Source organism: Streptomyces sp. NPDC045470 (assembly GCF_040646595.1).
GTDB lineage: Bacteria > Actinomycetota > Actinomycetes > Streptomycetales > Streptomycetaceae > Streptomyces.
The window spans coordinates 211,543-267,996 of record NZ_JBEZAN010000003.1 but is presented as its reverse complement, the minus strand read 5'-3'; the positions used below and the strand labels follow the sequence as shown (position 1 = coordinate 267,996).

50 protein-coding genes (1 of these 50 only partly in view) are annotated in these 56,454 nt (G+C 72.9%); 23 read left to right on the top strand and 27 right to left on the bottom strand.

The window, feature by feature from the left end:
- The 4 genes from AB0A97_RS11545 to AB0A97_RS11530 all read left to right on the top strand — a co-directional run.
- A protein-coding gene (locus AB0A97_RS11545) for a cytochrome P450 (RefSeq protein ID WP_361147843.1) crosses the window boundary here: on the top strand, positions 1 to 1,213 show its 3' portion. 47 nt of this gene lie to the left of the window's left edge; only the last 1,213 of its 1,260 coding nucleotides appear in the window; the start codon falls outside the window, past its left edge; its stop codon occupies positions 1,211 to 1,213.
- The gene (locus tag AB0A97_RS11540; RefSeq protein WP_361147841.1) at positions 1,213 to 2,280 is read left to right on the top strand and encodes a beta-ketoacyl synthase N-terminal-like domain-containing protein; all 1,068 of its coding nucleotides are present in this window, start codon (positions 1,213 to 1,215) and stop codon (positions 2,278 to 2,280) included. The genes AB0A97_RS11545 and AB0A97_RS11540 overlap by 1 nt, the downstream gene beginning before the upstream one ends.
- A gap of 79 nt (positions 2,281 to 2,359) precedes the next feature.
- On the top strand, positions 2,360 to 2,875 hold the full coding sequence (locus AB0A97_RS11535) for a hypothetical protein (RefSeq protein ID WP_361147839.1): 516 nt from the start codon (positions 2,360 to 2,362) through the stop codon (positions 2,873 to 2,875).
- An 87-nt stretch (positions 2,876 to 2,962) separates the two neighbouring features.
- Positions 2,963 to 4,450: an aromatic amino acid ammonia-lyase gene (locus tag AB0A97_RS11530; protein WP_361147837.1), complete on the top strand. Its 1,488-nt coding sequence runs from the start codon at positions 2,963 to 2,965 to the stop codon at positions 4,448 to 4,450.
- 72 nt (positions 4,451 to 4,522) lie between these two features.
- Here the strand turns inward: AB0A97_RS11530 and AB0A97_RS11525 are convergent, their stop codons facing one another.
- Complete coding sequence (locus tag AB0A97_RS11525; protein ID WP_361148764.1) at positions 4,523 to 5,302, bottom strand: DeoR/GlpR family DNA-binding transcription regulator; 780 nt, start codon at positions 5,300 to 5,302, stop codon at positions 4,523 to 4,525.
- A 303-nt stretch (positions 5,303 to 5,605) separates the two neighbouring features.
- Here AB0A97_RS11525 and AB0A97_RS11520 point away from each other — a divergent pair, with 303 nt between their 5' ends.
- From AB0A97_RS11520 to AB0A97_RS11500, 5 genes are read left to right on the top strand one after another with little or no spacing between them, the layout of a single operon-like run.
- Entirely contained in the window at positions 5,606 to 6,961 is a 1,356-nt protein-coding gene (locus tag AB0A97_RS11520; protein ID WP_361147835.1) for an MFS transporter, read from the top strand.
- A gap of 13 nt (positions 6,962 to 6,974) precedes the next feature.
- Entirely contained in the window at positions 6,975 to 8,564 is a 1,590-nt protein-coding gene (locus AB0A97_RS11515; protein WP_361147833.1) for an FGGY-family carbohydrate kinase, read from the top strand.
- Positions 8,557 to 10,062: an FGGY family carbohydrate kinase gene (locus AB0A97_RS11510; protein WP_361147831.1), complete on the top strand. Its 1,506-nt coding sequence runs from the start codon at positions 8,557 to 8,559 to the stop codon at positions 10,060 to 10,062. The genes AB0A97_RS11515 and AB0A97_RS11510 overlap by 8 nt, the downstream gene beginning before the upstream one ends.
- Positions 10,059 to 10,691, top strand: a complete 633-nt coding sequence (locus tag AB0A97_RS11505; RefSeq protein WP_361147829.1) for a histidine phosphatase family protein — start codon at positions 10,059 to 10,061, stop codon at positions 10,689 to 10,691. Before AB0A97_RS11510 ends, AB0A97_RS11505 begins: the two co-directional genes overlap by 4 nt.
- A gap of 50 nt (positions 10,692 to 10,741) precedes the next feature.
- Positions 10,742 to 11,791: a 2-hydroxyacid dehydrogenase gene (locus AB0A97_RS11500; RefSeq protein WP_361147827.1), complete on the top strand. Its 1,050-nt coding sequence runs from the start codon at positions 10,742 to 10,744 to the stop codon at positions 11,789 to 11,791.
- Positions 11,792 to 11,869: 78 nt separating this feature from the next.
- On the opposite strand, the gene lysX is transcribed toward AB0A97_RS11500, so the two are convergent.
- Positions 11,870 to 15,187 carry a bifunctional lysylphosphatidylglycerol synthetase/lysine--tRNA ligase LysX gene (gene lysX, locus AB0A97_RS11495; RefSeq protein WP_361147826.1) on the bottom strand — a complete coding sequence of 1,106 codons (3,318 nt, stop codon included), beginning with the start codon at positions 15,185 to 15,187 and terminating at the stop codon, positions 11,870 to 11,872.
- A 26-nt stretch (positions 15,188 to 15,213) separates the two neighbouring features.
- A complete protein-coding gene (locus AB0A97_RS11490) occupies positions 15,214 to 16,425 on the bottom strand; it encodes an Ig-like domain-containing protein (protein ID WP_361147824.1) in 1,212 nt (403 codons plus the stop codon).
- A gap of 235 nt (positions 16,426 to 16,660) precedes the next feature.
- On the opposite strand from AB0A97_RS11490, the gene AB0A97_RS11485 reads away from it, so the two are divergent.
- From AB0A97_RS11485 to AB0A97_RS11470, 4 genes are all read left to right on the top strand, one after another.
- Positions 16,661 to 17,623 carry an ABC transporter substrate-binding protein gene (locus tag AB0A97_RS11485; RefSeq protein ID WP_361147822.1) on the top strand — a complete coding sequence of 321 codons (963 nt, stop codon included), beginning with the start codon at positions 16,661 to 16,663 and terminating at the stop codon, positions 17,621 to 17,623.
- A 29-nt stretch (positions 17,624 to 17,652) separates the two neighbouring features.
- Positions 17,653 to 18,429: an ABC transporter permease gene (locus AB0A97_RS11480; RefSeq protein ID WP_361148762.1), complete on the top strand. Its 777-nt coding sequence runs from the start codon at positions 17,653 to 17,655 to the stop codon at positions 18,427 to 18,429.
- A gap of 77 nt (positions 18,430 to 18,506) precedes the next feature.
- The gene (locus AB0A97_RS11475; RefSeq protein WP_361148760.1) at positions 18,507 to 19,271 is read left to right on the top strand and encodes an ABC transporter permease; all 765 of its coding nucleotides are present in this window, start codon (positions 18,507 to 18,509) and stop codon (positions 19,269 to 19,271) included.
- The gene (locus AB0A97_RS11470; RefSeq protein ID WP_361147820.1) at positions 19,264 to 20,085 is read left to right on the top strand and encodes an ABC transporter ATP-binding protein; all 822 of its coding nucleotides are present in this window, start codon (positions 19,264 to 19,266) and stop codon (positions 20,083 to 20,085) included. Before AB0A97_RS11475 ends, AB0A97_RS11470 begins: the two co-directional genes overlap by 8 nt.
- Positions 20,086 to 20,145: 60 nt before the next feature.
- On the opposite strand, the gene AB0A97_RS11465 is transcribed toward AB0A97_RS11470, so the two are convergent.
- Positions 20,146 to 20,916, bottom strand: a complete 771-nt coding sequence (locus AB0A97_RS11465) for a YwiC-like family protein (RefSeq protein ID WP_361147818.1) — start codon at positions 20,914 to 20,916, stop codon at positions 20,146 to 20,148.
- Positions 20,917 to 21,232: 316 nt separating this feature from the next.
- Here AB0A97_RS11465 and AB0A97_RS11460 point away from each other — a divergent pair, with 316 nt between their 5' ends.
- Complete coding sequence (locus AB0A97_RS11460; RefSeq protein WP_361147816.1) at positions 21,233 to 21,427, top strand: hypothetical protein; 195 nt, start codon at positions 21,233 to 21,235, stop codon at positions 21,425 to 21,427.
- A 33-nt stretch (positions 21,428 to 21,460) separates the two neighbouring features.
- Here the strand turns inward: AB0A97_RS11460 and AB0A97_RS11455 are convergent, their stop codons facing one another.
- The 6 genes from AB0A97_RS11455 to xylB all read right to left on the bottom strand — a co-directional run bounded on the left by AB0A97_RS11455 (position 21,461) and on the right by xylB (position 29,556).
- Positions 21,461 to 22,696: a phosphodiester glycosidase family protein gene (locus tag AB0A97_RS11455; RefSeq protein ID WP_361147814.1), complete on the bottom strand. Its 1,236-nt coding sequence runs from the start codon at positions 22,694 to 22,696 to the stop codon at positions 21,461 to 21,463.
- A gap of 375 nt (positions 22,697 to 23,071) precedes the next feature.
- On the bottom strand, positions 23,072 to 23,614 hold the full coding sequence (locus AB0A97_RS11450; RefSeq protein ID WP_361147812.1) for a hypothetical protein: 543 nt from the start codon (positions 23,612 to 23,614) through the stop codon (positions 23,072 to 23,074).
- 723 nt (positions 23,615 to 24,337) lie between these two features.
- Positions 24,338 to 25,756: a family 2B encapsulin nanocompartment shell protein gene (locus AB0A97_RS11445; protein WP_361147810.1), complete on the bottom strand. Its 1,419-nt coding sequence runs from the start codon at positions 25,754 to 25,756 to the stop codon at positions 24,338 to 24,340.
- Positions 25,757 to 25,852: 96 nt separating this feature from the next.
- Positions 25,853 to 27,262, bottom strand: coding sequence for a family 2B encapsulin nanocompartment shell protein (locus AB0A97_RS11440; RefSeq protein WP_361147808.1), 1,410 nt, complete (start codon positions 27,260 to 27,262; stop codon positions 25,853 to 25,855).
- Between the two features lie 420 nt (positions 27,263 to 27,682).
- Complete coding sequence (locus AB0A97_RS11435; RefSeq protein WP_361147806.1) at positions 27,683 to 27,985, bottom strand: hypothetical protein; 303 nt, start codon at positions 27,983 to 27,985, stop codon at positions 27,683 to 27,685.
- Positions 27,986 to 28,092: 107 nt separating this feature from the next.
- Complete coding sequence (gene xylB / locus AB0A97_RS11430) at positions 28,093 to 29,556, bottom strand: xylulokinase (protein ID WP_361147804.1); 1,464 nt, start codon at positions 29,554 to 29,556, stop codon at positions 28,093 to 28,095.
- A 151-nt stretch (positions 29,557 to 29,707) separates the two neighbouring features.
- Between xylB and xylA the strand changes: the two genes are divergently transcribed.
- Positions 29,708 to 30,871 (top strand): xylose isomerase, encoded by a 1,164-nt coding sequence (gene xylA / locus AB0A97_RS11425; protein ID WP_361147802.1) that lies wholly within the window; start codon positions 29,708 to 29,710, stop codon positions 30,869 to 30,871.
- Positions 30,872 to 30,905: 34 nt separating this feature from the next.
- Here xylA and AB0A97_RS11420 read toward each other — a convergent pair whose 3' ends face one another.
- The 7 genes from AB0A97_RS11420 to AB0A97_RS11390 form a co-directional block, all read right to left on the bottom strand.
- On the bottom strand, positions 30,906 to 31,871 hold the full coding sequence (locus AB0A97_RS11420; RefSeq protein ID WP_361147800.1) for an acetylxylan esterase: 966 nt from the start codon (positions 31,869 to 31,871) through the stop codon (positions 30,906 to 30,908).
- A 104-nt stretch (positions 31,872 to 31,975) separates the two neighbouring features.
- The gene (locus AB0A97_RS11415; protein ID WP_361147798.1) at positions 31,976 to 32,818 is read right to left on the bottom strand and encodes an amino acid ABC transporter ATP-binding protein; all 843 of its coding nucleotides are present in this window, start codon (positions 32,816 to 32,818) and stop codon (positions 31,976 to 31,978) included.
- Complete coding sequence (locus AB0A97_RS11410) at positions 32,815 to 33,600, bottom strand: amino acid ABC transporter permease (protein WP_361147796.1); 786 nt, start codon at positions 33,598 to 33,600, stop codon at positions 32,815 to 32,817. Before AB0A97_RS11410 ends, AB0A97_RS11415 begins: the two co-directional genes overlap by 4 nt.
- Before the next feature lie 30 nt (positions 33,601 to 33,630).
- Positions 33,631 to 34,428: an ABC transporter substrate-binding protein gene (locus AB0A97_RS11405; protein WP_361148758.1), complete on the bottom strand. Its 798-nt coding sequence runs from the start codon at positions 34,426 to 34,428 to the stop codon at positions 33,631 to 33,633.
- A 222-nt stretch (positions 34,429 to 34,650) separates the two neighbouring features.
- Complete coding sequence (mmuM, locus tag AB0A97_RS11400; RefSeq protein ID WP_361147794.1) at positions 34,651 to 35,574, bottom strand: homocysteine S-methyltransferase; 924 nt, start codon at positions 35,572 to 35,574, stop codon at positions 34,651 to 34,653.
- 117 nt (positions 35,575 to 35,691) lie between these two features.
- Positions 35,692 to 36,570, bottom strand: coding sequence for a YceI family protein (locus tag AB0A97_RS11395; RefSeq protein ID WP_361147792.1), 879 nt, complete (start codon positions 36,568 to 36,570; stop codon positions 35,692 to 35,694).
- A gap of 109 nt (positions 36,571 to 36,679) precedes the next feature.
- Positions 36,680 to 39,577, bottom strand: coding sequence for a glycoside hydrolase family 2 TIM barrel-domain containing protein (locus AB0A97_RS11390; protein WP_361148756.1), 2,898 nt, complete (start codon positions 39,575 to 39,577; stop codon positions 36,680 to 36,682).
- A 414-nt stretch (positions 39,578 to 39,991) separates the two neighbouring features.
- Here AB0A97_RS11390 and AB0A97_RS11385 point away from each other — a divergent pair, with 414 nt between their 5' ends.
- A complete protein-coding gene (locus AB0A97_RS11385) occupies positions 39,992 to 40,225 on the top strand; it encodes a DUF6480 family protein (protein WP_030023284.1) in 234 nt (77 codons plus the stop codon).
- Positions 40,226 to 40,298: 73 nt separating this feature from the next.
- Here the strand turns inward: AB0A97_RS11385 and AB0A97_RS11380 are convergent, their stop codons facing one another.
- The 3 genes from AB0A97_RS11380 to AB0A97_RS11370 form a co-directional block, all read right to left on the bottom strand.
- The gene (locus AB0A97_RS11380; protein ID WP_361147790.1) at positions 40,299 to 40,685 is read right to left on the bottom strand and encodes a nuclear transport factor 2 family protein; all 387 of its coding nucleotides are present in this window, start codon (positions 40,683 to 40,685) and stop codon (positions 40,299 to 40,301) included.
- 138 nt (positions 40,686 to 40,823) lie between these two features.
- Positions 40,824 to 42,185 (bottom strand): SWF or SNF family helicase, encoded by a 1,362-nt coding sequence (locus tag AB0A97_RS11375; protein WP_361147788.1) that lies wholly within the window; start codon positions 42,183 to 42,185, stop codon positions 40,824 to 40,826.
- Entirely contained in the window at positions 42,182 to 45,346 is a 3,165-nt protein-coding gene (locus AB0A97_RS11370; RefSeq protein WP_361147786.1) for an SNF2-related protein, read from the bottom strand. The genes AB0A97_RS11375 and AB0A97_RS11370 overlap by 4 nt, the downstream gene beginning before the upstream one ends.
- Positions 45,347 to 45,536: 190 nt before the next feature.
- Between AB0A97_RS11370 and AB0A97_RS11365 the strand changes: the two genes are divergently transcribed.
- Positions 45,537 to 45,719, top strand: coding sequence for a hypothetical protein (locus tag AB0A97_RS11365; RefSeq protein ID WP_361147784.1), 183 nt, complete (start codon positions 45,537 to 45,539; stop codon positions 45,717 to 45,719).
- Positions 45,720 to 46,038: 319 nt separating this feature from the next.
- Here AB0A97_RS11365 and AB0A97_RS11360 read toward each other — a convergent pair whose 3' ends face one another.
- Both AB0A97_RS11360 and AB0A97_RS11355 read right to left on the bottom strand, forming a co-directional pair.
- The gene (locus tag AB0A97_RS11360; protein ID WP_361147782.1) at positions 46,039 to 46,866 is read right to left on the bottom strand and encodes a hypothetical protein; all 828 of its coding nucleotides are present in this window, start codon (positions 46,864 to 46,866) and stop codon (positions 46,039 to 46,041) included.
- Between the two features lie 250 nt (positions 46,867 to 47,116).
- Positions 47,117 to 47,455 carry a hypothetical protein gene (locus AB0A97_RS11355; RefSeq protein WP_361147780.1) on the bottom strand — a complete coding sequence of 113 codons (339 nt, stop codon included), beginning with the start codon at positions 47,453 to 47,455 and terminating at the stop codon, positions 47,117 to 47,119.
- Positions 47,456 to 47,547: 92 nt separating this feature from the next.
- Here AB0A97_RS11355 and AB0A97_RS11350 point away from each other — a divergent pair, with 92 nt between their 5' ends.
- Positions 47,548 to 48,423: an oxygenase MpaB family protein gene (locus AB0A97_RS11350; RefSeq protein ID WP_361147778.1), complete on the top strand. Its 876-nt coding sequence runs from the start codon at positions 47,548 to 47,550 to the stop codon at positions 48,421 to 48,423.
- A gap of 67 nt (positions 48,424 to 48,490) precedes the next feature.
- A complete protein-coding gene (locus AB0A97_RS11345; protein WP_361147776.1) occupies positions 48,491 to 49,330 on the top strand; it encodes a hypothetical protein in 840 nt (279 codons plus the stop codon).
- On the opposite strand, the gene AB0A97_RS11340 is transcribed toward AB0A97_RS11345, so the two are convergent.
- On the bottom strand, positions 49,318 to 49,950 hold the full coding sequence (locus AB0A97_RS11340) for a methyltransferase domain-containing protein (protein ID WP_361147774.1): 633 nt from the start codon (positions 49,948 to 49,950) through the stop codon (positions 49,318 to 49,320). The genes AB0A97_RS11345 and AB0A97_RS11340 overlap by 13 nt on opposite strands.
- A gap of 108 nt (positions 49,951 to 50,058) precedes the next feature.
- Between AB0A97_RS11340 and AB0A97_RS11335 the strand changes: the two genes are divergently transcribed.
- Positions 50,059 to 51,237, top strand: a complete 1,179-nt coding sequence (locus tag AB0A97_RS11335; protein ID WP_361147772.1) for a NosD domain-containing protein — start codon at positions 50,059 to 50,061, stop codon at positions 51,235 to 51,237.
- Between the two features lie 75 nt (positions 51,238 to 51,312).
- Here AB0A97_RS11335 and AB0A97_RS11330 read toward each other — a convergent pair whose 3' ends face one another.
- Together AB0A97_RS11330 and AB0A97_RS11325 are read right to left on the bottom strand one after the other, a co-directional pair.
- A complete protein-coding gene (locus AB0A97_RS11330) occupies positions 51,313 to 51,981 on the bottom strand; it encodes an O-methyltransferase (protein WP_361147770.1) in 669 nt (222 codons plus the stop codon).
- A 107-nt stretch (positions 51,982 to 52,088) separates the two neighbouring features.
- Complete coding sequence (locus AB0A97_RS11325; protein WP_361147768.1) at positions 52,089 to 52,334, bottom strand: hypothetical protein; 246 nt, start codon at positions 52,332 to 52,334, stop codon at positions 52,089 to 52,091.
- A gap of 256 nt (positions 52,335 to 52,590) precedes the next feature.
- Between AB0A97_RS11325 and AB0A97_RS11320 the strand changes: the two genes are divergently transcribed.
- The gene (locus AB0A97_RS11320) at positions 52,591 to 53,151 is read left to right on the top strand and encodes an ATP/GTP-binding protein (RefSeq protein WP_361148754.1); all 561 of its coding nucleotides are present in this window, start codon (positions 52,591 to 52,593) and stop codon (positions 53,149 to 53,151) included.
- A gap of 61 nt (positions 53,152 to 53,212) precedes the next feature.
- Here AB0A97_RS11320 and AB0A97_RS11315 read toward each other — a convergent pair whose 3' ends face one another.
- The gene (locus AB0A97_RS11315; RefSeq protein WP_361147767.1) at positions 53,213 to 53,641 is read right to left on the bottom strand and encodes a PPOX class F420-dependent oxidoreductase; all 429 of its coding nucleotides are present in this window, start codon (positions 53,639 to 53,641) and stop codon (positions 53,213 to 53,215) included.
- A 141-nt stretch (positions 53,642 to 53,782) separates the two neighbouring features.
- On the opposite strand from AB0A97_RS11315, the gene AB0A97_RS11310 reads away from it, so the two are divergent.
- Positions 53,783 to 54,190, top strand: a complete 408-nt coding sequence (locus AB0A97_RS11310) for a roadblock/LC7 domain-containing protein (RefSeq protein ID WP_361147765.1) — start codon at positions 53,783 to 53,785, stop codon at positions 54,188 to 54,190.
- A gap of 114 nt (positions 54,191 to 54,304) precedes the next feature.
- Positions 54,305 to 55,342 carry a DUF6397 family protein gene (locus tag AB0A97_RS11305; protein ID WP_361147763.1) on the top strand — a complete coding sequence of 346 codons (1,038 nt, stop codon included), beginning with the start codon at positions 54,305 to 54,307 and terminating at the stop codon, positions 55,340 to 55,342.
- A gap of 35 nt (positions 55,343 to 55,377) precedes the next feature.
- Here AB0A97_RS11305 and AB0A97_RS11300 read toward each other — a convergent pair whose 3' ends face one another.
- Positions 55,378 to 56,289: an acyl-CoA thioesterase II gene (locus AB0A97_RS11300; protein WP_361147761.1), complete on the bottom strand. Its 912-nt coding sequence runs from the start codon at positions 56,287 to 56,289 to the stop codon at positions 55,378 to 55,380.
- Positions 56,290 to 56,454 lie beyond the last annotated feature (165 nt).

Sequence of the window (56,454 nt, the reverse complement as noted above, 5' to 3'; positions counted from 1 at the left end):
CCACAGCCCCGAGGCCGAGCGCATCGACACCCGGGGCGAGCCCCCGGTGTGGCGTACGGAGCTGCCCGACGGCTCCGCCGCCTGGGTCGCGAGCGGGTACGACGCCGCGCGCCGGGTGATGACCGACACCGGCTTCGCCAAACCGGCCGTGCGGGGCGGCGAGCGGTGGACGCGTTATCTGGGCTTCACCGGACCGCAGGTCACCGACAGCATTGTCCGCAGCATGCTCAACAACGACGGTGACCTGCACCGTCAGCTACGGGAACTGGGCGCGTCGGCGTTCACGCCCGAGCGCGTACGGGCCGCCGTCGACCGCGCCGAAGGGATGGCGGACGACCTCCTCGACGAGATCGCCGGGCGCGGCCGCGCCGACCTCGTCCGCGAGTACGCCCACCCCTTCGGCATCCGGGCGATCACCGGACTGCTGGGGTATCCGGACGACTTCGTCCGGCGCGCCCTGGAGCTGCGGCGCTGGGGCCCGTCACCGCTGTTCGACCCCCCGGGGTCACCGGACCGTCAGCAGTACGCGGCCGACCGCGAAGCCATGAGCGAGCTGATGCACGACCTCGTGGACTTCCGGCGGCGCAGACCCGGGGCCGACGCCGTCAGCGGGATGATCGCGCACGCCGACGCGGCCGGCCTCGACGAGGGCCACCTGACCTCCACCCTCTTCCTGCTGCTCGTCTCCGCCTACGAGCCCGTCGCCGACTTCCTCACGGCGAGCCTGTACACGCTCTGGCACCACCCCGACCTCCTCGCCGAGCCCGCCCGGATCACCGAGGGGCTCGACGAACTGCTGCGCTACACCTCGCCGCTGGCGGCCACCATGCCCCGCTTCGCCGTCCGGCCCACCGAGCTGTACGGCGCGCGGCTGGAGCCGGGCGACCCGGTGATCGTGCACATCGCCGTCGCCAACCGGGACCCGCGGCGCTTCGCCGACCCCAACCGCCTCGACCTGACCCGGGAGCGGGGCCAGGACCTCGTCTTCGCCCACGGCCCCCACTTCTGCCTCGGCAGCGCCCTCGCCGTCGGGCTGTGCCGTACGGCGCTCGGCGCCGTGCTCCGCCGCCTCCCCGGCCTCGCCGCCGCCCAGCCGCTCGACACCCTGCCCTGGCAGCGCGGCTCGACCGGCGGCATCACCCACCTGCACATCACCGCGGGACTGACGGAGCTGCCCGTGACCTTCCAGCCCCGGCACGCGGTGGTCTCCTGATGGCCCACGTCACCGGCCTGTCGGTCCTCACCGCGTACGGCCACGGTCCGGACGCCCTCTGGCAGGGCCTGGTCTCCGGGAAACCGGCCACCTCCCCGGTCACCCGCTTCGACACCACACGCCACCGCGCCCACCACGCCGCCGTGCTCCCCGGCACCCCCGACCTGTACGGGGAACTGGAACGCCTCGTCGGCGAAGCCTGCGACCAGGCCAAACTCTCTCCCGCCGACCGTGCCGCCACGCCACTCGTCCTCGCCCTGCACGCCGGCCCGGACACGGCCGCCCTGGCCGCCGAACTGGCGGGCGCCTGCGGCCTGCGCGAGGTGCTCACCGTCCACACCGCCGCCTGCGCCGCCTCCAACACGGCCGTCGCCGAGGCGGCCCACCTCATCGGCACCACCGCCGAACGGCGGGCCGTCGTCGCCGGGGCCAGCTTCGTCGACGCCAGTATGTTCGCCGCCTTCGACAGCGCCGGCATCCTCGCCTCCGACGGCGTCTGCCGTCCGTTCAGCGCCGGCCGCGCGGGCCCGGTGCTGGGCGACGGCGCCGCCGCCGTGGTCCTCGAAGAACCCACCGGCACCGCACCGCCGTGGGCCACCGTCCGTGGCTGGGGCAACGCCGCCGAGGCCCACCACGTCTGCCGCCCCCACCCCGACGGCCGCGGCCCCGCGTCGGCCGTCACCACCGCACTGCGCCGCGCCGGGATCACCGGCGACCGGATCGGCTACCTCAACGCCCATGCGACCGCCACCCCCGCCTTCGACGCGGGCGAGGCCGCCGCCATCGTGAGCGCGCTCTCCCCGCACGGCGCACGGGTCCCCGTCAGCTCCACCAAGGCCCTGCACGGCCACTGCCTGGAAGCCTCCGGCCTGGTCGAACTGGCGGTCTGCGCCCTCGCCTTCCGGCACGGGGAACTGCCCGTCAACGCCAACCACCTGGGCCCGGACGAGGACTGCCCCCTCGACCTGGTGCTCGCGCCGGGCCGCGCCCCGCAGTCCCGCTACGCGCTCAGCCTCAACAGTGGCTTCGGCGGCGTCTGCACGGCCCTCCTCCTGGCGATGCCGTAACCCGACCGGTGCCGCCATGCCCCCGACCACCCCGTGCCGTACGACGACACCTGTGCGGGAAGAGCCCGATGAGGACGCCATGGAACTGATCGTTGAGACCCGGGCCCAGTGGCCGCCGCCGGACGACCCGGCGGCGTGCCTGCCGGAGGTCCCGCGCTTCGACACGTCCGCCTTCGCGCCCCTGCTGGTGGCCGTCGGCGAACGCTGCCTCGCCGACCGGTACGGCACACCCCCGCTGCCCCCGGCGCTCGGCGCGCGCACCGCGCTCGTGCTCGCGGCCACCCGCGGCGACGTGGTCACCCAGACCGCCATCGACGACGCGGTGGCCGGACAGCGGCAGGTGCCCAAACCCCTGCTGTTCCAGAACGTGCCCTCCACGGCGCTCGGCCATCTGAGCGCCGTATGGGGCCTGACCGGCCCGCTCGTCGCCACGCTCGCCATCGGCGACCCGCTGGCCGCGGCCCGCACCACCGCCGCGCGCGTCATCGCCACGGGCGACGCCGACCAGGCCCTGGCCATCGCCGCCGACCCCGGCGACAGCCCGCGGTCGCCCGGCTCGGCATGGGCCCACCTGTTCACCACCGGCCGGACCTGACCGCCCGTACCGGCCGCCCCGCCCTCGTCCGTCACCGTGGCCGCGTCCCCCACCGCGCCACGCCGCCATCCCCCCTCAAGGAAAGCGATGCCCACCACCATGCGGCCCTCCACGGCCGAGCTGCGGTTCCCCTCGGTCCTGACCCCCGAGACACTGGAATCCGCCGCCGGTCCCGTCACCGTCCGGCTCGATGACGCCTCCCGCGCGGCCGTCGCCCGCTGTCACGACTACCTCGGCACCTGCATCGGCGAGGGCCGCGAGATCTACGGCACCACCACCGGCTTCGGCCCTCTCGTCGTCTACGCGGGCCAGGACGAGGGCGCGGACCAGTGCGAGAACGTGCTCACCCACCTCGAAGTCGGCCAGGGCCCCGACCTGGAACCGCCGGTCGCCAGGGCCACCCTGCTCACCCGCCTGTGGAGCCTGGCCAGAGGCCACTCCGGCGTGGCACCCCCCGCCGTGGACGCCCTCGTGGCGATGCTCGGCACGTCCTTCGCGCCGGTGATGCCCGAGTACGGATCGGTCGGCGCCAGCGGTGACCTCGCGCCCCTGGCACACGCCATCCGGTCCCTCCAGGGGCGCGGCGACGCCTACCTCGGCACCACCCGTATGCCCGCCGCCCGCGCCCTCGCCGAAGCCGGGCTGCGCCCCGTGGAACTGACCGGCCGGGACGCGCTCGGCCTGGTCAACGGCACCTCCGTGACCGCGGCCGGCGCCGGCCTGGCGCTGGCCCAACTGCACCGCTCGGTGGCCGCCGGCACCGCGCTGACCGCCCTGCTCGCCGGCGTCCTCGGCTGCCGCCCCGACTTCACGGCCCCCGAGATCTTCGAGGCACTGGGCCACGAGGACACCGCCGAACGCGCCGACGACCTGCGCAAACAACTCGTCGGCCACGAGCCGAGCGGCACTCGCGCCCTCCAGGAGCCCTACACGCTGCGCTGTGCGCCGCACATCCTCGGCGCCGCGGCGACCAGCCTGCGCCACGCCCGTCAGGTCGTCACCGACGACCTCAACGGCATCAGCGACAACCCGCTCTTCTTCCCCGAGCGCGACGTCGTCGCCCACGGCGGCAACTTCTTCGGCCAGCAGGTCGCCTTCGTCGCCGACCTGATGTCCATCACCGCCGCCCAGCTCGCCAACCTCGCCGAACGCCAGCTCGATCTGCTGATCGACCCGCGCCGCAACGGCGGCCTCAACCCGATGCTCGCCGAGAACCCCGGGCGCGACCACGGCGTCCAGGGCATCCAGCTCGCCGCGACGTCCCTGGTGGTCGCGATGCGCCGGGCCGCCACCCCCGCCGCCATGCAGAGCGTCCCCACCAACTGGCACAACCAGGACATCGTCCCGTTCGGCACCCAGGCCGCGTTCACCGCGCTCCGGCAGGCCAGGACGCTGCGCCTGCTGCACGGATCGCTCGCCGTCGCCCTGCGCCAGGCCGTCCAGGTCGGCACCCGGCGCCCCACCGCCGACGCCTGCGTCCGCCTCCTGGACGCCCTGGAGCCGACCGTGGCGCCGGACCGGCCGTGGGCGGTGTCCGTACGCGAGGCCGCCGACGTGCTCGACCGCACGTGCTGACCCGGCGGCGGTACCCGCCGGTGCGGAGGCCGGGACCGCCGCGCCGGGCACCGCGGCCGCCCGCCCGCGCCCTCAGGGCCGCGGCACCACCATCACCTCGGTGCCCCCCGTCCGTACGGCCCGGATCTCCGCCGCCGGCAGCCCGTCGTCCACGATCAGCAGGTCGAACTCGGTCAGCGGCGCCAGCGCGTACAGGCCGCCCTTGGTGAACTTGGTGTGGTCGGCGACCAGCACCCGCCGCGCCGCGCTCTCCATCATCGCCCGTTTGACCTGCACCGTCTCCGGCGAGGTGTGGTAGCAGCGGCCGTTGGTGACGGCGGTGGTCGACAGGAACAGCACATCGGCGCGGAAGGCCCGTACCGAGTCCGCCGTGTGCGGGCCCATGAACGCGTCGTACGCCGGGAAGTAGGCGCCGCCCAGCGTGATCAGCGAGATGCCGGGCTCCTTGGCGAGCGTGGTGACGGCCGGCAGCGAGTTGGTGATGACGGTCAGCGGCGCGTGCCCGGCGAACCGGTGCGCCAGCAGCAGACAGGTGGTGCTGTCGTCGAGCATGACGGTCTGGCCGGGCACGAGCAGGGTCGCCGCGGCCCGCGCCAGGGCCTGCTTGGCCGGTGCCATCACCGCCATCCGGTCGGCCACGCTCCCGTGGAACTGCGCCGACGGCAGGCCGGTCGCCCCGCCGCGCACCTTGCGCAGCCAGCCCTGCGCCTGGAGGGCGTCCAGGTCGCGGTGGGCGGTCATCAGGCTGACGCCGTACTCCTCGGCCAGGTCCGAGGTGCGGACGAAACCGCGGGCGATGACGGTCTCCCGCAGGCGGCGGCGCCGCTCCTCCTGGGCTTCGAGCCGGTCCATGGTGCTCACTTCCTGTGCCGTACGGGAGGGCGGACGGGATGGCCGTACGGGATGCCGTGGCGCGCGGCGTTCACCGTACGCCGTGTGAATTCGCCGCGTTATGTTCGCACGGATTTAACGTGGCGCGCGCGACGGGCACGGCCCGCACCGGCGGCTCCGGCGGGACGCAACACGGCAGGCCACCGGCCCGGTGCGAAGATTTCCGGCCACCATTGACGCTGGTTTCGGCCGGACTGTTGCATCGGCTCCGTCCGCTCCGCAGGCCCCCTGCCACCGCCTGCCGCCGTAGAAAGGGGAGATTCGATGAAGAACCCTCTCCCGAGCCCTTTCCCGAGCCCTTTCCCGAGCCCTCTCCCGCGCCCGCCGATCGCCCGGGCGGCCGTCCGCCTGGGCATACCGCCGACCCTGGCCTGGGGCTATCTGGGCCTGCTGCTGTTCATGATCGGCGACGGTGTCGAGTCCGGTTATCTCTCGCCGTACCTGATCGACCAGGGGGTCCCGGAGCCCCGGGTGGCGCTGCTGTTCACCGTCTACGGCATCGCGGCGGGCGTCGCCGCCTGGCTCTCCGGTGTGCTGTCCGAACTGTGGGGCCCGCGCCGCGTCATGTGGACCGGCCTCGCCATCTGGGGCGCCTTCCAGGCCGTCTTCCTCGCCGTGGCCGTACCGCTGGGCAGCTATCCCCTGATGATGCTGGGCTACGGCCTGCGCGGCCTGGGCTATCCGCTGTTCGCGTACGGGTTCCTCGTCTGGATCGCCGGGGTCGCGCCGCGGGCGCGGCTCAGCACCGCCATGGGCTGGTTCTGGTTCGCGTTCACCGGCGGCCTGCCCACCCTCGGCTCGCTGGTCGCCAGTGGCCTCATCCCGCACATCGGCGCGTACGCCACCCTGTGGGCCGCCCTCGTACTGGTCGCCGTCGGCGGACTGATCGCGCTGCTGCTGGTCCGCGACGACCGCGGCGGCCCGCGGCCACGCTCCGAGGGTGACGGCCCGCTGGCCACCCTGCTCGGCAGCGTCACGATCCTGTGGCGCAACCCCCGGGTCGGCACCGGCGCGCTCGTACGGACCGTCAACACGGCCTCGCAGTTCGGGTTCTTCGTCATCCTGCCGGTGCACTTCACCCGGACCGTCGGCTTCAGCCTCACCCAGTGGCTGCACCTGCTCAGCGCGATGTTCGCGACCAACATCGTCGCGAATCTGCTGTGCGGGATGATCGGCGACCGGTTCGGCTGGCGCCGGACCATCGCCTGGTGCGGCGGCGCGGGCTGCACCGTCAGCACCCTGCTGCTGTTCTACGTACCGCAGGCGGCGGGCGCCCACTTCGGCCTCGCCCTGGTGGTCGCCGCGTTCTACGGCGCTACGCTGGCAGGGTACGTCCCGATTTCGGCACTGATGCCCTCGCTGGAGCCGCGCCACCAGGGCCAGGCACTGGCGGCGCTCAACCTGGGCGCGGGCGCCAGCACCTTCGTCGGCCCGGCCGTCGTCGCGGTCTTCGCCGGACCGTTCGGCGTCGAAGGGGTGGTCTGGATCTTCGCGGGGATGTACGCGGTCAGTACCGTGCTCACCGTCTTCCTGAAGCTGCCGGACGAGCCGGACACGGCGCCGGCCGGCGCGGCCACCGCCGCCGCGCCCGCCGCGCCGTCCGCCTCCGCACCGGCGTGAGAGGACGCACCTGATGTCCGTACTGACCATCGACGTCGGCACCACGATGATCAAGTCCGTGGTCTTCGACGACCGGGGCCGCGAGATCGCGGTCTCCCGGCTCGCCACCGAAGTGCTCCGCCCGCACCCGGGCCGCGCCGAACAGGACATGGACGCCGTCTGGAACGCCGTCGTCTGCACCGTCCGCAACGCCCTGTCCGAACTCGCCGGCCGCCCCGGCCCGGCCGACCCCGTATGGCTGGTCTCCTTCACCGCCCAGGGGGACGGCGCCTGGCTCGTCGACGACCGCGGCCGCCCCACCGGACCCGCGATCCTGTGGTCCGACGGCCGGGCGGGCGACCTCGTCGGCCAGTGGCAGCGGGACGGCGTCCTGGCGGCCGCGTTCCGCCGCAACGGCTCGCTGACCTGCGCCGGAATGCCCAACGCGATCTTCGCGTGGCTGGCCGGGCACGACCCGGACCGGCTCGCCCGCTCGCACGCCTCGCTCACCGCGGCGGGCTGGCTCTTCCTGCGGCTGACCGGCGTCACGGCCGTCGACGAGTCGGACGCCTCGGCGCCCTTCCTCGACCACGCCACCGGCGCGTACGACCCGTACCTGATCGGCCTCTTCGGCCTGACCGCGTACGAGCGGCTGCTGCCGAAGGTGCTCGGCGAGCACGAGCGGATCGCCGAGATCACCGCCGAGGCGGCCGGACAGCTCGGACTGCCCGCCGGCCTCCCGGTCGTCATGGCACCGTACGACATCGCCGCCACCGCGCGCGGCGTCGGCGTGGTCAACCCCGGCCAGGCGTGCAGCATCCTCGGCACCACCCTGTGCACCGAGATCGTCCGTACGACCGTGGACACCACCGGCGAACCGTCCGGCATCACCATCGCCTACCGCGGCCGCGAGCGCGTCCTGCGCGCCTTCCCGACCCTCAACGGCGCCGAGGTGCTCGGCTGGGCCGCCCGCACCCTGCACCTGTCCGGACCGCCGGAACTGTCGCGGCTCGCCTTCGAGTCCGAGCCGGGCGCGAACGGCCTGATGTTCCTGCCGTACCTCTCCCCGGCGGGCGAGCGAGCCCCGTTCCTCGACGGACACGCCCGCGGCGGATTCTGGGGCCTGTCCCTGGAACACACCCGCGCCGACCTGGCCCGCGCGGTCTTCGACGGCCTCTCGCTCGTCCTCCGTGACTCGCTGGCCGCCTCCCGCACGCACGTCACCGAACTGCGCCTGTGCGGCGGCGGCGCCAACAGCGACGCGTGGTGCGCGCTCATCGCGGACGCGACGGGCGTACCGACCGCCCGCTCCGGCGACACCGAACTCGGCGCCAAGGGCGCCTTCCTCACCGGCCTGGTGCTGTCCGGGGCCGAGTCCAGCATGCACAGCGCCGCCACCAAGTACGTACGGATGCGGACGAGCTGGGAGCCCGACCCGGAGCGCACCGCCCGGTACGCCGAGCTGTACGCGGACTTCCTGCACTGGCGCGACCTCGCCCGCGAGGCGGGCTGGCGTCCCGGATCCGGCCGGAGCACTCACCGCACCGACCGGGTCCCCGACCGGCCGCACCCCATACCCGCACCACCCGGACACCCCGACCGAGGAGCCCCCCACCGTGTCTGACGCCCTGACCGCCGACGCCGTCTGGCTCGGCCTCGACCTCGGCACGCAGAGCGCCCGCTGCGTCGCCGTCGACGGGACCGGACAACTGCTCGCCGCCGCCTCCCGGCCGCTGACCAGCCACCGCGACGGCAGGCGCCACGAGCAGGACCCCGAGCAGTGGTGGAGCGCCCTGTCCGCCGCCTGCCGCGCGGCCCTCGCCGGAATCGACCCGGCCCGGGTGCGCGGCCTGGCGCTCGACGCCACCTCCGGTACGGTCCTCCTCGCCGACGCCGACGGCACCCCGCTCACCCCCGGCCTCATGTACGACGACGGGCGCGCCGCCGACCAGGCGGAAGCCGTCAACGAGGCCGGGGGAGGGGTGTGGCAGGACCTCGGCTACCGCACCATGCAGCCCTCCTGGGCCCTGCCCAAACTGCTCTGGCTGCTACGACAGGACCCCGGCCTCGGCGAGCGGGCCCGGCTGCTGCACCAGCCCGACCTCGTCACCTGGCGGCTGACCGGCCACCAGGTCCCGTCCGACGCCAGCCACGCCCTCAAGACCGGCTACCACCTCACGGAGGAGCGCTGGCCTGCCGCCGAACTCACCCGGCTCGGTGTGCCCGAACGGGTCCTGCCGCAGGTCGTACGGCCCGGAACCGTCCTCGGCACGGTCTGCGCGGCGGCCGCCGCGGCCACCGGCATTCCCGAAGGCACCACCGTCGTCGCCGGGATGACCGACGGCTGCGCCGCCCAGATCGGCGCCGGCGCCCTCGCCCCCGGCGCCTGGAACGCCGTGCTCGGCACCACCCTCGTCCTCAAGGGCACCAGCCCGCACCTGATCCGCGATCCGCACGGCGTCGTCTACTGCCACCGCGGACCGGACGAGAACTGGCTGCCCGGCGGCGCCTCCAGCTCCGGCGCGGGCGTCCTCGCCCGGCACTTCACCCCGGAGCACGGCGACGACCTCGACGCGCTCACCGCACAGGCCGCGCGCGAAGGCCGGGACTGGGACGCGATCACCTACCCCCTCGTGTCGGCGGGCGGCGAGCGCTTCCCCTTCCGCGCGCCCGACGCCGAACCGTTCACCCTCGGCGATGCCCCCACCCGCGCCCAGGAGTTCCACGCCTGCCTGCTCGGCGTCGCCTGCGTCGAACGCCTCTGCTTCGACTACCTCGACCACCTCGGCGCCCCCGTCGACGGACCGCTCACCTTCACCGGCGGCGGCGCCCGCAACGCCTACTGGTCGCAGCTCCGCGCCGACCTGCTCGGCCGCCCCGTCCACCTGCCCGAACAGGCCGAAGGCGCGCTCGGCATGGCCGTGCTCGCCGCCACCTCCGGCGGCGTCTCCCTCCAGGAGGCCGCCGCCGCCATGGTCCGCACCGGCGCGCCGGTCACGCCCGACCCGGCCCGTACCGCCCGCCTGCTCCCCGCCTACCTCCGCTTCCTCGACGAACTGACCCGCCGTGGCTGGCTCGACCAGACCGTGGCCGACCACGCCCGCAGGAGGGCCGCACCGTGACCGACCTCATCCTCGTACGCCACGGCGAGACCGAATGGCATGCCGAGAACCGCTACGCCGGCCTCACCGACGTGGCACTGACCGGACGCGGTGAGGAGCAGGCGGCGGCCCTCGCCGACTGGGCCGCCACCGCCCGCCTGGACGCCGTCTGGTGCTCCCCGCTGTCCCGCGCCCGGTGCACCGCAGCGCCCGCCGCCGCGGCCTGCGGCCTGACCCCGCACGTCGACGCACGCCTCTACGAAGTGGACTTCGGCCGCGGTGAGGGCCTGACCAAGGCCGAGATGCGCCGCCGCTTCCCGGACGCGCTGGAGGCGTTCCTCGCCGACCCGGTCGGCCACCACCTGCCCGGGGGCGAGGACCCCCGCGCCGCCGCCCTGCGCGCCGCCGACTGCCTCGCCGACATCGCCCGCGCCCACCCGGACGGCCGGGTCCTGGTCGTCGCCCACTCCACCCTCGTCCGGGTCCTCCTCTGCCACCTGCTGGGCATCCCGCTCACCGACTACCGGCGGGTCTTCCCGCAACTCCTCAACGGCGCACTGACCGAACTGCGCCTCCGGGACGGCCGGGCCGCACTGCTGCGTCTCAACGCCCCCGCCACGCCTGCGCCGGTCGCCACCGCTCCGCGCTGACCCGCCGTCCGTACGTACGCCGACATCGCACACCCAGGAGAAACACCCCCATGAGCAGCCCCACCGTCCTCGCCGCCGGCAACCACTTCATCCTCCCGAGCCTGCTCACCGAGGCGGTCACCGAGGCCACCGGCGGCACGGTGACCGCCGGGCAGATCCGGGAGCTGCGACTGCCCTGGCCGCACACCCCGCTCGGCAAGGTCGCCGAGGTCGACGAGGCGTCCGGTACGGAGGACCAGCTCATCGAGGCGCTCCAGGGCGTCCGGATCTGCGTCACCGAACACGCCGCCCTCACCGAGCGCATCCTCGCCCACTGCCCGGACCTGGAACTGTTCTGCGTCGGCCGCGGCGGGCCGGTCAACGCCAACCTGGACGCCGCCACCCGGCACGGCGTCGCCGTCTGCTACGCCCCCGGCCGCAACGCCACCGCCACCGCCGAGCACACCCTGACCCTGCTCCTCGCCGCCGCCCGCGGCGTCGGCGACACCCACACCGACCTGCGCCAGGGCATCTGGCGCGGTGACTACTACGACTACGACATGTGCGGCATCGAGATCGAGGGCACCACCGTGGGCCTGGTCGGGTACGGGGCGATCGGCAGCCGGGTCGCCAAGGTGCTGGCCGCCATGGGCGCGCACGTCCTCGTCCACGACCCGTACGCCGCCCCCGAGGCACTGGCCGGCGTCGCCGAACAGGTCGGCCTGGACGACCTGCTGCGCCGCTCCCGCATCGTCTCCCTGCACGCCCGTCTCACCGAGGAGACCCGCGGCATGATCGGCCGTGCGCAGCTCGCCGCCATGCCGCACGGCTCGGTCCTGGTCAACTGCGCCCGTGGCGCCCTCGTGGACTACGACGCGGTCTGCGACGCGCTGGAGTCCGGGCAGCTCAGGGGCGCCGGCTTCGACGTCTTCCCCGAGGAGCCGGTCCCGGCGGGCTCCCGCCTGCTCGCCGCGCCCGGCGTCGTACTGACCCCGCACATCGCGGGCGGCAGCCGCCAGGTCGCGCACAGGGCGGCCCGCATCGTCGCCGCCGAGGCCGCCCGCTTCCTGCGCGGGGAGCCGCTCGCGCACTGCGCCAATCCGGCGGTGCTGGGCGGCTGACCGGGCCCTTCCGGTACGAGCCTCCCGGTACGACGAAGGGCCGCCCCCAGGTGGGGACGGCCCTTCATCCGTAGGTGCCTACCGGCGCCGGACCAGCGGGAACGGCAGCGTCTCGCGGATCGACAGACCGGTGAGGAACATGACCAGCCGGTCCACGCCGATGCCCAGACCACCGGTCGGCGGCATGGCGTATTCGAGGGCCTGGAGGAAGTCCTCGTCCAGTTCCATCGCCTCCGGGTCGCCGCCCGCCGCCAGCAGCGACTGGGCGGTCAGCCGGCGGCGCTGCTCGACCGGGTCGGTCAGCTCGGAGTAGGCGGTGCCCAGCTCCGTGCCGAAGGCGACCAGGTCCCAGCGCTCGGCGAGCCGCGGGTCCTTGCGGTGCTGGCGGGTCAGCGGCGAGACGTCGGTGGGGAAGTCCTTGTAGAAGGTGGGCAGCGTGGTCTTCTCCTCGACCAGCCGCTCGTACATCTCCAGGACGACGTCACCGCGGCCCATCTCGGGCTTCACCGGCACCCCGGACCGCTGGCACAGGCGGCGCAGCACGTCCGGATTCGTGTCCGCGTCGACCTCCTCGCCCAGCGCCTCGGAGATCGCGCCGTACACCGTCTTGACCGGCCAGATGCCCGAGATGTCGTGCTCGACGAGCTTGCCGTTCGCGTCCGCCTTGCGGGCGGTGGCGCTGCCGAAGGCGGAGACGGCGGCGCCCTGGATCAGCTCGCGGGTCAGGTCGAGCATCACGTCGTAGTCGGCGAACGCCTGGTACGCCTCCAGCATCGTGAACTCGGGGTTGTGCTTGTAGGAGATGCCCTCGTTGCGGAACGTGCGTCCCATCTCGAAGACCTTCTCCATACCGCCCACGCACAGCCGCTTCAGGTACAGCTCGGGCGCGATGCGCAGGTACAGATCGAGGTCGTAGGCGTTGATGTGGGTCTGGAAGGGACGCGCGTTGGCGCCGCCGTGGATCTGCTGGAGCATCGGCGTCTCGACTTCGAGGTAGCCGCGCTCGATCAGGCCCTGGCGCAGCGCCTGCACCGCGGTGCTGCGGGCCCGCAGGTTGTCCCGTGAGTCCGGCGAGACGACCAGGTCCACGTAGCGCTGGCGGACCTTGGCCTCCGGGTCGGTCAGGCCGCGCCGCTTGTCGGGCAGCGGACGCAGGCACTTGGCCGTCAGCCGCCAGTGGGTGACGAAGACCGTCAGCTCACCGCGGTCGCTCGCGCCGACCTCGCCCTCGGCCTCGATGTGGTCGCCCAGGTCGATGTCGCCGGCGAACCGCGCCAGCTCCTCGGCGCCGGTGCCCTCACGGGTCAGCACGATCTGGAGGTCGCCCGACCAGTCGCGCAGCACGGCGAACAGCACACCGCCGTGGTCACGGGTGAGCAGCACCCGGCCGGCGATCCGTACGACCTTGCCGGTGTGCGTACCGGACTCCAGGTCCGGGTGCTCCTCGCGGACGGCACCGAGCGTGTGGGTGCGCTCCACACCGACCGGGTACGGGTCGGTGCCCTCCGTACGCAGCCGCTCCAGCTTGCGGTGCCGGATGCGGACCTGCTCCGGCAGCGCCGCCAGCTCCCGCTCGCGCAGCTCCTCCTCGCTCGCCGGGGGCTTCTCCACCAGGCCCAGCTCGTCCAGGGACGGCAGGTCGGCGGTGCTGGCGGGGGCGAGCACCCGCTTCTTGTGGCCCTTGCCCCACAGCTTGCCCAGGCTCGGTACGGCCACGAAGCCCTCGGCGATGCCGGAGGCCAGGCCGATACGGGCCAGGGCGCCGGTGTCCGCGTAGCACAGGAAGCGCGGGTACCACTCGGGCGCGTACTTGGCGTTGGAGCGGTACAGCGCTTCCAGCTGCCACCACTTGGAGAAGAACAGCAGCAGCTTGCGCCACACCTTCAGCACCGGACCGGCGCCGATCCGGGCGCCCTCCTCGAAGGCGGAGCGGAAGACCGCGAAGTTCAGCGAGATCCGGCGGACACCGATCTGTCCGGCGTGCGCGCACAACTGGGCGACCATGTACTCCATCACGCCGTTGGGCGCGCTGCGGTCGCGGCGCATCACGTCCAGCGAGATGCCGTCCTTGCCCCACGGTACGAACGACAGCAGGGCCATCATGTTGCCGTCGCCGTCGAACGCCTCGGCCAGCAGGCAGTCGCCGTCCTCGGGGTCGCCGAGCCGGTCCAGCGCCATCGAGAAGCCGCGCTCGGTCTCGGTGTCGCGCCAGGCGTCCGCCCGGTGGATGACCTCCTGCATCTCCGCGTCGGACAGCTCGGAGTGCCGGCGGACCCGGAAGGTGGCGCCGGTGCGCTCGACGCGGTTGACGGCCTGGCGCGTCACCCGCATCTCGCGGCCGTCCAGGTCGAAGTCCTTGACGTGCAGGATCGCCTCGTCGCCGAGCTGCAGCGCGCTCAGACCGCTGCGCGCGAACGCCTTGGCGCCGTCCTCGCTGGCGCCCATGACGGCGGGCTGCCAGCCGTAGCGTCCGGCGACCTTGAGCCACTCCTCGATGGCCGGGCCCCACGCCTCGCGGTCACCGACCGGGTCACCGCTGGCCAGGCAGACGCCGGCCTCCACACGGTAGGTGACGGCGGCCTTGCCGCTGGGGGAGAAGACCACGGCCTTGTCCCGGCGGGTGGCGAAGTAGCCGAGCGAGTCCCGGCCGCCGTAACGGGCCAGCAGCGCCCGGATACGGGTCTCCTCGTCACCGTGGAGCGCGGCCTCCATGCGCTGCGACCGGAAGAGCACCCGGGCCGCGTTCAGCAGCGCCACCGCGCCGAACAGGCCGAGCAGGAAGATGATCCAGTGCGGCGGGTGGCCGTGGAACTGGTGGTTGCTGAGCAGACCGCCGCAGACCCGGTCGGCCGCCCACAGCAGCCGGCTGTCGGCGCCGCGCTCCAGGCTGCCCGGGAACAGCGACACCAGGCCCCAGCCGACGAGGATCGAGACGACCAGGCCCGCGACCAGCACCCCGGCGGCGCGCCAGAACGCGCCGCGGCGGGTGATCGCGTAGAACTCGCGGCGCGCGACCAGCAGCAGGACCAGCGCGGCCGTGCACAGCACCAGGGAGAAGTAGTACTCCGGGTAGCCGTCGATCACGAAGATCGCGTCGGTCAGGGTCACCAGCACCATGTAGACGACGGCGAACCACAGGGCGACCCGTTTGCGCGCGGTCAGGGCCGCGGCCAGCAGGGAGAGGAAGACCGCGTACGCGAGGTTCGGTTCGACCACGATGGTCAGGGTGTCCAGCCATTGGATGACCGGTTTGAGGGCGCGTCGCAGCGGCCCGATCAGCGCCGTGACGGCGCAGAACAGCCCCAGAAGGCTGAAGAAGATGGCAAAGCCGTTGGGCACGCGGCGGCGAAAACGCGCCCACGCCGTTATTTGGTCCTGGTCCTGCACGGTGCTCATTCCGTCACACTAGGCTCTGTAAGGGGTCAGCTGCTCGATGGAAGGGCGCTCTTCTTCTGCCACTGGGGCCAGTCGACCATCCAGTCCCCGAGTCCGTTGTTCTCGGCCGCCCTCCCTCGTTCGGAGGAACCGGTGACCTCGAACGGGTCACCGACGCGGACCTTGGAGTAAAGCCAGTCGGCGTCGGCGTCGGTCAGCCCGATGCAGCCGGAACTGTCGTTCACCCGGCCCACCTTGCCGGCGTTCCACGGCGCCGCGTGCGCGTAGGTGCCGGAGCTGGTGAGCTTCATGGCGTCGCGGACCGTCTTCTCGTACGCGTCGCCCAGCCCCACGGTCCCGGAGTTCATGGTGATCGTGCCCTCCTTCGCCATGAGCGGGAAGATGCCTGTCCAGGTGGAGTGCCGCGGGTCCGGCCGGCCGGCGGAGAAGGGGATGTTCTTCACCTCCTTTCCGTTCTCGGTGAACGTCAGGCGCTTGCTGTCCAGGTCGACCGTGATCACATGGCTGTCGCCGATGGTGAAGTTCAGGTCGTAGTCCTTGGCGAAGTAGCGGCCGCCGCCGGAGTCCACGCCGTTCAGACCGGCGCGCAGCCCGACCTTGGTGCCCGGCCGCCAGTACTCCTTTGGCCGCCAGTCCACCCGGTCCTTGCCGGAGAAGTCCTTGACCCAGCCCCACGCACCGGTCGTGCCGTTGTCGGTGGTGACCTTCAGGTGCCGCTCCACGGCGGCCTTGTCGGTCACCGGGAAGTCGAAGGTGATCGAGACGGGCTGCGCCACGCCGACGGTGGCGCCCTGCGAGCCGGGGCTCAGCACGAGCTTGTTCAGCTTGTCGGCCTGGGCGGTGGTCAGCGACTCCTTGACCGTGTTCGTGCCGCCCTGCGCGTTCCGGGCCTCGGCCGCGACCGAGTACCTGGTGTCCGGGACGGTCGGCTCGTGGGAGGTCCACACCCGGCCGCCGTCGCCCAGCCCGCCGGCCAGCCGACGGCCCTTCGGGTCGGTCACGACGACCTTGACCAGGTGGCCGCCCTCCGCGCTGACCTGAAGCTTGTCCCCGGCCTGCACCGTCTTCACACCGTTGGCCGCGCTCAGCGACACCCGTACCGGAGCGCCCTTGGACGCGGACGCCGCGGGGCCTCCGCAGGCGGTCAGCGCACCGATGCCGAACAGGGGCACCAGGGCCAGCACGGCCCGCGCACGGCGCGGCGTGCGGCGGCGGTGCGGGACGGGGGCAGGGGTCATCTAAGGGCTTTCTGTGCAGCGGTCCGGCGGATGTCGGCCGCTAAGACGCGAACCACCGGTATTTCGTTGCGGTGCGTGACGTGATACACGACACATCACGCCACCGGCGGGCGTCGCGCCCGCACGCCGGCGTGGTCCGTGGTCCGCGTCTGCGCTGTGCCGCCTCGCCGGCTCCCTCCCGACCCGTCGCCCCTGCACCGTTGACGACGGCACCGCCCGCCCCTACGGTTCCCGCGTGTATCGCTTACGGGCCGCCGCGGCGGCAGCAGCAGCACTTCTCCTCACCCTCACGGCGTGCGGGAACGACGGATCCGGACCGGGCGGCGACGGCCGGGACCGCATCGAGATCGGCGCGCTCTCCATCGTCGACACCGCACCGGTCCACCTCGCCCGGTCGCTCGGGTTCTTCGCCGAGCAGGGCATCGACGCGAAGATCACGGCGGTCCAGGGCGGCGCGTACAGCTCCTCCGGGGTCGTCAGCGGCCAGTTCGATTTCGGCTTCAGCAACACCACCACCCTGCTCACCGCCCGTGAGCAGGGGCTGCCCCTGAAGGCGGTGGCCGGCGGGGTGGCCTCCACCGGGCAGACCGGCCCCGGCAAGGACTACAGCGCCGTCCTCGTGCCCAAGGGCAGCGCCATCAAGTCGGCCAAGGACCTGCCCGGCCACAAGATCGCCGTCAACCAGCTGAAGAACATCGGCGACACCACGATCCGCGCCGCCGTGCGCCGGGCCGGCGGCGACCCCGAGAAGCTGGAATTCACCGAGATCCCGCTCACCGACATGCCCGCCGCCCTCGCCGCCGGGCGGGTGGACGCCATCTGGACCGTGGAGCCCTTCCAGACGCAGGCCATCGACCAGGGCGCCCACGAGGTGTGCTGGCCCTTCGCCGAAGCCACCGACAACCTCACCGTCGCCATGTACTTCACCAGCGAGAAACTGCTCCGCGAGAAACCGGACCTGGTCAAGCGCTTCACCGCCGCGATCAACCGGGCGCTGGCGCACGCCCGGGCGCACCCCGAGGCGGTACGCGAGGAACTCGGCAAATACACCAGGATCCCGCCCGCGGTCATCCGGCGGATCGTGCTGCCCAAGTGGCCCACCGAGATCAACCGCCCGTCCGTGCAGGCCATCGCCGACTTCGCCCGCAAGGACGGTGTCCTCTCACGGCCCGCCGACGTCGGCGCGCTGCTGCCGTGACCCGCCGAGGCGCACGCGCCGGGGCGCCGCTGAGCGCGCCACGCGCCGCCGGTCTCGGCCTCGTGGGCCTGGCCTGTCTCTTCGCCGTGGCCGAGGCGGTGCCCCGGCTCGGCCTCGTCGACCCCCGCCACCTGCCGCCCGCCACCGCCGTCCTGCGCCGCCTCGCCACCGAACTGGGCGACGCGACCCTGTGGACCGCGCTCGGCGAGACCCTGCGCTCCTGGGCGCTCGGCCTCGCCATCGCCTGCTGCCTGGCCGTCGCCCTCGGCGTCCTCATCGACGCCGTACCGGGGCTGCGCGCTGCCACCGCCTCGACCATCGAGTTCCTGCGGCCCATCCCGTCCGTGGCCCTGATCCCGCTGGCCACCCTCCTCTTCGGCGCCGAGACCGGATCCACCCTCCTCCTCGTCGTCTACGCCTCCTTCTGGCAGGTGCTCATCCAGGTGCTGTACGGCGTCGCCGACGTGGACCCGGTCGCCCGCGAGACCGCCCGCAGCTACCGCCTCGGCCGCTGGGCCCACCTGCGCCACCTCGTGTGGCCGACGGCCCTGCCGTACGTGCTGACCGGCCTGCGGCTGGCCGCCGCGGTGGCCTTCATCCTCGCCGTCACCGCCGAACTGGTCATCGGCAGCCCCGGGCTGGGGCTGCGCATCCAGCTCGCCCAGTCCGGCGGCGCGGTCACCGAGGTCTACGCGCTGATCGTGCTGGCCGGGCTGGTCGGGGTCACCGTGAACACGGCGGTACGGGCCGTGGAGCGCCGGGTGCTCGCCTGGCACCCGTCCGTGCGGGGCGAGGCGGCACGGTGAGCACGGCGCGTACGGGGCGGGACGAGGGGGGGAGCGCGGCACGCGAGCGTCCTGCCGGGCCGCTGCGGCGCGTGGGCCTGCGCCTGCTGCGCGTCCTGGGCCTGCCGGTCCTGCTGATCCTCGGCTGGTGGGCCTACAGCTCCGCCAGCCCCACCTTCTACCTGCCGACACCCGGCCGGGTCGCCACCGCCTTCGCGAAGGTGTGGTTCTCGGCGCGGATCACCGAGGACGTCCTGCCCAGCGTGGGCCGGCTGCTCACCGGCTACGCCCTCGCGGGCCTGCTGGGCGTCGGCCTCGGCGTCGCCATAGGCTCCTCGCGCACCCTGCGGGCCGCCGCCGAACCCGTACTGGAGTTCTTCCGCGCCGTACCGCCGCCCGTCCTCGTCCCGCTCATCATGCTGCTCGCGGGACTGGACACCGCGATGAAGGTCCTGGTCATCGTCTCCGGCTGTGTGTGGCCCGTGCTGCTCAACACCGTCGAGGGCGTCCGCGCCGTGGACGAGGTGCTCGACGACACCGGCCGCTGCTTCGGGCTGCGCGGGGCCGCCCGGCTGCGCCACCTCGTGCTGCCCGCCGCCGGCCCGCAGATCATGGCGGGCCTGCGGCAGGCCCTGTCGATCGGCATCATCCTCATGGTCATCGGGGAGATGTTCGCCAGCACCTCCGGCCTCGGCCACACCGTCGTCCTCTTCCAGCGGGGCTTCGCCATACCGGAGATGTGGAGCGGCATCGTCGTCCTCGGACTGCTCGGATTCGGTCTCTCGGTCGCCTTCCGGGCCGTCGAACGCCGCATACTGGCGTGGCACTTGGCGCGCGGCGAGGAGCGGGGACGGCATGCTTGAGATCACCGGGCTGGGCAAGGTCTACGAGGGGCGTGGCGGTGTCGAGGCGCTACGGAAGATCGACTTCCGGGTGGCCGACGGCGACCTGGTGTGCGTCGTGGGGCCCTCCGGCTGCGGCAAGACGACCCTGCTCAAGTGCCTCGCCGGGCTGCTGTCGCCGACCACCGGCGAGGTGCGGGTCGCGGGCCGCCGCGTCACCGGCCCGCCGCCCGGCATGGCCGTCGTCTTCCAGGAGTACGGGCGCAGCCTCTTCCCCTGGATGACCGTGCGCAAGAACGTCGAACTTCCGCTGCGCGAGAAGAAGGTGCCCGCGCCACGCCGCCGCGAACTGGTCGAGGAGGCCCTGTCCGCCGTCGGCCTCGCGGGCGCCGCGGTGGCCCACCCGTGGCAGCTCTCCGGCGGCATGCAGCAGCGCGTCGCCATCGCCCGCGCCATCGCGTACGAGCCGCAGGTCCTCCTGATGGACGAGCCGTTCGCCGCCGTCGACGCACAGACCCGGGCGGAGCTGGAGGACCTGCTGCTCACCCTGTGGCGACGGCTGGGAGTGACGACGCTGCTGGTCACCCACGACATCGACGAGGCGGTGTACCTGGGGCGGCGGGTGATCGTCCTGTCCTCGGCGCCCACCGTCGTCCAGGAGGACCTCCCGATCGACCTGCCGGCCGCCCGCGACCAGATCACCACCCGCTCCGCCCCGCGCTTCGCCGAGCTGCGCGCCCATGTCTACGCCCAGATCAAGCAGGCGAAGAACGGCGCGGCGGCAGGGGTGGATCAGGACGCTCCGGTCCGGGCGGCGGAGCAGTCAGGGCCGTAGGGCCCGGCGGGCAACCCGGACCGTGGGCCCTCGGCAAGGCCCCGGACGGGCCGTCCGCCCTCAGCAGGCAAACAGCCGGCCGCACACGACGAAGGCCAGCAGCAGCACCGAGCACAGCACCTCCACGGCACCGACCACCGCGATCCGTATCCGGCGCGTGGGCAGCGCCATCGCCCGTACGAAGAACAGCACGAAAGGCACCGCCAGCCACGGGTCCAGCGAGACGGCGGCCACCACCGCGAGCCCGTGATAGACGGCCGACGCCACGCGGAAGGTCTCGCTCCCGCGCTCGCGAATCATCGTTTTCACGTAGAGCACGGTCCCGGTGAAATACAGCAGACAGGCCGCGGCGGCCTGCCAGGCACGGGAATCGACGGTGCCACTGCCCAGCCGGTACGACACCAGCAGCATTCCGCAGGCGGGCACCACGGCCGCGATTCCGTTGACTGTCGCGCGTTCCTTGTTGCGGTACGCGTAACCGACGTTCACCGCGAAGAAGGGCGCCGCGCAACAAGCCGCGATCAGCAGCCAGGGATGCGCCACCGCGAGCGGTACGGCACATACGGTGAAAGCCGCGCCGAATCCGGTGAGCGGCGCGAGATGGCGGCGCGGCGCCCGTGGATTACGGGACAGGCGGCGCAGCCGGACGAATTGCTGGGCGTGGAACGCGGCACAGTAGGCCAGCAGCCACGCGGGCAGCAGGACGGCGTGCCACCCGTCGAACCCGCCCAGCAGCGCCCCCGCCAGAAAGGGCACGACGAGCATGGCCCAGGCGCCGTGCTGGTTCGGTATCCAGCGGCGGAGGGCGCGCCGTCCCGGCGATGTGCTCATCCCACGAATATAGGCGGTGTGCAAGCCGGTTCGGGCGGCCGGAGGTCCGGGACCAAGGTCCCGCGCGGCGGGGCGGTCCCTTTCCGTACGTCCCCGGCCTCGTCGGCCCTTTCCGTCCGGATTCCCGCTCCCGGAATCCCTCCTGGTTTTCCGCCCGGCCCGGCCCGGGAAATGCGGCCGGTCGCGCCCACTCCTGCCGGTGACCCGTAGTGATCACCTGTATGGCGCACCCGCGAAGACGCGGGAAAAGCGGCGGAATGGGCCACACTGGCGGCCGTTGTCGTCCGTTCGGGCGGCGGGGTGAGGAGGTTCTGTCGTGGCTGTTTCGATCTCGATCGTCGTGCTGCTCGTCGTGCTGACCATCGTCTTCCTGCGCAGCGGACGGCTGAAATTCACGCACGCCCTCGTCTGTATGCTGCTCGGTTTCTATCTGGCGGGCAGCAGCCTGGCGCCCGACATCCACAACGGGCTGTCCGGCGCGGCGGACGTGGTCAGCAGCGTCCGCCCCTGAGCGCGCCGCCGTGCGGCCCGGAGCCGCCGGCTCTCACCCCCGGGTGAACACGCCGATGGCGTTCGGGACCGGTCGTTCCGCGCCCGCCGACGGATGGTTGCGCACGGTCGAGCCGGGACTGCCCGGCTCGCGCGTGACGCATGTCGAGGAGCCGCCGCCGTCCAGGTTGACGGCGTCCCGGGAGCCCAGCCGGTCCATGAGGTCGGCCAGTTCGCGTACCGTCATCCCGGCCCGCCCCGGCGCGCCGTCCAGGGTCAGCAGCAACAGCCGGTGCCCGCCCGCGCCGACGCCGGCGGCGGTCCGTACGGCCGGGGTGACGGTGTCCAGGCCGGCCAGCGGCTCGTCGCCGCGGACGATCGGGAAGCCGCCGACGGCGAAGCGCAGCGGTGCGGGCCGTCTCCCGGTCAGGGCGTGCCCGACCCGTACCCGGTCGCCGACGTGCAGCTTGCGCAGTTGCCGGGCGCCCTCCTCCCGGCCGACCAGCGTCGTCGTCCCGCGGGGGATGCCGCCCCGGCCGGGCACCCGCGCGGCTTCCGTCACCCGGCCCTGCCGGACCGTCAGCTCGTACGTCTCCGTGCTGCACGGCGCGGCCCGGTCGGTGTCCGTGCCGCAGGTCGCCCGGATCCGCGAGGTGGGGCCCCACCGGGACGTGAACGCGCCGATGCCGTTCACCGGCAGCGCGTACTGGTTCAGGCCCTTCAGGGGGAGCGCGCCCGTCGAGGTCAGGACGGCGCCGCGCAGGGACAGCCGGTCCAGCCGCGCGCGGCGGTCGAAGCCCACGCCGATGACGTCCTCGGTGTTCGTCCCGGGCGGCAGGGCGGGGCCGAAGCGCTGGCCGTCGGGCACCGCCGCTTTGAGATGCCGCCCGGAGGCGATGGCCGGGCCCACGGGGGCGCCGGTCGTCTCCACACCGGGATGCTGGGTCTCGCTGATGTTGAAGAAGTCCGCGTTGACGGCGGCCACCGCGGACCGCGCGTCGGCCAGCCGGGAGACCGGGGCCCGCGCGCCGACCACGCCGGGGTACAGCAGGTCCACCGCGACACGCCGGTCGGTCAGATCCACCGTCAGGAGGTGGCCGTGCGCGGTGCCGCGTCCCACCGCGATGTCGAAGGCGCGGTACGTCACTCCGGGCGCGACGCGGACCGCGCGTCCCGACCGGGCGGCGCCGTCCTGCGCGGTGGCCCCGGAGGCCACTCCGCTCCCGGCCAGCACGCCCCACGCCGTGAGCGCCGTCAGCACCGCCCGTGCACGAACGAATCGATTCTTCACGATCCCCCCAGACGTCGCGGTAACGGTCTCACGGGTACGAGGAGCCCACTATGGCCCGGAGGTGTCGGAAAACCGTACAACCGCCGTACGGCCGTCGTGTCGCCTCCGCCACCCGGGTACGTGGGCCCGCCTGCGTGGCCGGGACGCGTGGTGTGCGCCTTCGCCACTTGCGTACCTCGTGTCATCTCTGTTCCCTCTGTCCCCCGGACGCAGGAACCGCTCCACCGCTCCAGGGGCGTGGCCACGGCCCTGGACCGGCGGAGCGGGAAGCTGACGGGGACGGAAGGGGACGGAACGCGTGCGGGGCCGCGCCGGTGCGGTGCCCTTGAGGGAAGGCGGTCCTGCCGTGCGGAACGCGCGGGTGGTGCGGCCCGGTCAGGCCTGTGCGCCCGCCGGGGGAGTGGCCGGGCAGATCACGCGGGTGGCGGGGGTGAAGTAGGTGCCGTCCTTGGCGGGCTGGCCACCGGCGAACTCGGTGTAGATGTAGGAGTAGAAGGCGACGTCCGGGTAGCCGCAGGAGGAGTCGGCGCCGATGGTGTAGGTCATGGTGACCGTACGGGTGGCGCCGGGGGCGATCGGCACGGCGTAGGAGGCGCCCTGGCCGGCGGTGCAGGTCACGCCGGGGTCGGCAGTACAGGTCTTCCAGGTGTACTTCAGGCCGCTCGCGGACGAGGTCTCCCACGTGGGCTGGAACGACTGCCACACGAACCGCACGTCGGCGGTGCCGGTGTTGGTGAACGTCATGGTCACGGTGACGTCCGAGCCGGGGGTGGCCTGCGTCTTGTCCACGGTGAAGGCGAGCGTCGGGGTGTCGGCGGCGGACGCCGGGGAGGCGCCGGCCAGGCCGAGGACGGAGACGACGAGGGCGAGGAGGGCGGCGAGACCGGCCCTGCTGAAGCTGCTCATTGTTCTGCGCATGACCAGGGAGCGTAAGGCGTGATCCGCTCTTCGGGGTGGTTCCGGGAGAACCTGTTCTTTCGACCGAAAAGGTCGGGCCACCTCCCAAATGGACTCCACGCGGCCGGAATTGCGCGAAGCGGCCGGAATCGGGTGCAGAGGGCCGCCCGGTTCCTTCCGGTCGTCGCGAGGACCGTGAGCCGCCCGGCGAGGTCCGTCGGGCGGCGCGCCGAGAGAGGCCGGCGGGTACGGCCGGGCGGAGAGGCAGCGGTAGGGCGGGCGCGTGCGGCGGCGCGTGATGGCCCGTCGGAGGCGCCGGTGTCCGCGCGCCCGCGGACACCGGCGGCGTCGAGCGGCTGCCGTGTCCCGTTTCCGGCCAGGCCGTGTCCGCGTACCGGTACGCGCCTGGCGACGCCCGGCCTGGCGTGAAGCAGCCGCCCCGGGGCGGCGCACGACGCGGCTCAGGGCGCCGCAGGCCCCGCAGCCTCTGCCGACACATGGTCAACGGCCCGCCGTACAGCATGGTTCCCGCCCCGGTGCACGGGTCGCGGAGCGGTCCGCGAAGCCGGGCCGCACCGGCGCGGCCCGGCTGGAGGCACACGCGCTCCGCCCGCTGCTCCGGCGCCATCGGCCATGGGTGCGGGAGCAGCGGGCGGCGGCCGGCCGGAGCTGCGGTCCGGCCGGCCCGAGGCGCGGTCTGTTGCCGGCTGGGGCGCGGGCCGGTGCCGGCGGGTGGCGTGCGGCCTAGTGCCCGATCTCCACGTCCTCCAGGACGCCCAGCGCGTCCGGCACCAGTACGGCCGCCGAATAGTAGGCGCTGACCAGGTAGTTGATGACCGCCTGTTCGTTGATCCCCATGAAGCGGACCGACAGGCCGGGCTGGTACTCGTCCGGGATGCCCGTCTGGTGCAGCCCCACCACGCCCTGGTTCTCCTCGCCCACCCGCATGGCGATGACCGAGCTGGTCTGGTCGGGATTGATCGGGATCTTGTTGCACGGCAGCAGCGGGATGCCGCGCCAGGCGCGGACGGCCGTGCCGCCGATCTCCATGCCGGTGGGGTAGATGCCGCGGGCGTTCCACTCCCGGCCGATCGCCGCGATGGTGCGCGGGTGCGCCAGCAGGTACTGGGTCTTGCGGCGCCGCGAGATCAGTTCGTCCAGGTCGTCGGGGGTGGGCGGGCCGCTGCGGGTGTGGATGCGCTGCTTGAGGTCGGCGTTGTGCAGCAGGCCGAACTCGCGGTTGTTGACCATCTCGTGCTCCTGGCGCTCGCGCAGCGCCTCGATGGTCAGCCGCAACTGCTGGTCCAGTTGGTTCATCGGGTCGTTGTAGAGGTCGGCGACCCGGGTGTGGATCTTCAGCACGGTCTGCGCGACGCTCAGTTCGTACTCCCGCGGCGCCAGCTCGTAGTCGACGAAGGTGCCCGGCAGCGCGGGCTCGCCGGCATGGCCCGAGGTGACGTCGATGGCCGCCTCGCCGTGCTTGTTCTGCGGCGGGACCTGGGCCGTGCGGAAGCGCTCCAGGTGGTCGCGCAGCGCGGGGGAGCGGTCCGCGAGCTGTTCGTACTCGCTGCGGGGCAGCGTCAGTACGGTCACCCGTGTCACGGCCCGTACCGAGTGCTCCCAGGTCGCGTCCGGCGACAGCAGCGCCGCCTCGCCCAGGTGGTCGCCGTCCGCGAGCACGCCCAGGACCGTTTCGTCACCGTACTTGCCGGCGCCGATCCGGTTCAGCTTGCCGTGCGCGATCAGCACGACCCGGTCGGCCGGCGCTCCCCGCTCGGCCAGTACGTCGCCGGGCGCGTGCTCCTCCTGGACGAACCGGTCGGCCAGCGCCTCCAGCGCCGACGGGTCGTCGAAGTCGCGCAGCGGCGGCAGCTCCCGCAGCTCCGCGGGGATGACCCGGACGTCGGAACCGGTGCTGGTGAACTCGACCCGGCCGTCCCCGAGGGTGTGGGTCAGGCGCCGGTTGACGCGGTACGTACCGCCGGAGACCTGGGTCCAGGGCAGCACGCGCAGCAGCCAGCGGGAGGAGATCCCCTGCATCTGCGGCACGGTCTTGGTCGTGGTGGCCAGATTGCGTGCCGCGGCTGTCGCCAGGCTGGTGCGCGCCTGGTCGGTGTCCGGGGTGGCGCCGGGTCCGGACGTCGGGTCCGCCGGTGTGGTCATGGGGGGTCTCACCTGTTCCTGTCGGTCGTGCGGCGTCGTGCGTCATTTCTCGGCAAACGCTTCTTTAATGGTTTGCCATGGCTGAAACGCGGTGGTTCATTGGCCGGTCTGTACGTCTTCCAGAATTCCCAGCGCGTCCGGCACGAGCACAGCGGCGGAGTAGTAGGTGCTCACCAGGTAGTTGGCGATCGCCTGGTCGTTGACGCCCATGAAGCGGACCGAGAGGCCCGGTTCGTATTCGTCGGGAATTCCCGTCTGATGCAGGCCGACGACACCCTGCTTCTCTTCGCCGGTGCGCATCACCAGAAAGGAGCTGGTGCCGTCGGCGGTGACCGGAATCTTGTTGCACGGGAAGATGGGCACGCCGCGCCAGGAGGGCAGCGAGTGCCCCATGAAGTCGACCGCCGTCGGGTACAGGCCGCGGGCGCTGCACTGCCGGCCGAAGGCGGAGATGGCCTTGGGGTGGGCGAGCAGGAAGGCCGGGTCCTTCCAGACCGTCGCGAGCAGCTCGTCCAGGTCGTCAGGGGTGGGCGGGCCGCTGCGGGTACGGACGCGCTGGGTGAGGTCGGCGTTGTGCAGCAGGCCGAACTCGCGGTTGTTGACCATCTCGTGTTCCTGGCGCTCGCGCAGCGCCTGGATGGTCAGCCGAAGCTGTTCCTCGACCTGGTTCATCGGGTCGCTGTACAGGTCGCCGACCCGCGTGTGGGCCCGCAGCACCGTCTGTGCGACGCTCAGCTCGTACTCGCGCGGTGTGAGTTCGTAGTCGGCGAAGGTGCCGGGTACCCGCGGTTCGCCGTGGTGGCCGGAGGCGACCTCGATGGCCGACTCGCCGCTGGCGTTGCGCGGCGGCGCGGTGTCCGTCCCGGCCGCCGCGAGGTGTTCGCGCAGCCGCGGGGAGCCGTCCGTGACCTCCTGCGCGGCCTGCCGGGGCAGTGCCATGACGGTCACCCGGGTCACCGCGCGGTAGGTGTACTGCCAGGACGCGGCGGTGTCGGTGAGCAGCTCGTCGCCGAGGTGGTCGCCCCCGGCCAGGGCGCCCAGAACCGTTTCGTCGCCGTATTTGCCGGCGCCGATCCGGTCCACCCGGCCGTGGGCGACGAGCACCAGGCGGTCGGCCGGCGTGCCCGCCGCGGCGATCACGTCGCCGGGTGCGTACTCGTGCTGGACGAAGCGCTCGCCGAGCGCGCCGAGCACCTCGCTGTCGGTGAAGTCGCGCAGGGCGGGAAGTTCGCGGAGTTCGTCGGGGATGATCGATACTTCGGTGCCGGAGACGGCGAAGTCGACGCGCCCGTCGCCGACGGTGTAGGTCAGCCGCCGGTTGACGCGGTACGTGCCGCCCGAGACCTGCACCCAGGGCAGCAGCCGCAGCAGCCAGCGCGAGGAGATGCCCTGCATCTGCGGGACGGTCTTGGTGGTCGTCGCCAGGTTGCGTGCCGCGCCCGTCGTCAGGCTGGAATTCTGTGTCTCGCCTCCGGGGCCGGGAATTGTCTCGTCGGTAACCGTCACGGCTTCGCCACCAATCTAGGGAAGTTGACAATCGGACGGCGGCCGGAGCCACGGCCGTTCCGTGAGACGAGGTCCGAGCCGCTCGCCGCACTGAACATAGACGTGTTGTTTTAATCTGGGCAATCACTCAAAAGAGTGGCATGAAAAATAAGGGAGATGGACAGGTTTAGTGGAATCCGTCGGTGGAAAGTGTGCCGGGGTGATTCCGTCGCAGCGGCAGCGGAAGGCGCGGTGACGGCGGAAAGCCGACGCGGTGACGGAGCGGAACGTTCCCCGGCAGGAAAGCGGCCCGAGGCGGCCGTGCGGGACCGGCCGAGTCGCACCGCGGCCGGATCGAGGCCGTAAGGGTGCGCCACGGTCGTCGTACCGCGTGCGACCGGCCGGGGACCGCGCTCGTCGGCCCTGTGGACCGAGCGGGCCTCAGCCGGCGACGTCCGGCCGGCCGGCTCCGAGCGGCCCGTACATCTCGGCGAACGCCATGTCGGCGCACCGGCCCAGGCTCGTCAGCAGCCCGGCGGCCTGCTCCTGAGGTGCCGCGGGTGCGGCCGGATCGGCGTACTCCTCCAACACCAGGTAGGCCCCGGGCGCGGGGAGGGTGAACCAGCGGTAGGTCGGGCCGCACGGCTCCGGACCGGCCGCCTCGTGGAGAGCGGTGGCACTCCGCTCGGTGCCGTCCTGCCGGCGGTCGCTGACATCGAACCGGGCACGAACAAAGATGCTCATGCCCGGCACCCCATCACAACATCCGCGCTCGCGGTACGGCGCCGTCCGAATCCGCTTTCCGGATGCGGATTTCCGGCGGCCGCTTGCCCGAGAGGAATATGCCCCGGTCAGGCCCCCAGCAGCGGCCCGCCCGCCGCCAGCGTCTCCGCCAGCCGCTCCCGCGCCGCCGTGTCGCACGGCACCGCCGGATACTCGGCGCCGCGTGCCGTCCCCCACCGCCGTGCCACCGCCGCCGGGTCCTCGCCCAGCAGCAGCCCCGCCGCCTGCGCCGCCGCGCCCAGGGCGACCAGCTCGCGGGCCTCCGGCACCACCACCGGCCGTCCCGAGAGACGGCGTACGGTGTCCCGCCACGCGTTCCCGCGCGCGCCGCCACCGATCAGCAGCAGCGGCGCGTCGGCCGGTACGTCCTCGTCCACGATCCGGTCCAGCGCCTGGAGAAGCGCGAACACCGCACCGTCGTACGCCGCCTGGAGGAGCTGACCGCGTGTCGTGTCGTGCCGCAGGCCGTGCAGCAGCCCGGACGCCTGCGGCAGGTCGGGCGTGCGCTCACCGTCGAGGAAGGGCAGCATCACCGCCGACCCGCCGGGCTCGACGTCCTCCCGGTCCAGCCCGAGCAGGGCCGCGACACGGTCCACGGCCAGCGTGCAGTTCAGGGTGCAGGCCAGGGGCAGCCAGTCCCCGCGCGCGTCGGCGAACCCGGCGACCGTACCCGTCGGATCGCCGGCCGGGCGCCGGGCGGACACCGCGTAGACCGTGCCCGACGTCCCCAGGCTCAGTACGGGCTGCCCGGGGCGCAGCCCGAGCCCCAGCGCCGCCGCCATGTTGTCGCCGGTGCCCGCGGCGACCAGCGCGCCCTGTGGCAGTGGCAGTTCACCGGGCCGTACGGTGCCCGCCGCCTCGCCCGGCCGCGCGACCCGCGGCAGTGCTTTCGGGTCCAGGCCGACGTGCCCGAGGATCTCCTCGTCGTACGCCTCGTCGGCCGGTGACCACCAGCCGGTCCCGGAGGCGTCGCCGCGGTCGGTGACCGCCTCGCCGCCGAGGCGCTCGGTGAGGTAGTCGTGCGGCAGCCGCACCGCGGCCGTCGCGTCGGCCGCCGCCGGCTCGTTCTCCCGCAGCCAGGCCCACTTCGTCACGGTGAACGCCGGCAGCGGCACGCTGCCCACCCGCCGCGCCCACGCCGCCGGTCCGCCGTGCTCGGCCAGCAGGCGCCGGTGCTGGGGCGCCGACCGTACGTCGTTCCAGAGCAGCGCCGGACGCACCGGCCGCCCCGACACGTCGAGGGTGACCAGGCCGTGCTGCTGACCGCCGACGGACACGGCCGCCGCCTCCCGCGCGGCGTCACCGCACTGGTCCAGCGTTTCGCCGAGCGCGCGCCACCACTGTTCGGGGTCGCTCTCCTTGCCCGCGCCGCCGAGGTCCGCTCCGTCGGCGGCCGTACCGCCGGTGACCACGTGCGGAGCCTGGCCGCGGGCCACGACCTCGCCGGTCGCCGCGTCCACCACGAGCGCCTTGGTGGACTGGGTGGAGCTGTCCACGCCGACGACGAGCGGACCCGCTGCCTGTGTACCCATCGCGTTCTCCCTCTTCGCACCGCGGGCGTCGCCCTGCCGGACGACGCCGGGCGCCCCGCCCGTCCCGGGGCTTCCCCGGCGTGCTGCCGCATATTAGTTTGGCCCCGGCTCCGTGTGTGCAGCGCCATGACGAAGGGGCCGAGGAGCCATGATGAGCTGTCAGCCCGTGCCCGAGGACAAGTTCAGCTTCGGCCTGTGGACGGTCGGCTGGCAGGGCCGCGACCCCTTCGGGGACGCCACCCGCCGCCCGCTCGACCCGGTCGAGTCCGTCCACCGGCTGGCGGAACTGGGCGCGTACGGCGTCACCTTCCACGACGACGACCTGATCCCCTCCGGCTCCGGCGACGTCGCGCGCGAGGCGGCGGTCAAGCGCTTCCGCCAGGCACTGGACGCCACCGGCCTGACCGTGCCGATGGCCGCGACCAACCTCTTCACCCATCCCGTGTTCAAGGACGGCGCGTTCACCGCCAACGACCGCGACGTCCGGCGCTACGCCCTGCGCAAGACCCTGCGGAACATCGACCTCGCGGCCGAGCTGGGCGCCCGTACGTATGTGGCGTGGGGCGGGCGCGAGGGCGCGGAGTCCGGCGCGGCCAAGGACGTGCGCGCGGCCCTGGACCGGATGCGGGAGGCGTTCGACCTGCTCGGCCAGTACGTCGTCGAGCAGGGCTACGACCTGCGGTTCGCCATCGAGCCGAAGCCCAACGAGCCACGCGGCGACATCCTGCTGCCCACGGTCGGCCACGCGCTCGCCTTCATCGGGCAGCTGGAGCGGCCCGAGCTGTACGGCGTCAACCCGGAGGTCGGGCACGAGCAGATGGCCGGGCTCAACGTCCCGCACGGCATCGCCCAGGCCCTGTGGGCCGGCAAGCTCTTCCACATCGACCTGAACGGGCAGTCCGGCGTCAAGTACGACCAGGACCTGCGCTTCGGCGCCGGGGACCTGCGCGCTGCCTTCTGGCTGGTGGACCTGCTGGAGACGGCGGGCTACGAAGGTCCCCGGCACTTCGACTTCAAGCCGCCGCGCACCGAGGACCTGGACGGGGTGTGGGCCTCGGCGGCCGGCTGCATGCGCACCTACCTGATCCTCAAGGAGCGCGCGGCGGCCTTCCGCGCCGACCCGTCCGTCCAGGAGGCGCTGCGCGCGTCCAGAGTGGACGAGCTGGCCCGGCCCACCGCCGAGGACGGACTCGCCGGTCTGCTCGCGGACCGTACGGCGTACGAGTCCTTCGACGCGGAGGCGGCCGCCGCCCGTGGCATGGCGTTCGAACAACTCGACCAGCTGGCCATGGACCACCTGCTGCGGGCCCGCTGACCGGCCTTCAGCGAAACGGTTCGCGCGGGCCCGATCAGCCGAACAGCTTGCGCAGGAAGCGGATCTCCTCCGTCCGCTGGTGTCCGCCGCCGCCCTCGTGCCCGTTGAACCGCCACAGCCGCAGCTCTTTGGCGCCCGCGTAGTGGTGGTACGCGGCGAAGCCGGTGGAGGCGGGGGTGATCGGGTCGCGCAACGCGGTACCGAAGAGGGCGGGGGCGCTCGCGCGGGCCGCGAAGTTCAGGCCGTCGAAGTGGTCGAGGGTGTTCAGGGCGGCGTCCACCTCGGTCCGGGCCCCCGCGAGGTAGCGGGAGAGTTCGCCGTACGGGCCTTCGTCGGTGATCTCGACGGCGCGCCGGACATGCGTCAGGAACGGTACGTCGATCAGCGCGCCCGCGAGTCCGGGCACCAGCCCGGCGACGGCCAGCGCGATGGCGCCGCCCTGGCTGCCGCCCGCCACCACCACACGCCCGGCGTCCACCGCCGCGTGGCCGCGTGCTGCCGCCACGGCCCGTACGCCGTCGGTGTAGACCCGGCGGTAGTAGTAGTCGTCCGGGTCGAGCAGCCCCTGCGTCATCTTGCCGGGCACGCCCGGATGCGGGGAACCGACCGGGTCGGGGGTGTCGCCGGGCCGGTCGGGGCCGCTCTGCCCCCGGGTGTCCATGACCAGCGCGGCGTAGCCCGACACCGGCCACAGCAGCCAGTCCTGCGGATGCAGCCGGCCGCCGCCGTACCCGAGATACTGCACGACGCAGGGCAGCGGACCGCTCGCCTCCCGGGGCAGCAGGAACCAGCCCCGGATGCGGTGTCCGCCGAAGCCCGAGAATTCCACGTCGTACGTGTGCAGCAGCGACAGGCCCGCGTCGGTCTCCTCGAAGCGCGCGTCCAGATCGTACGTACCGGCCTCGTCCAGGGTGCGCTGCCAGAACGCGTCGAATCCGTCGGGTTCGGGCAGCGGCGGACGGTAGCTGCGCAGTTGGTCGAGGGGCAGGTCGACGAACAAGCGGTGCCTCCAGGTCGGGAGCGGGCGGCGGGCCCGCGACAGCCTCCGGCGCCCGCCGGGTACCGGGCGCGCAACCTACCAGGCGCCGCCCCCGCGCCGCTCGGTCACGACGTGGGCCGCTCCTCCTCCGGCCCCCGTGCACCGGCCTCCGGCACCTCGCTGAGCCCGGCGGCCGCCGGATCGAGCACCCGGGCCAGGAACGTCCGCGTCCGCTCGTGCTGAGGATCGGCCACCACCCGTTCCGGTGGCCCCTCCTCGACGATGACCCCGCCGTCCATGAACACCACCCGGTCGGCGACCTCCCGCGCGAAGCTCATCTCATGGGTGACGACGAGCATCGTCATGCCGTCCTGGGCGAGGGAGCGCATCACCGCCAGCACGTCGCCCACCAGTTCCGGGTCGAGCGCCGAGGTCGGCTCGTCGAAGAGCATCAGCTCCGGCTCCATGGACAGCGCGCGGGCGATGGCCACCCGCTGCTGCTGGCCGCCCGAGAGCTGCGCCGGAAAGGCGGTCTCCTTGTCGCTCAGACCGACCCGCGCGAGATGGGCGCGCGCGGTCCGTTCCGCCGCGGCCCGGTCACGGCGCAGCACCCGCCGCTGGGCGATGGTCAGGTTATCCAGCACGCTCAGGTGCGGGAAGAGGTTGAAGGACTGGAAGACCATCCCGATCCGGCGCCGGACCCGGTCGATGTCCACGTCCGGGTCGGTGACCTCGGTGCCCGCCACGGTGACCCGGCCCGCGGTCGGCTGCTCCAGCAGGTTCACACAGCGCAGCAGCGTCGACTTGCCCGACCCCGAGGGCCCGATGACGCACACCACCTCGCCCCGCTCCACGGAGAAGTCGATGCCCTTGAGCACCTCCAGGGCGCCGAAGGACTTGTGCAGCCCCTCGACCTCGATCGCCCGTCCTGCCGTCGCCGGCCTGCCGTCGGTGCGCACCGCCGTCACCTCGCCTTCGCGGTACGGGCCTCCAGCCGCCGGACCAGTTGGCCCAGGGGGAGGGTGATGACGAGATAGAGCAGGCCGGCCACGAGGATCGGCGTCAGGCTCTTGTGCTCGTTGAGGGCGTCCCGCCCGAAGTTCGCCAGCTCGAACTGGCCGAGGGACAGGCCGAGCAGATAGACCAGCGAGGAGTCCTTGGTGAGCAGGATCAGCTCGTTGGTCAGCGGCGGCAGGACGATCCGGAACGCCTGCGGTATGACGATCGAGCGCATCGCGCGGCCCGGCGACATCCCCAGCGAACGCGCCGCCTCGGTCTGCCCCTTGGGCACGGCCTGGATGCCGGCCCGGATGGTCTCCGCCATGTACGCGGCACCGACCAGGCCCAGCGAGAGCATCACGGTGATGTTCATGTCCAGCGCGACCTCGAAGGCCAGCGGCACGCCGAAACCGAGCGCGATGAACACCAGCAGCGCCGGCACCCCGCGGAAGAACTCGATGTAGGTGACGGCGAGCCAGCGGTACGGCGGCACCTGCGACAGCCGCATCAGCGCCAGCACCAGACCGAGCCCGAGACCGAACCCGAAGCCGAGCAGGGTGTACAGGACGGTGTTGACCAGCGCGGTGGTGATGATCTCGGGGAACAGCGCCTTGGCGACCGCCACGTCGAAGAACGCGTGGCGCAGCGTCCCCCAGTCGGCGACCAGGGCGAGGACGAGCACGGCGGCGGCCAGTACGGCGTACTGGCCGCCGCGCAGGAGGCGGGCCCTCCGGCGTCGGGACAGGGGCATCAGTGTCGGCTCCTCATGCTGGCCGCGGGATCAGCGCTGCTTGGGCGTGGTGCCGAACCACTTCTTGTAGATCCGGTCGTAACTGCCGTCGGACCGGGCCTGCTTCAGCACCTCGTTGATCTTCTTGCGCAGCGCGTCGTTGCCGGTGCGCACGCCGATCCCGTAGTGCTCGCCGGTGTCGAACTCCGCCGTCACCGCCGTGTCCGGGTTCTGCTTGACGTAGTCGAACAGCACCCCGTTGTCGTTGATACCCGCGTCCACCTGCCCGGACTTCACCGCGGTGAGCAGCAGCCCCAGGTCCTCGAACTCGACCAGCTCGACGCCCGCGCCGTGCTTCTTGGCGTACTCGGCGCCGGTGGTGGCCTTCTGGTAGCCGAGCTTCTTCCCCTTGAGGTCCTCGATCTTCTTGTAGGCGCCGCCCTTCTTGGTGATGAGTGCCTGGGTGGCGTCGAAGTACGGGTCGGAGAAGTCCATGACCTTGTCGCGCTTGGCGTTGATGGTCATGCCCGCCGCCGCCAGGTCACACTTGCGGATGGCGAAGTCCTGGCCGGTTTCGATGCCTTCGAAGGGCGTGTTGACGATCTCCTGCGGCACGCCGAGTGCCTTGGCGACCAGATCGACCAGGTCCACGTCGAACCCGACGATCTTGCCCTCCTTCTTCACCTGGAAGGGCGCGTACGGCAGATGGGTGCAGGTCTTGAGCGTGCCGGGGGAGACGAGCTGGACGCCCGAGGCCGACTTCTCGCCGGCCGCCCCGCCCGACTTGGTGCTGGTGCAGCCCGTGGCGAGGAGGGCGGCGGCCGCGACGAGGGCGGCCGTGGCGGACATCGAGGAGCGAACGGACACGGGTCCTCCGGATCAGGATGCGGCCCCACACTCACCGGTCGGAGGTGAGTTGGCTGCATCCTGCCACCGGCCAGGGCCGATGTCGCCGTCGGCGGTGTTGCGACCGGGTAACGACCGGGGCCGGCCGGGGCCGTCCGCAGCGCCGTGCACGGTGCGGAACGCGAACCGGTGTCCGCGGTACGGCACCGGTCCGGACGTCGGCTTTCAGCCGGTCAGCTGCCGCGCCAGCGCCGCCACCGCCTCCGGCCCCACCCGGCAGCAGCCGCCGACGAGCCGGGCCCCCGCGGCGGTCCAGGCCGCGACCCGGTCCGCGCTGAAGGCGGGCGTACCGCACCAGGCACGGGCCCGGGCGTCCCAGCTCTCGCCGCTGTTCGGGTAGACGACCACCGGCTTGCCGGCCGCGCGGGCCGCCATCGGCACCGCCCGGTCGGCGTCCTCGGGGGTGCAGCAGTTCACGCCCACCGCCACCACTTCGGGGGCGTCCGCCGCGAGCGCGAAGGCGTCCGCCAGCGGCTGCCCGGCCCGGGTACGGTCCCCGGCCGCGCTGAACGACAGCCAGGCCGGCACACCGAGGCCCCGTACCGCCCGCAGCAGGGCCCGCGCCTCGTCCGTGTCCGGCACGGTCTCCAGCGCCAGTACGTCGGGACCGGCCGCGGCCAGCGCCTCCAGCCGCGGACGGTGGAACCGTTCGAGCTCGGCCACCGACAGTCCGTAGGCGCCCCGGTATTCGGAGCCGTCCGCCAGCATCGCGCCGTACGGACCGGCCGACGCGGCGACGTACAGCGGTCCCGCCACGCCGTCCGCCGTCGCCTGCCGTGCCGCCTCGCGCGCCAGCTCCACACTGCGCCGCAGGAGCCCGGCTGCCTCCGCCGCACCGATGCCCCGCGCGGCGAACCCCTCGAAGGTCGCCTGATAGCTGGACGTGATCGCCACCTGCGCGCCCGCCTCGTAGTACGCGCGGTGCGCCGCCACCACGGCGTCCGGGTCCTCGGCGAGCAGCCGCGCCGACCACAGCGCGTCGCCGAGGTCGTGTCCGGCGGACTCCAGTTGGTTGGACAGCCCGCCGTCCAGGACGAGCGGGCCCGCGGCGAGGGCGGCGGCGAACGAGGGCGCGGCAGTGGTGCTCATGACGCCCAGCCTCTCACCCCGGTCCGACGCGGCGCCTGTCCCGCACCCGGTCCCGTCCGGATGCTTGCCTCGCACCCGCTCCCGCCCGGGTGCCCGCCTCGCACCCGGACGCCCCGGTCACTCCGCCTGGACGGCCTGGATGTCCATCTCCACGCGGATCGTCGCGCCGATGGCCGCGATGCCCCGGGCGAGCATCTTGCGCCAGTCGAGCGTGAAGTCCTCCCGGTGCAGCTCGGTCACCGCGGTGCACGCCGTACGCGTCTCGCCGCCCATGCCGGTGCCGAGACCCAGGTACCGGGTGTCCAACTGCACCGACCGGCTGACGCCGTGCAGGTGCAGCACCCCCTGCACGGCCCAGCGGGCCCCGCCCTTGTGCACGAACCGCTCCCCGGCGAACTGCAGATACGGGTAGCGCGCCACGTCCAGGAACTCCGCCGAGCGCAGGTGGTCGTCGCGCATCTTGACCCCCGAGTCGATGCTCGCCGCGTCGATCGTCACCTCCACCCGCGAGTCCCGCATGTCCGGCGCGATCCACAGGCCGCCCTCGAAGTGGTTGAACCGGCCGTGGATCTCGGCCAGTCCGATGTGCCGGGCGGTGAAGCGGATGGACGAGTGGTCGGGGTCCAGCCGCCACTGCCCCGGCGTGGGCATCGGCGGTGCCGGGGCCGGCTCCAGCTGCAGCGTCCGCGGCGCGGTCCGCGCCCCCTCGGTCACCGCGCTGTCGAACCGCTCCGGGCGGAAGCCGTCGCAGGTGACCACCACGTGGTACACGGCGGGTGCCAGCGTCGCGGTGAACATGCCGTTGGGGTCCGTCTGGCCGCGCGTGACCTCGGTGCCCTCCGTGTTGCGCACCGACACCCCGGCCCGTGCCATCGGCAGCCCGACGGGGTCGTGGACGCTGAGGTCCAGTGCACCGGCACCGCGCGGGATCGGGGCCGGTGCGGGGGCACTGCGGGCGGAGCGGTCACGAAGGCGGGTGAGGATGGCGAGCGCCATGGCAGGACGGGGCCTCTCGGTCAGTTGTGTCGAAAAAGTACATCTCCATCCTGTCATTGGTTTAGACCGCTGAGGACAACGGCTGTCAATACCCGATGAAACGTGAAATTCATCGCACCGGGGAGAAGGTGATGGCGAACCGGGCGGGAGCCACCGTCAGCTCGTGCTCCGGCAGCACCCCGGGCCCGCAGGAAGCGCTGCCGATGCCGTGCTGGGCGTGATCGAGGTGGATCCAGATCCAGTCTCCCGGAGTGAGGTCGGTGGTGTGCCGGGCGGCGTCCAGCTGCTCGCTCGTCCAGCGGCGCGCGCTGAACCAGAAGGACGGCTCGCCCTCGGCACGCAGCGCCGAGCCGTCGCTGCGGGACAGCTCCGCCCAGCGCACGTCCGCCCGCGCCCCGTTCTCCTGCGGACGCACGTACGGCGTCTGCATCGCGTCCACCGGCATGCGCCACAGCCCGGTCCGCGCCGCCGCCCGCGTGTCCGGATACGCCTCGCCCGGGCCGCCGCCGTACCACCGCGCCGTCGAGAGGTTGCCGCACACACCCAGCCGCACACCGAGCCTGGGCAGCGGGCAGGGCCAGTCGCCGTACGGCCGGACCGACACCTCCAGCCGCAGCCGCTCACTGTCGGCGGTCCAGCGGTACTCCGTGTCCAGGGCGAGGTCGGTACCGGCCGGCGCGACCCGGGTGCGTACCACCACCGCGTGACGGTCGCACTCCACGGACGCCACCCGGTGCCGCATGCGGTGCAGTCCGATACGGCGCCACTGCGCGGCGCGGTGCGGACCCGGCTGCCAGGGCGCGCCCTCGTCGTTGTCGGTCGGTGCCCGCCACACGTCCAGCCGGGGCCCCTTCAGATGGCAGCCGTCGAGATACCGGAGCACACCGGTGGTGGCGTCGAAGGCGCCCGGGCCGAGGAGGATGAGGTTGCCTTCGCCGCGCCGGGGCGACGCGCCCGGGGCGGTGGGACGGGGCGTGGGGCGCGGCGGGGTGGCGGGCAGCTGACCCCAGGCGACCTCGTGACCGGCCGCGGCCCAGGCAGTGTCCCCGGCCAGGGACGCCCGTACCGTCCACAGGGCCTCGCGGCCGCGCCGGCCGGCGGGTTCTGGGGGCAGCTTCACCTCGGCGCGGGCTCCGGGGGCGAGCGGCGGCACGGCCAGCGGTCCTTCGGCGAGCACCTCGCCCTCGGCCTCGTAGGACCAGTGGAACGCCAGGTGCGCCAGGTCGCCGAAGTCGTGCAGGTTGGTGATCCGTACGGTGCCGGACCCGCCGCTCTCCGTGCCGCCGTCCTCGCCCGTGCCGTCGATCCGTACCGGTTCGACGACCTTCTTGAACTCCACCAGCCCCGGCGACGGCACCCGGTCGGGGAAGACCAGGCCGTCGCAGACGAAGTTGCCGTCGTGCAGGTCCTCGCCGAAGTCGCCCCCGTACGCGTGGAACACCTCGCCGTGCGGGGTGCGCTGCCGCAGCCCGTGGTCGATCCACTCCCACACGAAGCCGCCCTGGCAGCGTTCGTACGTCTCGAAGAGCCGCTGGTACTCGCGCAGTCCGCCGGGGCCGTTGCCCATCGCGTGCGCGTACTCGCACAGGAGGAACGGCAGGGCGCGGCGCCGGGCGTCCGCGGCCGGGTCGGCGAGCGGCTCCTCCTCCCGTCGGCCGATCCGTTCGACCTCGGAGTGCTCCGCGTACATCCGGGAGTAGACGTCGGTGTCGGCGCACGACGGGTCGCCCTCGTAGTGCAGCGGCCGGGAGGGGTCACGGTCGCGCGCCCAGGCGGCCATGGCGGACAGGCCGCGGCCGGTGCCGCACTCGTTGCCCAGCGACCACATGATCACGCTGGGGTGGTTCTTGTCGCGCTCGACCATCCGGCGCATGCGGTCCAGCAGGGCCGGGGTCCACGCGTCGTCGTCCACCGGGTTGCCCCGCCAGTCCTGCTGACCGAAGCCGTGCGTCTCCAGGTCGCACTCCTCGACCACCCACAGGCCCAGCTCGTCGCAGAGGTCGAGGAAGGCGGGATGCGGCGGGTAGTGGCTGGTGCGGACGGCGTTGACGTTGTGCTGCTTCATCAGCAGCAGGTCGCGGCGCATCGCCTCGGGGCCCAGCGCGCGGCCGTGCCGCGGGTCGAACTCGTGCCGGTTGACGCCGCGGAACAGGACGCGGCGCCCGTTGACCTTCAGCAGACCGTCCTCGACGCACACGGTGCGGAAGCCGATGCGCAGGGGGACGCACTCGCCGGGCGTGCGCAGTTCGGCGTCGTACAACTGCGGGGTCTCGGCCGTCCACGGTATGACCGGCACCGTCGCGCTCTGCCCGGTCGCCAGGTCCAGGCCGAGCGCGGGAACGGTGACCCGGCCCGCCGGCGCGCAGTCCACCCGGAGGGTGCCGTGGCCGGTGCGGTGGTCGTAGGAGGCGTGCACGAAGTGGTCCAGGACGGCGCCCGCGGGCCGGTGGTGCAGCGTGACGTCCCGGAAGACGCCCGGCAGCCACCACTGGTCCTGGTCCTCCAGGTAGCTGCCCGAGGACCACTGGTGGACGCGGACCGCGAGCACGTTACGGCGTGCCCGCAGCAGATGGCCCACCTCGAACTCGTGCGGCAGCCTGCTGCCCTTGAAGTGCCCCAGCTCCTTTCCGTTGAGCCACACCCGTGCACAGGACTCGACACCTTCGAAACGCAGCAGGGCGGGCCCGGGTTCCCAGGCGTCCGGAAGGTCGAAGGTGTGCCGGTGGTCACCCGTCGGGTTCTCGTCGGGCAGCCGCGGCGGATCGACGGGGAACGGGTAACGGGTGTTGGTGTACGCGGGTGCGCCGTGACCGGCGAGCACCCAGTGGCCCGGCACCCGCAGACCCTGCCAGTCCGTGTCGTCGAAGTCCGGCCGGGCGAAGGAGACGTCCGTGGAGCGGGCGGTCGGCAGGAGGCGGAACCGCCACATCCCGTGCAGCGACATCCGCCGCGCGTCCGAGCGGGCGAACCAGGCGCGCGGCGGCCGGCTGCCCAGGCCGGGGGACACGTCCTCGTAGTACGGGAGGTGCTGTGGGGGGCGGGGTACGGGCGGGGCGCTCGCGGGACGTCCGGCGGGGGCGGGGTGTCTTTCGGGTGCGGTGGGTGCTCCGGGGGTGCGTGGTGAGGGTGCGGGGTGTTCGGCGTCGGGTGCGGTGCGGGGACCGACGTGTTCGGCGTCGGGCAGGGGCAAGGGTCCTCCTAGCTGCGGGGACACGGCAGGGCGTGGGGGATCACGTCAGCGAACCACGCGCGGCGGCGCGCCGCGACCACATACGAATGATTGATCGCTGAAGCATTCGCTCCGTTTCGTACTGGTCCCGAGCGCCTCTGTTCGTGCCGAGGGAGCCGGGTACTCCGGGCCGTACGCCCCCCATTTTGGATCAGCGGGTGACAACCGGCCGTCCCCGGGCACCCGGGCAGCATGAACGATGCACCGAAGAATCCGGACCCCGTACCGGAGCACACCGCCGGGCTGGAGCCGGGCGGCGGGGTCCCGCCGGGCGAGACACCGCCCGCCGAGGGCAGCACCCCGGACGCCGGGCCCCTGGAGACACACAACCCGACCCGCGGCTGGTCCAAGGGACCGGTGCTGGCGCTCGCCGTCGTGGTCGTCCTTGTCGCCGCCTTCTTCATCGCCCGTATCTGGGGAGTGTGAGTACGCGGGGGCAGGTACGCGGGCCGGGAGCGGGCGAAGGGGCGATGGCCGCACGGCCGGGTACGGGCACGGGTCAGCAAGGCTTGCGCAACGGCCCGGTGTAGTCACGGAGCAGCAGGATCCGGCCGTCCCGGATGTGGAAGAGCTGCACCGAGCGCCCCTCGAACGCGTCGCCGCGCCCCACACCCCTGGTGAGCGTCTCCGCGATGACGACCTCCGGGTCCTCGGTGCGGTGGACGGCGAGCGTCCGGAGCACGTCGACGCGCAGGGCCGACATCGCCGCCCGTGCGAACGTGCGTATCGTCTCCCGGCCCTCGATGCGGTCGGGGACGTCCGGGCCCGCGAACGGCAGCTCGATCACGCCGTCCGGCGCGAACAGGTCCGCGAAGGCGTCCGCGTCCTGCGCCGTGACCGCGGCGCGCCGCTGTTCGAGAACGTCCAGGGGGCTCACAGCAGGCATGGTCCCTCCGATCCCGCACCGCCGGGCCGGCGTTCCGCGCACCGGCCTCTGACGCCGAGCAGGGTAGCGCCGTGCCGCGCGGGCAGTCAGCCCGCGCGGCACGTGTGGCGGCCTGGCGCAGCCCCGCCCTCGTACCGGCTACCCGGCTTCCTCCTCGCCGCTGCGCACCGCCGCGAGGGCAGCCGCGGGGTCCTCGGCCGCGGGCCCCGCGGGTGCCCACTGCCCGCGCTCCTTCAGGTACGGCCACCATCGCCCGTCACGCCCGAATCTGAGCTGGGCGCCACCGCCGACCACGGTCCAGCGGTTGCGGTCGTGGCGCAGCTTTGGTGGGGGTTCGTCCGCCTCCCAGGCACCGGCGAGCTGAGCCGTCGCGCGGGCCAGGGCCGCCGGCTCCGGTGTCCACTCCTCCTCCAATACGGCGAGCGCCGGTACGCCGCCGTACTCCCACGCCCGTACGGCCAGGGAGAGCGCTCTGGCCGTACGCCCGGAGCCGGACGCCAGTCGTGCGGCGATCCAGGGGGCGGGTCCGAGCGCTGCCAGACGTACAGCGTCCTGCGCGCGGGTCAGCGCTGCTTGCGGCGGTGCGTCGGCATGGCCGGGGGCCAGCGCGTCGGCCAGCAGCCGTTGGGCGCGCGCCGCCGTGTCACCTACTAGGAACTCCAGTGCCGGCACGTCCACGCCGGGGGCCGGATCCGTTCCTCCTCCGAGGACCGGAGCGGCGCCCGGCTCGTCCACGGCGGGCGGGGGCGCGGGCAGCGGCGGCAGGATGTCGCGCGCGGCGTACGCCTCCGCCGCCGGTATGCCCTCGGCCGCCGCCGGTTCCACCGCGCACTCACTGGACGCCAGGTGCTCAGCGACTTCCCGCGCGCGCAGGGCGGTACGGGCCTGAAGGTCCTCCAGGAGCTCCTGCTCGCTCCGTCCGCGCATCAGCAGCAGCACGAAAGGGTCCTCGTCCAGCAGGCGGGCCGTCTGGTGGCAGAGCGCGGCCGTGTGGGAACAGTGGTCCCACGCCCCGCAACCACACTCCGCCTCCAGGTCACCGATGCCGGGGAGCAGTTCGATGCCCGCGGCGGCCGCGTCCTCCACCAGGTGCGGCGGCATGTCGTGGTCCAGCAGCGCCGCGATGTGCCCGGCACGGTCCGCGACCAGGTCCAGGAAGCGGTCCCAGTCCGCCTCGCCCAACTCCTGGAGCAGCACGTCGCAACGGCACGGCGTACCGTCCCGGTCCTTGACGACCGCCGTGATCCGGCCCGGCCGTACGGAGACCGCGCCCACCGCCCCCGCCCGCGCGTGCCGGCGCCCCTGCTTGACCTGCTGGCCGTCCAGCGCGCTGTCCGCCAGCGCCTTCAGCCAGGCCAGGCCCCACCACGTCTGCGCGAAGCCACGGCCGTGCGCCGGCGGCAGGGCGGCGAAGGTGCGCTCCCTGCCCGGTCCCGGCAGGCGCGCGTCCCCGGAAGGTTCCGGGAGGGCTTCCCGGGCGTCCTCGTACAGGTTCCTCATCGCTCGCTCCCTCGCAGTGCCACCAGGTCCGCCAGCTCGGCGTCGGTCAGTTCGGTCAGCCCGGCCTCGCCGGAACCGAGCACCGCGTCCGCCAGCCGCTGCTTGCGCGCGAGCAGACCGGCGATCCGGTCCTCGACCGTGCCCTCGGTGATCATCCGGTGGACCTGCACCGGCCGGGTCTGGCCGATGCGGTACGCACGGTCGGTGGCCTGCGCCTCGACCGCCGGATTCCACCAGCGGTCGTAGTGCACGACATGCGCGGCCCTGGTCAGATTCAGCCCCGTACCCGCCGCCTTCAACGACAGCAGGAACACCGGCACGGCACCGTCCTGGAAGCGGCGCACCATCTCCTCGCGCCGCGCGACCGGCGTGCCGCCGTGCAGCAACTGCGTCGGCACGCCGCGCCCCGCCAGGTGCGTTTCGAGCAGCCGCGCCATCCGCACGTACTGCGTGAACACCAGCACCCCCGCGTCCTCGGCGAGAATCGTCTCCAGCAGCTCGTCCAGCAGCTCCAGCTTCCCGGAACGGCCCGCGATCAGCGGGCGCTCCTCCTTGAGGTACTGCGCCGGGTGGTTGCAGATCTGCTTGAGCGAGGTCAGCAGCTTGACGACCAGGCCGCGCCGGGCGAGGCCGTCCGCCGCCGCGATCTCGCCGAGCCCTTCGCGCACCACCGCCTCGTACAGCCCGGCCTGCTCCCTGGTCAGCGCCACCGCCCGGTCGGTCTCCGTCTTCGGCGGCAGTTCGGGCGCGATGCCCGGGTCGGACTTGCGCCGGCGCAGCATGAAGGGGCGGACGAGCCGGGCCAGCCGGTCGGCGGCAGCCGGGTCGGTGCCGCCTTCGACAGCCGTGGCGTAGCGCTCGCGGAAGCGGCTCAGCGGGCCCAGCAACCCCGGCGTCGTCCAGTCGAGTACGGCCCACAGCTCGGACAGGTTGTTCTCGACCGGCGTACCGGTGAGCGCCACCCGGGCGCCCGCGGGCAGGCGGCGCAGTGCCTTGGCCGTCGCAGAGAACGGATTCTTCACGTGCTGCGCCTCGTCCGCGACGACCAGACCCCAGCGGGTCGTCGCGAGCTTCGCCGCGTCCAGCCGCATCGTGCCGTACGTGGTGAGCACGAACGCGCCGTCCGCCAGGTCCGCGAGGCTGCGCCGGTCCGCGTGGAAGCGGCGCACCGGAGTGCCGGGCGCGAACTTCTCGATCTCGCGCTGCCAGTTGCCCAGCAGGGAGGCCGGGCAGACGACGAGCGTGGGCCCGGCGGAGGAGGGGGCGCTCTGCCGGTGCAGGTGCAGGGCGATGAGGGTGACGGTCTTCCCCAGCCCCATGTCGTCGGCGAGACAGCCGCCGAGACCGAGGGAGGTCATGCGGTGCAGCCAGTCGAGGCCGCGCAGTTGGTAGTCGCGGAGGGTGGCGGCGAGGGCGGGGGGCTGGGGTATGGGCTGCTCGGTGGCGCCGTTCGGGGCGGTGGGGGATGGCGTGGGGGAGCCCGGTACGGCGTGATCCGGATCGGTGGGCTCCGGTACGGCGAAGTCCTGGGTGGTGGCATCCGGTACGGCGGTGTCCGGAGTGACAGCCTCCGGTACGGCCGCACCCGGTACGGCGGTGTCCGGAGCGGTGAGCCGGTCGCGGAGGCGGGCCAGCCAGCCGGACGCCTGCACCGCCACCCGTTCGCCGTCCCCGGCCTCGGCGGTCCCGGTGAGCGCCGCGCCGAGCGCGTCGATGGGCGTCACCTCGCGGTCCTGGCGGTCACGGGCCGCCCGCAGCGCCTCGGGGTCGACGAGCACCCACTGGTCACGCAGCCGTACGAGCGGACGTCCCGCCTCGGCCAGCCGGTCCAGTTCCGCCCTGCTGATCTCCTGGTCACCGACGGCGAAGCGCCAGCTGAACGAGAGCAGCGCGTCGGCCGAGAGGAAGGACGGCACGCCGGACGCGGCGCGGTCCTGACCAGGAGCGTCGTCGTCCTGGCCCGCTCGCGCGTGCTGCGGCGCGCCGTCCTGGTCGGGCGGCCCCACCACGGCCCGGGTGGTGAGTCCACGTACCAGGTCCCGTGGCCAGTGCACCTGCACGCCGGCGGCGGCCAGCGCGCGCGAGGCCGGGCCGAGCAGCTCGGCGATCTCCTCGTCGGCGAGGTCCACCGCGTCCGGCACGGCGGCGGACAGCAGGGGCGTGAGCGGCGCCCAGACGGCGGCCGCGCGGCGCAGCGTGAGCAAGGTGTCCATTCGGGCCCGCGGGCCGAACGCCTGCCCGGTGGGGGAGTCGCCCGCCCACACCTCGGCGGCGTCGGCGACCAGAGCCGGGTCGGTGGGGTCGTGCAGTTGGAGAACGGCGGTGAAGCCGGTGCGGCCGGCGCCGGCGGCCCCGGGCCGGCCCGTGTCCGACCCGGGCAGCCCGGCGACCTCGACACGCAGGGAGATCCGTACACCGGCGTCGTGCCCGGCCGCCACATCGGCGGCCCAGTCGCGCTGTTCGGGGATGTGCTGCGGTTCGGGCGCGGCGAACGCCGGCCCGTCGGTGACCAGTGTGGCGGCGGGGGAGCGGGGCAGACTGTCCGCCACCGCGTCCAGGAAGTCGCGTACCAGGCGCTCGGGATCCGGCAGCAGTACGGGGCCGGAGTCGGGGCCGGTGGCGCCGGGGAGCGGGACGGCGTGCGCCTGTGGTGGCAGTGCCGCCGCCAGTTCGCGCAGCCGCTCGACGTCGGCGGGGTCGAGCGGGCCCACGCGCCACGCGTCGTGACCGGAACGGCTCACTCCGGGCAGCAGCCGCCCGCGGGCGACGAGTTGCAGCGCCAGTACGGCGGCGGTGCCCCAGAAGGCCGCGGCCGGATCGGACGTACGGGCCGCACGGGCGCGGGTGAGGACAGGAAGGGCGTCGGCGACGGGCAGCACGACGGCCGGAACGTCGATGAGCTGGATGCCGTCCCCGTCTCCGCCCCCGTCTCCGGCTCCGTCCTCGTTCCCGGTGCCGGAACCGGGGGCGGCCGGGAAGGCGACGGTCAGCGACTGTGTCGGCCACCCGGGGCCTTCCTCGCCTGCCGTGCCGTCCGCACGCCAGAAAGCGACCTGCCCCGTACGGGCCGGGTCGGCGGGCAGGAAGACCGCCGCGCGGCGCGCGAGGGCGAACGGTGGTGCGGAGGAGGTCGGGGGAAGAGCCGGGGGAAGAAGTGCCACGTGCAGCAAGCTCCTCAAGTTTGACTACTGGCGACCGGAGCGCCCGAGGGTACAGCATGATCGGGGGGCCGCGCCGACCACCGTCCGCGGCGGCCCGGCAGGCCGTCGGCGCGGAGGGAACCTGTGGGGCCGAAAAGGCGTTCAATGGGATACAGCGAGCGCGGCAACCGCCGCGGAAGGGACGTGAAGGATGTCCACGAACGCAAAGGTCGCCATCGGTGGCGTGGCGGCGGGAGTGATTTTGCTGTGGCTGCTGCCGTTCTGGGCGGCGGTGCTGGTCATGGTCGGTGTGCCGGCCGTGGCGTATCTGACGCTGGACCCCTCGCAGCGGCGCAGGCTGCGCCGTGCGACCCGCAAGGAGATAGGGCGCTGACCATGTGGCCGGTGCCCGGACGTCCGGCGGTGTGAGCCGGGCGGGCGACCGGGCCGCGACGACGTCCCCGTCAGCGGGCCCGTGGGCGGACGGCTCACGGGTGGGGCGCCGCCACGGCTCAGAACCGGACCGTCAAGCCGACCGGACCGTCAAGCCGGGCGGGCCCTCGAACAGGTCGCTCCCTCAAGCCGACCGGGCCGCCAAGCCGACCGAGCCCTCAAGCAGGTCGCTCCCTCAAGCCGACCGGACCGTCGAGCCGACCGGACCGTCGAGCCGACCGGACCGTCGAGCCGACCGGACCGTCGAGCCGACCGGACCGTCAAGCCGGCCGGGCCGCCAGCGCCTCCAGTGCCTGCAACAGTCCCGGCAACTCCGGCCCACGTCCCACCGGCAGTATCTCGCCGGGCTGCTCGTCCAGGAGGACGAACGCGATGTCGTCAGTACGGGCCACCATGCTCCACCCCGGGCCGTCCACGCGGAGTGTACGGGCCTCACCGGCGGCGAAGGACGAGCGGATGCGTCCCGGTGGTGGCGGCTCGGCCACGTAACCGCGTGCCTCGGTCAGTGCCCGCCGGACCCCGGCGTGCGGCCGGGCCCCCGGATCGACGAACGTGACCTCGCCCTCGACCTGTTCGCGCCAGGCCGCCCACTGGAGCGCGATCTCGTCCGCTCCCATCCGGCGCTGCGCCGGCCCCCACTGAGCGGCGTCCGGCGGCCTGAGTACGGCCGGACCGCCCTCTTCCGGCTCGGGGTCGTGCGGCGCGGGCACCCCCGGCGCCGCGACGGCGAGTGCGATCGGCCAGCCGGGCAGTGCTTCGACCATGCTCTCCTCGCCGGGGGAGAGGTCGTACTCCATCCCGCAGTCCCAGGCCGCGACGGCGCACGCGACGAGCGAGACGTCGTCCGTCACCACGGTCCAGCGCGCACCCGTCCCGTCCTGCCCGAGGACCAGGCCGTAGCCCTGCTCGTACGGTGCGAGGCCGAGCCCGGCGCACACCTCCGGATAGTCGTTGCCGAGCACGCTCGGAAACTGCGCGGGCGTCAGCAGCAGCGCCGTCAGGACGAGCAACTGATCGTCGTCGACGCTCCCGGGCGTGGCTCCGCCGGCGTTTCCGGCCGTGGACGTACCGGCGCTCTCGGTCGACACCCGGGGCCTCCCCATCCGATGCGCTCCGACCCGCCCGGCCCCGGTCGCCGCCTCCGGCCCCGGCCCCCGGACCCGCCCGCGCCGGGCCCGAACCGGCCCGATCGTTCCGATCAGTCGTCGGCGCACCCTAGTTGGCCGGGCAGCAGGTTGTCACCAGTCGTACGCCACCCCTCCGGAAACCGGCCACCCGGAGTTCGGCCCCGGCCCCGGTCTTATCTTTGGCCCCGGCCCCGGCTTTGGCTCCGGCCCCTCAAGCCACCGGCAGATTGAGCAGATCACGGGCCACCGTCTGCGGTGACTCCCTGCGCTCCCGGGCGAGCGCGATCACCGCCCGGCAGGCCAGCTCGTTGATGCCGAAGGCGAGCGCCTCGGGGGAGACCCATTCCGCCGTCTCCGCGCTGCGCTCGTCGTCGTCCTCGGCGCACGCTGCCACATGGGCCGCCGCTGCCTCGAAGATGTTGTGCCGCCGCTTCCCCCCGGGGGCTCGCGGCTCCTCGCTGCCCCGCAGGTGCTCGGCGGTGCGGAGGCGGGTGAAGAAGGTCCGAAGGCCGCGGAACAATTCGGAGATTTCGCGCAAGAACCCGGTCATTGTGTCCCCCATTCCCGGTTCCCGTTCCGGTCGTTCCAGTGTGCCCGTCACGCTTACGATGGGAACTTCGACGACGAAAGGGCGGGTACTCGGTGCGGCGTTACGACTGGCTCAAGGAGATCCAGCGGCTGGACCCGGAACGGGACTTTCTGCGTATCCACCGCATCACCACGACGTACGAATTCCCGTGGGACGTCGCGCGCGCCCTGGAGCTGGCGCTCTACCGCACCTACGCCGTTCCCAGCATCGGCCGGCTGCTGGCCGAGACCGCCGAGCTGACGGACCGTACGCAAAAGCGCTACGACGACACCGCGCTCCTCCTGGACGCGGTGATGGAGCACGGCTTCGACAGCGAGGACGGCCGGACCGCGATCCGCCGCATCAACCAGATGCACCGCAGTTACGACATCACCAACGACGACATGCGGTACGTGCTCTGCACCTTCGTGGTGGTCCCCAAGCGCTGGCTCGACCAGTTCGGCTGGCGGCGGCTGAGCGAGCACGAAAAGCATGCCTCGGCCGTCTACTACCGCACCCTCGGGCGCCATATGGGTATCACCGGCATCCCGCAGGACTTCCAGGAGTTCGAACGCTGCCTGGACGATTACGAGCACGCGCACTTCGGCTGGGACGAGGGCGGGCGCCGGGTCTCGGACGCCACGCTCGGCCTGATGGCGGGCTGGTACGGCCCGCTGGCCCCGGTGGTGCGTGGCGCGAGCATGGCCCTGCTGGACGACGCCCTGCTGAACGCTTTCCGCTACGAGCGTCCCGGGCCGGCTGTCCGTGCCGCGGTGCACGGCGCACTGCGGCTGCGCGCCAAGTCCGTACGCCTGCTGCCGCCGCGCCGGCGCCCGCACTACGCCCGCCAGAACCCGGAGATCAAGGGCTATCCGAACGGCTACACCATCGCCGGCCTCGGCACCTTCCCCCAGAACCGCCCTGCGGGCGGCTGCCCCGTACCGCACTGAGACGCCCGGCGGCCGGAAAGATCTCCGCCCTGATCGTCTCTGCTCGTTCCGGAGTCATACTTGAGCGGTGACCGAGGAAGACCGCGAGTACGCCCAGCAGTGGCTGGCCGAGCGCGGTGTCACCCGGACGGCGGACGCGTGGCGCGACCGGCGGTCGCCGGGCGCGGTGCTGACACCGACACAGGTGGCGCACGCGTGGACGGACGAGGTGCTGTCCGACAGCGGCCTGGCCACGTCCGCCCGTCTGCGGCTCGCGTTCGGCCTCCTGGACCTGCTGGGCGATTACTGGGTCACGTGCGAACTCCGCCTCGCCGTACGCGACGAGCGGCACCCGCTGCGGGCGGACCTCTTCTGGGACGCCTGTCGTCGGCGGCTGGAAGCCCCTGAAGAGCCGGCCGCCCTTCTCTCCTCACTCTGGGTGGACTGGTTCGAGGACCGGGCCACCGCGGAGGAGGCGTTCGCCGAGGTGCTGGGCAACGATGTGGAGGGCATGGACGCACCGGGTGACGGCACCGTAGAGGCGCCGGGCCTCACGACGTCGCACCTCACCGGGCCGGTTCGCACGATGCCGAACGGTACGGAGCGGGACGCCCTGCTCCGTCGCGCCACCAGGGTCCTCGGCGTCTCGGGGCCCGTGCCCTGGCGGGTGAAGCACGCCGCGTACCGTACCGCCGCGACGGTCCCGCAACTCCACCCCGCGCTGTTCCGCGGCCTCCTCGGCAGCTACCACGACCTGTACGGCGATCTCGACCCCCGCGCCGCACTCGCCCTCCTGGGCCAGTTGCACCTGTCTGCCGTCACCGAGCACCTGGCTCCGCTGCGCGCCGTCCTCACGGCCGGCCACCGGAACCACTACCGCGCCCCGGACGCCTGGCCCCGGGCCCTGGAGGCGTCTCAGGCCCCCTGACGCACGGCCAGCGCCAGGAAGCGGGCGTCCTCGTCCACGTACCGCGCCAGGTCCCAGCCGGAACGGGCGAGCAGCGGCCGCAGGTTGGGCTCGGCCCGTACGTCGCCCGGCGTGAGCGGGCGCCCCTTCCGCGCCGCCAGCGCCGCCCGCCCGACCGGGTGGAACAGGGCGAGCCGGCCTCCGGGCCGTACGACCCTGGCGAGTTCCGCGAGACCCGTCCCGGGGTCGGCCAGATGGGACAGCAGCCCGGCGGCGAAGACCGCGTCGAGTGCGGCGTCCGGCAGCGGGAGCCGCTGCACGTCGGCGAGCAGCAGGGGCGCCAGGCGCGCACGTCCGGCCCGTACGGCCGCCGCGAGCATCTCGGGAGTCAGATCGGCGCCCAGCACCGTACCGTCCGCCCCGACGGCGGCCCGCAGGGCTGGCAGCGCCCGCCCCGTACCGCAGCCCGCGTCCAGCACCCGGTCGCCCGCGCGCAGCTCCATCGCCGCGACACCCGCCTGGTAGGCCGGACCGTCGTCGGGGAACCGCGCGTCCCAGTCGTGCGCCCGGGAGCCGAAGAACTCCCGCACGTCATGCGTCTGAACGGTGTCCTCGGGAGCTTTGGCGGCGTCGTCGTCCATACGGCAACTCTAGATGCCGCTGATCGTCCGGGGTACGCGGTGGTTGGTGCCGCAACTGTTTCCCTTCGATGTCTTACCTTCCCGGCCGCCCGGCGTAATCATGCAGGCATGACGGACACGGGGAAGTGGAATTTCGTCGACCATTTCGGTGCCGATCCGCAGGGCCTCATCGACGCGGCGGCTCTCCTGCAGCACGCGGTGACCACCATCTGTGACGCCGGCGGCGGAACGCTGGTGATTCCCCCCGGGCGTTACCGGATGCACAGCACGGGAACGGTGGTACCGGATTCGGGGAACCTGACCGTGATCGCACACGGCGCCCACATTTTCCGCAGCGACACCTCCACCATCGACACGCTCTGGGGCGGCGGTTTCTCCCACGACGGCTACAACGGCGCCTCCAACATCAGCATCCACGGCGGCCTGTGGGACGGTGGCGCGGGCAATCCGCGACCGCTGGACATGTTCGCCTTCTGCTCCGCGGAAAACATCCTGTACGCGGACCTGGTGGTCGAGAACATTCCGGACTGGCACGCGATCGAGTTCCACGGCGTCCGCAACGGCACGGCGCGCAACTGCGTCTTCCGGCGTTTCAAGGCCACCACACCGACCCGGTTCTTCTCCGAGGCGATCGAGGTCCAGGAGGCGCCGGACGGTACGCACAGCAGCGGCATCGTCGTGGACGGCTGCTCGGCCGACGGATACGGAGCCCTGGTGGGCACGCACACGGCCACCTTCCCCGGCCGGTTCCACGACGGTCTGCGGGTGGTGAACAACAGGATCACCAACGCCAAGAACTACGCCGTACGCGCGCACAACTGGCGCCACGCGGTCATCGCGAACAACATCATCGAGGACTGCAACAGCGGAATTCAGGTACAGGTGGATCCCGCCGCGCAGTACCGGTCGTGGTTCTGGTCGCAGACCGAGGACATCATCATCGCGCACAATGTCCTGACGCACATGGGACTGGAGAAACAGCCCGGCCAGGGCGCGCGTTACGCCACCATCGGCGTGTACGGAATGTCGGACACGCCGATGGAGAACGTCGTCGTGACGGGGAACATCATCCGTGACTGGGCCAGTTCGAACGGCATAGCGCTGCAGTACGTCCACGAGGGAGTGGTCACCGGAAACGTCGTCAAATACAGCCAGGGCGGCGACGGCACCGCGATACTGTTCACCTCCTGTTCCGGCGGGACTGCCACGGGAAACAATGTCCGCTACGCCGGTTCGGGCGTGGTCGGCGCCGAAGTCTCCGCCGGGAACAGGATCAGCCTCCGGTGAGCGCGGTGTGCTGTGGTGCGTCGCGGCGCGCCGTGCGCACGGCTGACGCCGTCAGGTGGTCACCGCGGCAGTTGATCAGCCGTTCACCCGGGCCAGCGAGAAACCGTCGTACCCCTTGCTGCCCACGGTCTGCACCGCGGTGGCGGTCAGCTTCGGGTTCTGCGCGATGAGTTCCAGGAACCGGCGGAGGCCGCGGATCGAGGGGTCCGTACTGTCGGCGTCGGCGATGTCCCCGCCCCGGACGACATTGTCACCGATGATCAGGCTGCCGGGGCGGGTGAGTTCGAGGACCCGCTCCAGGTAGTACGGATTGTTCGGCTTGTCCGCGTCGATGAAGACCAGGTCGAACGGTTCGGCGCGTTCGGTGACGAGCTGCGCGAGGCTGTCGAGCGCCGGAGCGACGCGCACCTCGGTGCGCTCCGTGAGCCCGGCGCGCGCGAGGTTCGCGCGGGCCACCGCGGCGTGCGCGGGGTTCGCCTCCAGAGATATCAGACGGCCGTCGGCGGGCAGGGCGCGGCCGAGCCAGATGGTGCTGTAGCCGCCGAGCGTGCCGATCTCCAGGATCCGTCGGGCACCCTGTGTCAGGGCAAGGAGGTGGAGCAGTTTGCCCTGCGTGGGAGTGACGCTGATGTGGGGGAGGCCGGCCGCTTCGCTGTCGCGCAACGCGGCGTGCAGCGCTTCGTCGTCCGGGGCGAGCAAGGAGCTGAAGTAGTCGTCGACCGTGTTCCACTGCTGCTGAGACATCTGGTCCCTTCGCCTGCCTAGTTAGGTCTGCTAATCAAACTACCAGGGGCGGGTGCGTCTGTTCGCGTGATCGGCGGACCGGAACCGTTACCGCTCCGGCTCACCTCTCAGGTCTGATGGCCCCGCTCGTGCAGTGGCGTGAGGTGGTCGCACAGTTCGCACCGTGGCGCGTCGCGGGCCGCCCGGATGCCGAGCAGCGGCTCACCGCAGATGGCGACCAGCGGCCGTACGGGCGACTCCCGCGGATGGCAGATGCGGCAGACGTTGTGCCAGGGACCGGCCTCGTTGTCGCCCGCGGCGGGAACGGCCGCGATGTCCGCGCCGGTACCGGTGGCCTCATGGGTGGACATCATCAGCCTTCTTTCTCGCGTCCCGCCGGCGCGTCGGCCGGTCTGCGGCGCGGGCTCCCCGTTGGTGGCGCCCGGCCGGACCGTGGCCGGGGCTTTCTCCCGAAGCGTACGAACTTGTCAACTCCGTGCCACGCTGCGTAGCGCAAGGAGTACGGTCCTCGCCATGGTTTTCGAGGCGCACGACGAATCCCACGACGTACCTGAAGCGCCTGCTGCCGGGCCCGCGAACACCCCGGACGACAGCGCTGACGACAGTCCGATGGCTCTGAAGATCCTGGTGGCGGGCGGCTTCGGGGTCGGCAAGACGACCCTGGTCGGCGCCGTGAGCGAGATCCGGCCGCTGCGTACGGAGGAACAGCTCAGCGAGGCGGGCGCGGCGCTGGACGACGCCCGGGACGTGGTGCGCAAGCCCACGACCACCGTGGCGATGGACTTCGGCCGCATCACCATCCGGGCCGGCCTGTCGCTGTACCTCTTCGGCACGCCGGGGCAGGACCGGTTCTGGTTCCTGTGGGACGACCTGGCGCAGGGCGCGCTGGGCGCCGTCGTGCTGGCCGACACCCGGAGGTTGGAGGACTGTTTTCCCGCCGTGGACTACTTCGAGAACCGCGGGATTCCCTTCCTGGTGGCCGTCAACTGCTTCGCCGAAGCGCGCGCTTACGGGGCGGGCGAAGTGGCGCGGGCACTCGACCTGGACCGGGGCACTCCGGTGGTGCTGTGCGACGCGCGGGACCGCGACTCGGGGAAGGAAGTGCTGATACGGCTGGTCGAGCACGCCGGTCGGGTGCACACCGCCCGGCTGCTCGACTCGGTGAGGTGAGCGCGCGCCCACGACGGTCATGCTCCGGCTGGCCGTGTCGCCCGGGTACGGCCCGGCGACATCAGCCGGCGAGGTCGGCGACCGCGACGACCTTGCTGATCCGGACCCGTACGAGCAGTTCCCCGGGCACGCCGTTGCGTGCCCCGTACTCCTCGGCCCGGTCCTCGCCCATGTAGCGGGCCGCGATACGGGTGGCCCAGGCCCGCACCTCGGAGAGTTCGTCGCTGGTCTCGGCCGTCCCCTCCACGATCGCGAAGCTGAACGGCGGGCGGTCGTCGTCCACACAGAGCGCGACACGGCCGTCCCGGGCGAGGTTGCGCCCCTTGACCGTGTCGGCGCCGGTGTTGAAGACGAGGTCGTCGCCGTCCAGCAGGAACCACACGGGCGCGATGTGCGGACTGCCGTCGGCCCGTACGGTCGACAGTTTTCCGGTGCGGGTGCCCTCGGACAGGAAGCTCTGCCACTCGTCCTTGCTCATTTTGCGTGCCATACCGCCATCCTGCGCCATACGGCGCGAACGGGCCGCACGGCCGCACCGAGCACGCCGGTCCGGCCCGGTCGCTTGCCCGGACGGCGCAGGTGGTTCAGGCTTGCACGGCAATTGCCCACGGGGACACGGGGAGGAAGCGGCATGGCACTGAGCAGCGGACTCGACTGGCTGCTGGACGACCTGACCGAACGGATCGACCAGGTGCGGCACGCCCTGGTGCTGTCCAACGACGGACTCGTCACGAGCGCGAGCGAGCGGCTGGCGCGGGAGGACGCCGAGCACCTGGCGGCGGTCGCGTCGGGGCTGCACAGCCTTGCCAAGGGCTCCGGGCGGCACTTCGAGGCCGGGCGGGTGCGGCAGACGATGGTCGAGTTCGACGACGGCGTGCTGTTCGTGACAGCGGCGGGGGACGGCAGCTGCCTGTGCGTACTGGCGGGGCCCGAGGCCGACATGGGACAAATCGCCTACGAAATGGCGCTGTTGGTCAACCGTGTGGGGGAACACCTGGGGGTTGCGGCCCGGCAGCCGGAAAGTTTTCCACAGCGCTGAAGCCGGGGGTTGACCGACTGTCGCACCCCACCGCTATCGTCGTCACTGTCGGTAACGAACCGGCGGGGATCCGCCTCGGATCCCGCGACGCGAACGATGACGGGGGAGTGCGACATGACGGTGATGTGCGACGGGCGGCAAGCGCCGGCGACGCTCACGGCGGAGGAGTCGCCCATCGCGGGAGAGCTGCTCACGCCAGGGCGGGCGGCTCGCGAACTGGGCCTGCGGAGCGGCGAGTTCGACCTGGCGGCCCAGTTGGGGGAAATCCTGACGCTGCCGCCGGATCCCGAAGCGCGGCCCGGTCCGGGCGGCCCGTGGAGGCGACGCCGGGTGCCGGCGGAGGAGGTACGGCGGCTGCGCGCCGAAGAGGGCTTCCCCGGCACGCTGCGTGAGCGCCTTCGGACGGTCGGCGCGGCCGAGGCCGCCGAACTCCTGGGCGTCGGCGCGGGCCGCTTCCTGCGGCTGGCCCGCGCCGGCTGCTTCGCCCCGGTCCGCTTCTACGTGAACCGCTACGGCGCCGTGGTCTGGCTCTATCTCGCGACGGAGCTGACGGCATGTGCCGACCGCGAGCCGGAGCTGCTGCGGGGCGACCTCCCCGCGGTGCTCCGGGTCGTGCTCGACGGCGGACAGGACTGGCGCGGCCGGAAGTGGCGCAGCCGCCAGGTCGCCCGGCTGATGGGCGAGGCGGCGGACGGCTGGGAATCGGCGGCGGTGATCGCGGCGGTGCTGCCACCGGAGGAACTGGCCTCGGTCGTCGAAGACCCACGGGAACGTTCCGTGCTACGACGCCTGCGCCCGACCCTGGCCCTGCCGGGGGCGGGCCCGGCGGCCAGGGAGGCGGTCGAGCGGGTGACGACGGCGGAAGAGTTCGACGAGGTGCTCTGGTACCGCGTCAACCTCTCCCGCTCCCTCGACCGTGCCCGCCACCGGCAACCGGCGGCCGACCGCCTACGCCACCCCACCCGACCAGGCGGCACCTCACCGACCGGATCGGAGGACGCCCCCTTCCGCATTCCGGCGGCCCCCGCGGCCCCCATGAGCCCTGCGACCGCGACAGCCCCCGCGACCGCCACGGTCCCCATCCCCTCCCTGCCGCCGCTTCGCCCACCCGTCCTGGCGCGCGCCCCGAGGCCGGCCCCTTGCGAGACCTGACCTGTGCGCCATGATCTGGAGGCGGCCGGAACCGTCTACGCCTCCGTCCCCTCCGCGTACGGCCGTTCCAGGCTGTGGTGCTTGGTGTGGGGGCGCAGGAGCCCTTCCTGGACGACGGAGACGAGGAGGTTGCCCGCGCGGTCGTAGATGCGGCCGCGGGCCAGGCCACGGCCGCCGGTGGCGATGGGGGACTCCTGGTCGTAGAGGAACCACTCGTCCGCGCGGAAGGGGCGGTGGAACCACATCGCGTGGTCGAGGGAGGCCATGTCGAAGCCGCGCGGGCCCCAGAGCGGCTCGATCGGGATGCGGACGGCGTCCAGCAGCGTCATGTCACTGGCGTAGGTCAGCGCGCAGGTGTGGACCAGCGGGTCCTCGCCCAGCGGCCCGACCGCGCGCATCCAGACCGCGCTGCGCGGCTCCGCGCCCTCGATCTCCTCCGGCTTCCAGCGGAGCCGGTCGACGTAGCGGATGTCGAAGGGCTGGCGGCGGGCCATCCGCTCCAGCGCCTCGGGCAGCCCGCCCAGGTGCTCGCGCACCTCGTCCGCGACGGTCGGCAGCTCCTCGGGAGCGGGTACCACGCGGCGCATCGGCAGTTGATGTTCGAAGCCCGGTTCGGGCTGATGGAAGGAGGCGGTCAGGTTGAAGATCGTACGTCCCTGCTGGACGGCGACCACGCGGCGCGTGGTGAAGGAGCGGCCGTCCCGTACCCGCTCCACCTGGTACACGATCGGCACACCCGGCCGTCCCGGGCGCAGGAAGTACGCGTGCAGCGAGTGCACCGGCCGGTCGCCCTCGGTGGTCCGCCCGGCCGCGACCAGCGCCTGTCCGGCCACCTGCCCGCCGAAGACGCGCTGGAGGCTTTCCTGCGGGCTGCGCCCGCGGAAGATGTTCACCTCGATCTGCTCCAGGTCCAGCAGATCCACCAGGCGCTCGGCGGGATTGGTCATGGCCGTACGTCCTCCGTCGGATGTGTCGACGCCCTTGCTGAGCGGTGGGGCCCCGGCGGGGGGCCCCCCCCGCCCCCCGCCCCCCCCCGCGGGGGGGGGGCCCCCCCCCGCGCCCCACCACAGCGGAGGGCGGCCGTGACCCCACGGGCGGGAGTGCCCCCAACG

Bases quoted from the DNA above. Each gene is read 5' to 3' on its own strand.
- AB0A97_RS11310 (WP_361147765.1), top strand. From the start codon at position 53,783: ATGGCACTGAGCAGCGGACTCGACTGGCTGCTGGACGACCTGACCGAA.
- AB0A97_RS11515 (WP_361147833.1), top strand. From the start codon at position 6,975: ATGTCCGTACTGACCATCGACGTCGGCACCACGATGATCAAGTCCGTG.
- xylB (WP_361147804.1), bottom strand. From the start codon at position 29,556: ATGGGTACACAGGCAGCGGGTCCGCTCGTCGTCGGCGTGGACAGCTCC.
- AB0A97_RS11395 (WP_361147792.1), bottom strand. From the start codon at position 36,570: ATGGCGCTCGCCATCCTCACCCGCCTTCGTGACCGCTCCGCCCGCAGT.
- AB0A97_RS11335 (WP_361147772.1), top strand. From the start codon at position 50,059: ATGACGGACACGGGGAAGTGGAATTTCGTCGACCATTTCGGTGCCGAT.
- AB0A97_RS11540 (WP_361147841.1), top strand. From the start codon at position 1,213: ATGGCCCACGTCACCGGCCTGTCGGTCCTCACCGCGTACGGCCACGGT.
- AB0A97_RS11355 (WP_361147780.1), bottom strand. From the start codon at position 47,455: ATGACCGGGTTCTTGCGCGAAATCTCCGAATTGTTCCGCGGCCTTCGG.
- AB0A97_RS11530 (WP_361147837.1), top strand. From the start codon at position 2,963: ATGCCCACCACCATGCGGCCCTCCACGGCCGAGCTGCGGTTCCCCTCG.
- AB0A97_RS11375 (WP_361147788.1), bottom strand. From the start codon at position 42,185: ATGAGGAACCTGTACGAGGACGCCCGGGAAGCCCTCCCGGAACCTTCC.
- AB0A97_RS11490 (WP_361147824.1), bottom strand. From the start codon at position 16,425: ATGACCCCTGCCCCCGTCCCGCACCGCCGCCGCACGCCGCGCCGTGCG.
- AB0A97_RS11340 (WP_361147774.1), bottom strand. From the start codon at position 49,950: ATGGACGACGACGCCGCCAAAGCTCCCGAGGACACCGTTCAGACGCAT.
- AB0A97_RS11535 (WP_361147839.1), top strand. From the start codon at position 2,360: ATGGAACTGATCGTTGAGACCCGGGCCCAGTGGCCGCCGCCGGACGAC.
- AB0A97_RS11525 (WP_361148764.1), bottom strand. From the start codon at position 5,302: ATGGACCGGCTCGAAGCCCAGGAGGAGCGGCGCCGCCGCCTGCGGGAG.
- AB0A97_RS11465 (WP_361147818.1), bottom strand. From the start codon at position 20,916: ATGAGCACATCGCCGGGACGGCGCGCCCTCCGCCGCTGGATACCGAAC.
- AB0A97_RS11325 (WP_361147768.1), bottom strand. From the start codon at position 52,334: ATGATGTCCACCCATGAGGCCACCGGTACCGGCGCGGACATCGCGGCC.
- AB0A97_RS11380 (WP_361147790.1), bottom strand. From the start codon at position 40,685: ATGCCTGCTGTGAGCCCCCTGGACGTTCTCGAACAGCGGCGCGCCGCG.
- AB0A97_RS11445 (WP_361147810.1), bottom strand. From the start codon at position 25,756: ATGACCACACCGGCGGACCCGACGTCCGGACCCGGCGCCACCCCGGAC.
- AB0A97_RS11330 (WP_361147770.1), bottom strand. From the start codon at position 51,981: ATGTCTCAGCAGCAGTGGAACACGGTCGACGACTACTTCAGCTCCTTG.
- AB0A97_RS11365 (WP_361147784.1), top strand. From the start codon at position 45,537: ATGTCCACGAACGCAAAGGTCGCCATCGGTGGCGTGGCGGCGGGAGTG.
- AB0A97_RS11320 (WP_361148754.1), top strand. From the start codon at position 52,591: ATGGCTCTGAAGATCCTGGTGGCGGGCGGCTTCGGGGTCGGCAAGACG.
- AB0A97_RS11300 (WP_361147761.1), bottom strand. From the start codon at position 56,289: ATGACCAATCCCGCCGAGCGCCTGGTGGATCTGCTGGACCTGGAGCAG.
- AB0A97_RS11520 (WP_361147835.1), top strand. From the start codon at position 5,606: ATGAAGAACCCTCTCCCGAGCCCTTTCCCGAGCCCTTTCCCGAGCCCT.
- AB0A97_RS11410 (WP_361147796.1), bottom strand. From the start codon at position 33,600: ATGCCCCTGTCCCGACGCCGGAGGGCCCGCCTCCTGCGCGGCGGCCAG.
- mmuM (WP_361147794.1), bottom strand. From the start codon at position 35,574: ATGAGCACCACTGCCGCGCCCTCGTTCGCCGCCGCCCTCGCCGCGGGC.
- AB0A97_RS11385 (WP_030023284.1), top strand. From the start codon at position 39,992: ATGAACGATGCACCGAAGAATCCGGACCCCGTACCGGAGCACACCGCC.
- lysX (WP_361147826.1), bottom strand. From the start codon at position 15,187: ATGAGCACCGTGCAGGACCAGGACCAAATAACGGCGTGGGCGCGTTTT.
- AB0A97_RS11315 (WP_361147767.1), bottom strand. From the start codon at position 53,641: ATGGCACGCAAAATGAGCAAGGACGAGTGGCAGAGCTTCCTGTCCGAG.
- xylA (WP_361147802.1), top strand. From the start codon at position 29,708: ATGAGCTGTCAGCCCGTGCCCGAGGACAAGTTCAGCTTCGGCCTGTGG.
- AB0A97_RS11500 (WP_361147827.1), top strand. From the start codon at position 10,742: ATGAGCAGCCCCACCGTCCTCGCCGCCGGCAACCACTTCATCCTCCCG.
- AB0A97_RS11405 (WP_361148758.1), bottom strand. From the start codon at position 34,428: ATGTCCGCCACGGCCGCCCTCGTCGCGGCCGCCGCCCTCCTCGCCACG.
- AB0A97_RS11450 (WP_361147812.1), bottom strand. From the start codon at position 23,614: ATGCGCAGAACAATGAGCAGCTTCAGCAGGGCCGGTCTCGCCGCCCTC.
- AB0A97_RS11435 (WP_361147806.1), bottom strand. From the start codon at position 27,985: ATGAGCATCTTTGTTCGTGCCCGGTTCGATGTCAGCGACCGCCGGCAG.
- AB0A97_RS11470 (WP_361147820.1), top strand. From the start codon at position 19,264: ATGCTTGAGATCACCGGGCTGGGCAAGGTCTACGAGGGGCGTGGCGGT.
- AB0A97_RS11305 (WP_361147763.1), top strand. From the start codon at position 54,305: ATGACGGTGATGTGCGACGGGCGGCAAGCGCCGGCGACGCTCACGGCG.